Origin of the sequence: Aquimarina mytili, from assembly GCF_016735115.1 — a bacterium.
Classification (GTDB): domain Bacteria; phylum Bacteroidota; class Bacteroidia; order Flavobacteriales; family Flavobacteriaceae; genus Aquimarina; species Aquimarina mytili.
Window position 1 is genome coordinate 1 of sequence record NZ_JAERQJ010000010.1, and the last position, 57,671, is coordinate 57,671.

Annotated in this window: 46 protein-coding genes (1 of these 46 running past the window's edge); 23 read left to right on the forward strand and 23 right to left on the reverse strand. The window is 32.9% G+C overall.

Translation table 11 applies throughout. The features are described 5' to 3' along the window. Window positions 1-192: 192 nt before the first annotated feature. Complete coding sequence (locus JJQ60_RS18730; protein WP_201923819.1) at window positions 193-1,827, reverse strand: amidohydrolase; 1,635 nt, start codon at window positions 1,825-1,827, stop codon at window positions 193-195. Between the two features lie 187 nt (window positions 1,828-2,014). Between JJQ60_RS18730 and JJQ60_RS18735 the strand changes: the two genes are divergently transcribed. Continuing rightward, window positions 2,015-2,449, forward strand: coding sequence for a VOC family protein (locus JJQ60_RS18735; protein WP_201923820.1), 435 nt, complete (start codon window positions 2,015-2,017; stop codon window positions 2,447-2,449). 29 nt (window positions 2,450-2,478) lie between these two features. On the opposite strand, the gene JJQ60_RS18740 is transcribed toward JJQ60_RS18735, so the two are convergent. The 10 genes from JJQ60_RS18740 to JJQ60_RS18785 form a co-directional block, all read right to left on the reverse strand. Then, complete coding sequence (locus JJQ60_RS18740) at window positions 2,479-4,125, reverse strand: hypothetical protein (protein ID WP_201923821.1); 1,647 nt, start codon at window positions 4,123-4,125, stop codon at window positions 2,479-2,481. Between the two features lie 179 nt (window positions 4,126-4,304). Continuing rightward, on the reverse strand, window positions 4,305-6,095 hold the full coding sequence (locus JJQ60_RS18745; protein ID WP_201923823.1) for a DUF885 domain-containing protein: 1,791 nt from the start codon (window positions 6,093-6,095) through the stop codon (window positions 4,305-4,307). 171 nt (window positions 6,096-6,266) lie between these two features. Further along, window positions 6,267-9,263 (reverse strand): carboxypeptidase-like regulatory domain-containing protein, encoded by a 2,997-nt coding sequence (locus JJQ60_RS18750; protein ID WP_201923825.1) that lies wholly within the window; start codon window positions 9,261-9,263, stop codon window positions 6,267-6,269. Window positions 9,264-9,392: 129 nt separating this feature from the next. Next, window positions 9,393-12,383, reverse strand: a complete 2,991-nt coding sequence (locus JJQ60_RS18755) for a carboxypeptidase-like regulatory domain-containing protein (RefSeq protein WP_201923826.1) — start codon at window positions 12,381-12,383, stop codon at window positions 9,393-9,395. Between the two features lie 136 nt (window positions 12,384-12,519). After that, window positions 12,520-13,122: a GNAT family N-acetyltransferase gene (locus JJQ60_RS18760; RefSeq protein ID WP_201923827.1), complete on the reverse strand. Its 603-nt coding sequence runs from the start codon at window positions 13,120-13,122 to the stop codon at window positions 12,520-12,522. A 79-nt stretch (window positions 13,123-13,201) separates the two neighbouring features. Continuing rightward, entirely contained in the window at window positions 13,202-14,014 is an 813-nt protein-coding gene (locus JJQ60_RS22200; RefSeq protein WP_201923828.1) for a M23 family metallopeptidase, read from the reverse strand. 44 nt (window positions 14,015-14,058) lie between these two features. Further along, window positions 14,059-14,322, reverse strand: coding sequence for a hypothetical protein (locus JJQ60_RS18770; RefSeq protein ID WP_201923829.1), 264 nt, complete (start codon window positions 14,320-14,322; stop codon window positions 14,059-14,061). Window positions 14,323-14,395: 73 nt separating this feature from the next. Beyond that, a complete protein-coding gene (locus JJQ60_RS18775) occupies window positions 14,396-15,832 on the reverse strand; it encodes a right-handed parallel beta-helix repeat-containing protein (RefSeq protein ID WP_201923830.1) in 1,437 nt (478 codons plus the stop codon). A 145-nt stretch (window positions 15,833-15,977) separates the two neighbouring features. Continuing rightward, the gene (locus JJQ60_RS18780; RefSeq protein ID WP_201923832.1) at window positions 15,978-17,759 is read right to left on the reverse strand and encodes a TonB-dependent receptor; all 1,782 of its coding nucleotides are present in this window, start codon (window positions 17,757-17,759) and stop codon (window positions 15,978-15,980) included. A gap of 28 nt (window positions 17,760-17,787) precedes the next feature. Further along, window positions 17,788-20,805, reverse strand: a complete 3,018-nt coding sequence (locus JJQ60_RS18785) for a tetratricopeptide repeat protein (RefSeq protein ID WP_201923833.1) — start codon at window positions 20,803-20,805, stop codon at window positions 17,788-17,790. A gap of 397 nt (window positions 20,806-21,202) precedes the next feature. Here JJQ60_RS18785 and JJQ60_RS18790 point away from each other — a divergent pair, with 397 nt between their 5' ends. Continuing rightward, window positions 21,203-21,886 (forward strand): cell division ATP-binding protein FtsE, encoded by a 684-nt coding sequence (locus JJQ60_RS18790; RefSeq protein ID WP_201923836.1) that lies wholly within the window; start codon window positions 21,203-21,205, stop codon window positions 21,884-21,886. 1,001 nt (window positions 21,887-22,887) lie between these two features. Here the strand turns inward: JJQ60_RS18790 and typA are convergent. Then, entirely contained in the window at window positions 22,888-24,687 is a 1,800-nt protein-coding gene (gene typA, locus JJQ60_RS18795; protein ID WP_201923838.1) for a translational GTPase TypA, read from the reverse strand. A 164-nt stretch (window positions 24,688-24,851) separates the two neighbouring features. Here typA and kdsA point away from each other — a divergent pair, with 164 nt between their 5' ends. Next, entirely contained in the window at window positions 24,852-25,670 is an 819-nt protein-coding gene (kdsA, locus tag JJQ60_RS18800) for a 3-deoxy-8-phosphooctulonate synthase (protein ID WP_201923840.1), read from the forward strand. Here the strand turns inward: kdsA and JJQ60_RS18805 are convergent. Next, entirely contained in the window at window positions 25,657-26,019 is a 363-nt protein-coding gene (locus JJQ60_RS18805) for a DUF1801 domain-containing protein (protein WP_201923842.1), read from the reverse strand. The two genes, kdsA and JJQ60_RS18805, sit on opposite strands and share 14 nt — an antisense overlap. A gap of 93 nt (window positions 26,020-26,112) precedes the next feature. On the opposite strand from JJQ60_RS18805, the gene JJQ60_RS18810 reads away from it, so the two are divergent. The 7 genes from JJQ60_RS18810 (at window position 26,113) to JJQ60_RS18840 (ending at window position 30,535) form a co-directional block, all read left to right on the forward strand. Then, window positions 26,113-26,718, forward strand: a complete 606-nt coding sequence (locus tag JJQ60_RS18810) for a hypothetical protein (protein ID WP_201923843.1) — start codon at window positions 26,113-26,115, stop codon at window positions 26,716-26,718. A gap of 58 nt (window positions 26,719-26,776) precedes the next feature. After that, window positions 26,777-27,070 (forward strand): winged helix-turn-helix domain-containing protein, encoded by a 294-nt coding sequence (locus JJQ60_RS18815; RefSeq protein WP_201923845.1) that lies wholly within the window; start codon window positions 26,777-26,779, stop codon window positions 27,068-27,070. 53 nt (window positions 27,071-27,123) lie between these two features. Beyond that, the gene (locus tag JJQ60_RS18820; protein WP_201923847.1) at window positions 27,124-27,594 is read left to right on the forward strand and encodes a Coq4 family protein; all 471 of its coding nucleotides are present in this window, start codon (window positions 27,124-27,126) and stop codon (window positions 27,592-27,594) included. Next, entirely contained in the window at window positions 27,585-27,884 is a 300-nt protein-coding gene (locus JJQ60_RS18825; protein ID WP_201923849.1) for a hypothetical protein, read from the forward strand. Before JJQ60_RS18820 ends, JJQ60_RS18825 begins: the two co-directional genes overlap by 10 nt. A 10-nt stretch (window positions 27,885-27,894) precedes the next feature. Further along, window positions 27,895-28,539, forward strand: a complete 645-nt coding sequence (locus JJQ60_RS18830; protein WP_201923851.1) for a DUF1361 domain-containing protein — start codon at window positions 27,895-27,897, stop codon at window positions 28,537-28,539. Between the two features lie 55 nt (window positions 28,540-28,594). Beyond that, window positions 28,595-29,950: a cell envelope integrity protein CreD gene (gene creD, locus JJQ60_RS18835; RefSeq protein WP_201923853.1), complete on the forward strand. Its 1,356-nt coding sequence runs from the start codon at window positions 28,595-28,597 to the stop codon at window positions 29,948-29,950. Window positions 29,951-30,040: 90 nt separating this feature from the next. Continuing rightward, a complete protein-coding gene (locus JJQ60_RS18840; RefSeq protein WP_201923855.1) occupies window positions 30,041-30,535 on the forward strand; it encodes a DUF192 domain-containing protein in 495 nt (164 codons plus the stop codon). Between the two features lie 175 nt (window positions 30,536-30,710). On the opposite strand, the gene secDF is transcribed toward JJQ60_RS18840, so the two are convergent. The 6 genes from secDF to gyrB all read right to left on the reverse strand — a co-directional run bounded on the left by secDF (window position 30,711) and on the right by gyrB (window position 39,773). Further along, on the reverse strand, window positions 30,711-33,743 hold the full coding sequence (gene secDF, locus JJQ60_RS18845) for a protein translocase subunit SecDF (RefSeq protein WP_201923857.1): 3,033 nt from the start codon (window positions 33,741-33,743) through the stop codon (window positions 30,711-30,713). Window positions 33,744-33,975: 232 nt separating this feature from the next. Then, window positions 33,976-34,593 carry a hypothetical protein gene (locus tag JJQ60_RS18850; protein ID WP_201923859.1) on the reverse strand — a complete coding sequence of 206 codons (618 nt, stop codon included), beginning with the start codon at window positions 34,591-34,593 and terminating at the stop codon, window positions 33,976-33,978. An 83-nt stretch (window positions 34,594-34,676) separates the two neighbouring features. Next, entirely contained in the window at window positions 34,677-35,627 is a 951-nt protein-coding gene (locus JJQ60_RS18855; RefSeq protein ID WP_201923861.1) for a SecDF P1 head subdomain-containing protein, read from the reverse strand. Between the two features lie 81 nt (window positions 35,628-35,708). After that, window positions 35,709-36,635, reverse strand: a complete 927-nt coding sequence (gene mdh / locus JJQ60_RS18860) for a malate dehydrogenase (protein WP_201923863.1) — start codon at window positions 36,633-36,635, stop codon at window positions 35,709-35,711. Window positions 36,636-36,744: 109 nt separating this feature from the next. After that, window positions 36,745-37,746, reverse strand: a complete 1,002-nt coding sequence (locus JJQ60_RS18865) for a DUF6588 family protein (protein WP_201923865.1) — start codon at window positions 37,744-37,746, stop codon at window positions 36,745-36,747. A gap of 86 nt (window positions 37,747-37,832) precedes the next feature. Next, complete coding sequence (gene gyrB, locus JJQ60_RS18870) at window positions 37,833-39,773, reverse strand: DNA topoisomerase (ATP-hydrolyzing) subunit B (RefSeq protein ID WP_201923867.1); 1,941 nt, start codon at window positions 39,771-39,773, stop codon at window positions 37,833-37,835. A gap of 503 nt (window positions 39,774-40,276) precedes the next feature. Between gyrB and JJQ60_RS18875 the strand changes: the two genes are divergently transcribed. Continuing rightward, window positions 40,277-41,437 (forward strand): M12 family metallopeptidase, encoded by a 1,161-nt coding sequence (locus JJQ60_RS18875; RefSeq protein ID WP_201923869.1) that lies wholly within the window; start codon window positions 40,277-40,279, stop codon window positions 41,435-41,437. Between the two features lie 198 nt (window positions 41,438-41,635). Here the strand turns inward: JJQ60_RS18875 and asnB are convergent, their stop codons facing one another. Further along, complete coding sequence (asnB, locus tag JJQ60_RS18880) at window positions 41,636-43,300, reverse strand: asparagine synthase B (RefSeq protein WP_201923871.1); 1,665 nt, start codon at window positions 43,298-43,300, stop codon at window positions 41,636-41,638. A gap of 261 nt (window positions 43,301-43,561) precedes the next feature. Between asnB and JJQ60_RS18885 the strand changes: the two genes are divergently transcribed. Then, window positions 43,562-44,095, forward strand: a complete 534-nt coding sequence (locus JJQ60_RS18885; protein WP_201923873.1) for a DUF2911 domain-containing protein — start codon at window positions 43,562-43,564, stop codon at window positions 44,093-44,095. 1,331 nt (window positions 44,096-45,426) lie between these two features. On the opposite strand, the gene JJQ60_RS18890 is transcribed toward JJQ60_RS18885, so the two are convergent. Beyond that, window positions 45,427-46,056 carry a 7-carboxy-7-deazaguanine synthase QueE gene (locus JJQ60_RS18890; RefSeq protein WP_201923875.1) on the reverse strand — a complete coding sequence of 210 codons (630 nt, stop codon included), beginning with the start codon at window positions 46,054-46,056 and terminating at the stop codon, window positions 45,427-45,429. Window positions 46,057-46,127: 71 nt separating this feature from the next. Continuing rightward, window positions 46,128-46,571: a RidA family protein gene (locus JJQ60_RS18895; RefSeq protein ID WP_201923876.1), complete on the reverse strand. Its 444-nt coding sequence runs from the start codon at window positions 46,569-46,571 to the stop codon at window positions 46,128-46,130. Window positions 46,572-46,818: 247 nt separating this feature from the next. On the opposite strand from JJQ60_RS18895, the gene JJQ60_RS18900 reads away from it, so the two are divergent. From JJQ60_RS18900 to JJQ60_RS18950, 11 genes are all read left to right on the forward strand, one after another. After that, window positions 46,819-48,354 carry a helicase HerA-like domain-containing protein gene (locus JJQ60_RS18900; protein ID WP_201923878.1) on the forward strand — a complete coding sequence of 512 codons (1,536 nt, stop codon included), beginning with the start codon at window positions 46,819-46,821 and terminating at the stop codon, window positions 48,352-48,354. A gap of 136 nt (window positions 48,355-48,490) precedes the next feature. Then, complete coding sequence (locus JJQ60_RS18905; protein ID WP_201923881.1) at window positions 48,491-49,060, forward strand: hypothetical protein; 570 nt, start codon at window positions 48,491-48,493, stop codon at window positions 49,058-49,060. A gap of 98 nt (window positions 49,061-49,158) precedes the next feature. Beyond that, on the forward strand, window positions 49,159-49,527 hold the full coding sequence (locus tag JJQ60_RS18910; protein WP_201923882.1) for a cupin domain-containing protein: 369 nt from the start codon (window positions 49,159-49,161) through the stop codon (window positions 49,525-49,527). After that, window positions 49,524-50,363: an alpha/beta hydrolase gene (locus JJQ60_RS18915; RefSeq protein WP_201923885.1), complete on the forward strand. Its 840-nt coding sequence runs from the start codon at window positions 49,524-49,526 to the stop codon at window positions 50,361-50,363. Before JJQ60_RS18910 ends, JJQ60_RS18915 begins: the two co-directional genes overlap by 4 nt. Window positions 50,364-50,563: 200 nt before the next feature. After that, the gene (locus tag JJQ60_RS18920; RefSeq protein ID WP_201923887.1) at window positions 50,564-51,577 is read left to right on the forward strand and encodes an SIMPL domain-containing protein; all 1,014 of its coding nucleotides are present in this window, start codon (window positions 50,564-50,566) and stop codon (window positions 51,575-51,577) included. Window positions 51,578-51,724: 147 nt separating this feature from the next. Then, window positions 51,725-52,591, forward strand: coding sequence for a 23S rRNA pseudouridine(2604) synthase RluF (gene rluF / locus JJQ60_RS18925; protein ID WP_201923889.1), 867 nt, complete (start codon window positions 51,725-51,727; stop codon window positions 52,589-52,591). 93 nt (window positions 52,592-52,684) lie between these two features. Next, window positions 52,685-53,641, forward strand: coding sequence for a YybH family protein (locus JJQ60_RS18930; protein ID WP_201923890.1), 957 nt, complete (start codon window positions 52,685-52,687; stop codon window positions 53,639-53,641). A 25-nt stretch (window positions 53,642-53,666) separates the two neighbouring features. Beyond that, complete coding sequence (locus JJQ60_RS18935; protein WP_201923892.1) at window positions 53,667-54,098, forward strand: VOC family protein; 432 nt, start codon at window positions 53,667-53,669, stop codon at window positions 54,096-54,098. A 116-nt stretch (window positions 54,099-54,214) separates the two neighbouring features. Next, window positions 54,215-55,069, forward strand: a complete 855-nt coding sequence (locus tag JJQ60_RS18940) for a hypothetical protein (RefSeq protein ID WP_201923894.1) — start codon at window positions 54,215-54,217, stop codon at window positions 55,067-55,069. A 129-nt stretch (window positions 55,070-55,198) separates the two neighbouring features. Further along, entirely contained in the window at window positions 55,199-56,134 is a 936-nt protein-coding gene (locus tag JJQ60_RS18945) for a sterol desaturase family protein (protein WP_201923896.1), read from the forward strand. A 40-nt stretch (window positions 56,135-56,174) separates the two neighbouring features. Further along, window positions 56,175-57,542: an aldehyde dehydrogenase gene (locus JJQ60_RS18950; protein WP_201923899.1), complete on the forward strand. Its 1,368-nt coding sequence runs from the start codon at window positions 56,175-56,177 to the stop codon at window positions 57,540-57,542. An 80-nt stretch (window positions 57,543-57,622) separates the two neighbouring features. On the opposite strand, the gene JJQ60_RS18955 is transcribed toward JJQ60_RS18950, so the two are convergent. Further along, window positions 57,623-57,671 carry the final stretch of an FAD-dependent oxidoreductase gene (locus JJQ60_RS18955; protein ID WP_201923901.1) on the reverse strand. Its footprint extends 1,313 nt past the window's final position, so 49 of the gene's 1,362 nt are visible here — the last part of the coding sequence; its start codon lies beyond the right edge, outside the window — the gene reads right to left on this strand; the stop codon is at window positions 57,623-57,625.

Genomic DNA, 57,671 nt, shown 5'->3' on the forward strand with positions numbered 1-57,671 from the left:
AATTTCTATTTGAGTTTATAACTGAACGGAAAAGGTCTGAATCGAATGTATAAGTTTAAAAACTTAGAGTGTATAGATAGTGTACCTTTTCCGTTCTTTAAAATATAAAAAATTTAAATGCAAATCTAAAGGAGTGCTTCAACTTTAGGAGAAGTGTATCGAGAACAGTAATTTTCTTATACAGAACTCAGGTTAATCTATACTATACACCTTTTCTCCATTTAAGTAAGTAGCGTATACTTTAATATTAGGAATTTTATCCTCTTCGATCTCCATAATATTATCCTCAAGAATTACAAAATCCGCAAACTTACCTGTTGTTATACTACCTTTTTCTGTTTCTTCAAAATTACTATAAGCAGCCCAAAGTGTCATTCCTTTAAGAGTTTCTTCGCGACTAAGTGCATCTTCTTTTTGAAAACCATCTTCAGGGTATTGTTTAAGATCTTTTCGAGCCACAGCTGCATAAAATGTATAGAAAGGGCTTACATGTTCTACCGGATAATCGGTTCCTAATGCTATTCTACCCGTCTTTTCCAAAAGTTTTTTATACGCATATGCCCCTTTAATACGTTGCTCTCCTAATCGTTCATCTGCCCAATACATATCGCTAGTTGCATGTGTAGGTTGTACACTCATGATTAAGTTATCATTGAGTATATCAAACTCTTCTTGAGCAACAACTTGGGCATGTTCTACTCGCCACCTGCGATCTGATTTATTTTTAAGAACTTCATAATAGGTTTTCATAACCACCGCATTTGCAGAATCTCCAATAGCATGTGTATTCATTTGAAAAGGAGACCCGGCTAATCGCTTGGCCAAAGTTGTAAATTCTTCTTTACCAATAACCATAGCACCATGGTGTCCTTCTTTGTCAGAATAAGGTTGTTTTAATGCCGCTCCTCTTGAACCTAATGCGCCATCAGCATATACTTTGAATGAAGAAACATTAAGTTTATCCGTTTTATGAACTCCTTTTTTCAAATAATACTCCACATAATCAGGAACATTGCTTACCATAGCATACATTCTAATCTTAAGCTCGTTAATTTTTTGAAGACTATCAACTAAAGAAATCACTTCGGGACTTAATCCTGCATCATCTACCGTGGTTAATCCAAAGCTAAAATTGATTGTTTGAGCATCTTTTAAGGCTTGTACTTGTTCTAATTTTGTAGGCTCCGGCACAATAGCCTCGATTAACTCCATAGGATTATCCACCAAGACTCCGGTAAGTTTTCCATCTTTTTTAAGGATTTCACCTCCTGTTACTTCAGTATCTGTAGTTATTTTGGCCATATCTAATGCTTTTTGATTTACCAATACAGCATGACCATCTACTCTGGTAACCGCTACCGGAGTTTCGGGAAATAAACTATCCAGTTTTTCTTTGGTTGGAAACTCTTTAATTTCCCAATCATTTTGATCCCAACCGCGACCTGTTATAAAAGAAACATTTTTCTTTTTTTGAAAAGCTACAATACGATCCAATACTTCATCATAACTTTTTGTTCCTGTAAGATCTACTTTTTGTTGTTGCAATCCTAATCCATAAAAATGACAATGTGCATCAATCAAACCAGGTACTATTGTTTTTCCTGAGGCATCAACGGTAGTGGTAACATCATACTTTTTTAATAATTCAGTACTGGTTCCCACGTCAATAAACCTACCATCCTTTACTACAAACGCTTCTGCTTTTGGATTAGCATCATCTACCGTATATACATTTGCATTGGACACTAATAAATCTGCCGATATTTTAGGGTCTTGACACGAAACTAAAAGTAAAATAGTAATCAGTACTATAGATATTTTTTTCATCGTTGTTGAGTTTGTTTTGAGTTTACGAATCCTAAAAATAGAGATATCTGAGTTTTCTAGGGGTTAAGGTTTTCTTAATATAAAAGAAAGTATGGTTATCTTTTTTGACCAAAAAATAAGCCTTACTTATTTTACTAGGATGCTATTGAGAGATCATGTAGTTTAGAAATCCAAAAATCACTCAATCATGAAAAAGAACGAAGAGAAATCAAATAATACTGGTCTATTAAGTTTAAAAACTGTTATTAGAACCAAGGATTTTGAAGCATCAAAATCTTTTTACACCAAAATTCTAAATTTAGAAATTGTTCAAGAATATAATGATGGAGATGGTTCTAAAGGCGTAATATTAAGATTTGGTCCAGAGGGAAGTACAGCCTTTTTTGAAATTTCTGAAATCAAAGATACACATTACTACTACCAAAAATCATTTAGCGAATCTATTAGCAATGATAAAATAGACATTCAACTAAGAACCGATAATATAGAATATTGGGCAACACGTATCAATGCACTATGGACTGCAAGAGGTCCTGTTCTAAGACCATGGGGCTCTTATTATCTTTATTTAAGAGATCCCGATGGTTTACAAATTATTATTTATCAAGAGAACGCAAAATAATCACAGTCAAACTCAAAAACATCTAATTATTATTCTGCATACTGGATCGTACCCTTATAGTTTTCGGTACTTATCTTCCCTTCTAATGCCTTATTTAAAATGAGCTCATTTGCCGTATTATTAATGGGGATGTAAAGTAACTTATCTAACGCTCGAAGATCAATAACCTTATCAGTATTACAAATTTCCAAACTCAAATACATTAATGAATTTATCTTTGTAAGGTCATTCATAAACTCTTGGCGATTATCCAATTTGCATAATCCAAGCTTTAATAGTTTAAGATTTGGTATATTTTGTATCATCACATTCTTGGGATAAGATAAATCCAAATAAAGATCACTTAGATTTTGGCAATTGGCAACCTTAACATTTTCAATATTTTTACATGATTTAGCTGTAAAAACTTCTAAACTTGGATGTGCATTTATACTAATCGTTTTAATATCTGCATCATTAATATCAAGATATTCGATACCATCTATTTGCAAAAGATCACTTAGTTCTTTATCATTTTTTACAGGAGATATGTTTATTCTTTTTAATCCACGTGAGTTCCTTATACTTGCAAATTGAGCCTTAGTTATAGTATCAGCGTGAAACCCCAGATAAGAAAGATTAGGTAACGCAGTAACCTTTTCAAGAAGTTCATCATTAAACACTGTTCCGTGTAATTCGAATCCTTCAATGCTCTCCAGGGCGTCAATACCTGCGATAAAAAAATCTTTATCTATACTAGATATATAAGCTTTTTTAAGACTATCTACTCCTTTTACATTCAGGCTTTTTAATGTATTAGATTGTATCGAAAATTCTGAAAGTGAAGGTAAGTCACTTAGAGATATTTCTTGCAAAGGCGAATCCTTTTCATTCTGATCGTAACTAGCATGAATTTGCACTTTCTCTAACTTGGATAACCCATTAATATGTAAACTTTTCATCGAAGAATTATCTATTCGAAGGTTTTGCATTTGATCAAACGAGGAAAAATAATCTAAGGCATTCTCGGTAAAATCGCAACGATAAAAACCAAGAGAATAGGTACTTGAATCAGTTTTGATCTTCAAAGGGGCAACCATTTTACTTTGTATAAAACTAATAACAGGTGCTTCAGAGTTTTCGATATCTATGGATAACGGATTTTTGCTAACAACACCATCAAAGGTAAGACTCAAAAGTCTTTGCAAGTTTTTAAGATGAATGTGACTTAATTTAGGGCATTCTTCAATGTCTACACTTAACCAATTTTTTTGTGTATTAATAATTATAGAATCTATATTAGGGATGTTGTTAAGTCTAATTGAACCGATTGAATCCAAATCTTTAAAAAGTGTGTTCACAATGGTATTATCAATAGGCAGCTCTTTAAGGCTGAGTAATCTTAAGTTTTTTAGCTTTTTTAATTTTCCGTATCCCTTTGCTGTAATCTTTGGAGCATTACTAATGGTAAGCTGCTCTAACACCGCAAACTTCTTATTCTCTGTAATATAACCAATAATCGAATCATCAACAATGGGTAATGGATCTAATCCATTATCTTCTTCTAAAGCTAAATATCTATAGTTACTTTCAGAATTAATGATATCAATACTTTCCTGTAGTTTTTCTTTGTAGGTCTTGGCGCAAGAAAAGCTAGTCATAACAGCAATATAGAGTAGAATATAAATGTTTTTCATAGCTTATAAATATACTTCATCTATTGTATTAATAAAACCTTGACTCCGTTATACTCAAAAAAAAAAAATGGAATATAGTTCTCATTTTTTGTATTGCATTATAAAAAAACCTCACAAATCTTATACTTCGGCAAGCTCAGTAACCAATCTGTGAGGTCAAAATTTTCGTATAATAGAAATTACTTTACTGTTGCAATCCAGGTATTGATCTTATCTTCTAGCAATGCTAAAGGCACACAACCAGTTTCTAATACTTGGTTATGAAACTGACGAATATCAAATTTATCATCCAACTCCTTTTCAGCTTTGGCTCGAAGTTCTCGTATTTTTAATTGTCCAATTTTATAGGATAATGCCTGCCCAGGATTAGCCATATAACGTTCAATTTCTGAGGTTATTCCAGCTTCAGACTCTGCTTCATTATCTAAAGAATATTGTATAGCCTGTTCTCTTGTCCATCCCTTAGAATGTAACCCTGTATCCACTACTAAACGAATTGCACGATGCATTTCTGCACCAAGCATCCCAAAGTATTGATATGGATCAGTATATAATCCTAATTCTTTCCCTAGTGATTCACTATATAAAGCCCAACCTTCTCCATAACCACTATACCATAATGTTTTTCTAAACTTTGGTAGTACTTCACTTTCTTGCGTTAACGAAATTTGATAATGATGCCCAGGAATTGCTTCATGCAAAAATAAAGACTCATCACTATAGACATTATATTTGGTTGCATCAGGAATTGGTGTATAAAAAATCCCTGGGCGTGTACCATCTAATGATCCCGGATTATACTCTGCACTAGCAGATTTTTCTCTAAAAGCCTCTGTGCGACGTACCTCAAAAGGAGTTTTTGGTTTTACATCAAATAGTTTTTCTATTTGTGGTTTCATACGATCATGAATCGCATTAAAGTTATCGATTACCTGTTGTGGTTTAGTAAAAGGCATCAATTCTTTCCTATTACGCACATAATCAAAGAAGGATTTTAAGTCTCCTTTATACCCTACTTGTTCTTTTATCTTCTCCATTTCGGCAGAGATACGAGCAACTTCAGATAACCCTAATTTATGAATCTCATCGGCGGTCATATTGGTAGTAGTATACAACTTGATTTGATAGCTATAAAAATCTGATCCATTAGGAATATCAGCAATACCAGAACTACTTCTACCGGCATCCAAATATGTTGTACTCATAAACTGATGTAAGCTTTTGTAAGCTGGTATAATTTTATTACCAACCATTTTGCTATATGCATCAGTTAATTGTTTTTTATCTTCTTCAGAAAAACCTTCTGGAAAATTCTTTACTGGAGTGTAGAAAAGATGTTTATCTAAATCTTCAACAGTTAATGCCTCTAATTGAGGAAGCACTTTGATGATTAAAGATTTTGGTAATACATATCCTTGTTTAATACCTTCTTTCATTTTCTCTTCTGAGGAAGCCAACCACTCTAGATATCCTTCAAGACGTTTTAACCAATTGTTATAGTCTTCAACCGTTTTAAAAGGCTGAGCACTTGCTCCACTAGCTAATTGTCCTGCTACAAGATTAATCGACCACATTTGATCAATTGGGAAATAATCAGTTTTGAAATTAAATTTTTCAAGGTTAATATCACACTCCCAATTAAGTATGGCTTTAGTCATCTTTTGGTTATCTGAAAGCGTCGTATCATTAAATGCGGTTAATTCTTCTTTATACTTTGTATAGTATGCTTTTTTCTTGTTGACAATTTCTTCTGAAAGTGGGTTGGGAAACTGATCGTTAAACCGGTTATCTCCTGCAAAAGTTGCTTGTACCGGATTAAGCTTTAGACCATCTTCATAATAGTTATTAAGCATCTCATTAAACCTAGCGCTTACATCAACTTCTGAAGAAGATTCTTTGATAGTTTTCTCATTTTTGCAAGCAGTACATACAATAGCCAGACAAGCTATAGTTATCATTTTTTTGATCATGATATGATGTGTTTTTGTTTTAAAGAATGAAAGGTAGGAAAATTAGTTATAAAAGAAATGTTTCTTAACAATATAGCAACACTACTAACCTCTCGCTAAAAAATCTATAGAGGAAGAACAAAATATCTTGTTTCCTTTTTAATCCTAAAACAGCACTTATTTTTGATCTTTTTATATCGAAAACCTATCTAAGGTTACTTTTTCTTTTTGATTATAGAGTTTTATAAATTTCATTTCTTTAGTCTCATTGGGCAACCCAAAGTTTCTATAAATGGTATATTTCATGAAAGTTGGATTCAATTTAGAGGCATCATCATATGATTTTATGTTTATGATCCACTCTCCAGGTACAGAATTATCAACAATAAACTCCTTAGAAGTAATGCCATGTTTTACCTCCTGTTTCAGAGATTCATCAGAATCATCAAATCGACGTATCCATTTTTGATATTTTTTTTCGGGGTTAACGAATTGAAACTCAAATTCTGCCTGGGGATCATTCCAATCAAAAACAATACGAACTGGTACTCCCTTTACAACTAAAAGTTCTTCTGGAATATCATTGTATGGGATATATAAACGATGATGATTTAATAAATACTGTATCTCAGATTTTACTTGTTTTCTAACTTCGGTTAATCCTTCTATATACTGAAACTCTTCTAATGTTTTTTTATACATATCATATGCTTTTGCATATTCTTTATTCTCTTTATAGATTCTGGCTAAATCAAGATAAGATTGAGCAAAATGCGGTCTTAGATCAAACAAGTTTTCATAAATAATCGCTGCTTGTCGAACATCACCTCTTTCTTCTAATAAAAATGCTAAAGTTCGTAATGCCCAGTAATTGTCTTCAATTATTTCGGTCAAATTAGAGATCACTTCTATTGAAAATTTTGAGTCCCATCGTTTAAAATATTCAGAACAAAAAACATAAAAAGTCACATCATTAATATAGGTTTCTCTAAGTTCGTAATAGATCTCTAGAGCCTTGGCATAGCTAGTACTATTCCATAACGGATCAAGATATTCTGGTCTGTTTTGATTAGGATTTAATAAAAAAATGGATTCATTATAATCATTCCCTTTCACTAAAAGCGTGTTTTTTGATTCATTATCAGATGTTAAAGAAGGTATCAAATTAGTTTTGATAACAAAAGTCCCATTTCTTGCTCTCCCACCATAAAATGTAGTTGCCGAAAGTCCAGGAATCAAAGTTATACTTTCAATCATAGAAGGTAATAAATAAAAAGGAGGTCTCGTCTGAATAGCACCATCAATTACAAATAGTGCATCATTATCTCCTAAAATTGTATTTCTTCCTCGAACTAAAATTTTGGCCGAATCTCCGAAACCTAATACCTGAACTCCTGGAAATTCTCCTTTAAGAAGATCTGTAAAATGAAGAGCAGATGGTGGAAACTCTTCTTTGGTTATCATATAGGCAGTAAACCCCATCTTGTCTTTCTCCATACTTCTATTACCAAGGTAGATTTTCTTTTCGGGTTTATCTTTCTTCTTTTGTTTTAGCGTTACTTCACTAAGTTTCTCGTACTTTGGGCTAAGTTCTATCCTTAGATCTTTTGAATCGTTAAGCATTATCTCTTTACTTTTCATACTAAAATGCTGAAAAGATAGCACCTGATCTGCATTAGCTTTAATACTGAAACTACCATTACTATCAGTTTCTGTCGCTATAAGCGTTCCTTTTACAAAAACTTTGCACCCTTCTACCGGAGTATTTTCAGACAAGACCACGCCTTTAACTAATTGTGACGACTCTTCAATGTTTTTATATAATATTGGATCATCCCATCCATTAAAAATATGTGTTAACGCTTCTTGCGGTTCGGTTCTTAAAAGATTTACATATTTACCCCCTGTAAAATTTGCAGCTTGATATAATTCTGAATGATTTGTATCTACTTTACTGCTGATATAAAAAACTGGAGCGTGGTGGATAAATTTAGGTTTTCCGTAGTTGTAATTTCCGTCGGTAAATACTAAATATTGATCTGTATTTCCATTTTCTTGAAAGGGATTAGAAAAATTTGTTGCTCCGTTATATTTTATGGTTTTAAGATGATCGATTAGAGCCTTACTGTTACCATTTTTAACAGTAAACGATTTAGTCTTCACTGTACTATTAGAAAAAGTTACAAGCTCTATATTTACATCTATAATTTCCGAAAAATACTGTGTAAGTAATTGTATTTCTTTTGCAATATTTTTATCCTTCATGGATAATGATGCATCCCAATATATTGTAATTTGTTGTGGTTTTTCATGTTTATTTGAATCAACAGGTAATAAAGAGGTTAAAGTATTCATCTTAAATGCAACACCAGTACTTTTTTGAAAACTCCAAGGATCTTGACTTGTCTTTTTAGTAAATGAATGCCCTATAGTACTGCCAGTAATTGCAAATTTGAGATTCTTACCATATACTTTAACCAGTTCGATACTTGCAATAAAATCCTGATTAACTATAATATCATATGTAGATAAATCAATGCTCTCTTCACCCGACTTTCTAGAAATAGAGTGTAAAATATTTTTGTTTACAATATTTTCTCCAGGTTGATCATTGTCTATTTTATAAATATTAACCCGCACTAAAAGACTATCTGCTGTGTTTTCTTCTATATTAAATCTTAGGTTTAGAAGTTTAGCATCTCTGTTTTGAGATTTTATATAAGCTCCTAATTCACTTCCAAGGGCATTCTTGTCTTTCCAATATGACACTACATTTGAATCATAACTAACATATCCAATGGAATCCAATTTACTTTCAGCTTCAACAAAAGAAGGTTTCATGCTTGTATCGATATTGATATCTGTAGGTTCTAAAAATATCCTGTTACTTTTATTAAGTAACGCCAAAAGTTTTTTATACGTTATATTTTGAGATTCATACCCCTTGCCTGATAATCGTAATACATCATTATCTTTTATCTTATCTTCATCATATCGCAAATAAAACCTACCCTTCTCATCGCTTACAGTTCCTACACCTTTATTCACAAAACCAATATTTAGATAGGGAATTGGTTTATTTGTATCTTGATTTATAACAAAAGCATCTACCAGTACTTCATACTGGCTATATGATATTAAAGTGGTAGCGAAAAAAAATAATGAAAATAGGATTCTTTTATGCATCATAGTTGGAAAATTAAGAAATTGGCATCTCCTAAAATAAAAAACAACCTACTATAAATCAAAGCTTTTAACGTTACCATAGGTTTTTTTAAGCTAAACTTACTCAATACTTATTTAATATTTATCAAAGGATTATATCGAAAATTTATCTAAAGTAACTTTTTCTTTTTGATCATAAAGCTTAATAAACTTTATCTCCTTAGTTTCATTAGGCAACCCATAATTCGTATAAATAGTATATTTAAGAAATGACGGTGATGACTTTGCTGTTTTTCTATTTACATTAAGATTTACAACCCATTGTCCTTCAAATGATTTTTCTATAATAAACTCTTTTGATAACGTTTTATGACTTACATCTTCTTTAAAAGATGCCTTATATTCTTGAGATTGATTAGACCATTCATAATAATTCATTTTTGGATTAACAAACTGAAGCACAAATTCTGCTTCTGGGTCATTCCAATCAAAAACTATACGAACAGGAGCGCTTTTGACAACAAGAAGTTGTGTAGGTACATCAGTATATGATACTTGTACTCTATGATTATTTAATAAATGTTGTATTTGGGATTTTACTTGCGATAAAAGTGGTGTAAAATCAACATTATTATCCTTGTTTTGCAGCATAATTTTATAGATCTCAAATGCATCTTGGTATCTCTTGTTCTCTTTATATGTTCTGGCTAAATCAAGGTATGATTGTGCATAACTTGGCCGAATTTCAAAAATATTTTCATAGACCAATAAAGCACTTTTTTGATCCCCTAACTCTTCTAATCTAAAGGCCAATGCTCTTAATGCTTCATAATCTTTACTATTAGAAATCTCAATTAAATTGGACAATACTTCTCGTGAAAAATTATCGTTCCACTTTTTAAAATATTCGAAACTATGTATAAAAAAAGCTGCCTTTTTTCCATGATATTGTATTAAATCAAAATATTGATCTAAAGCCTCTCTATACGTATTACTATTAAATAATGCATCCAAATATTTGGGTCTTTTGTTATCAAAATTATAGGTCAATTTTGGATGCGAATAATTCTTGGCGGTCTCAGTAAAATTATCATGTCCGATATTTTGCATTGCTTTATTATTAACAAACAACACAGTATTGATATAAAAAACGCCATTCCTGGCTGATGGCCCATATTGAATAGTGCCAGAAAAACCAGGTACATATGTAATGCTTTCGATCATCGAGGGAAGCAAATACATAGGTATATCTCGAATGGGTACACCATCTACAACAAACAGAGGTGTCGCACAGGATCTCCTAAATGAAGTTGATCGTGTATTACAAATTACATTACCATTACCTCTTGTGTTAATCGATGGAAACCTGGACCTTATTATATCTGTTAAGAAAATAGCTGATGGCAAAAATCTATCTTTGGTCACTGTATACGCAGCATATCCAAGTCTTTGTTTTTCTTTTTTCATTCCTCCAAAATTGACTACCTCTTTTGAGCCGTCATTTTCTGAAGTACTTACTCTTACCTGACCCAACTCATTATATTTGGGTTTAAGGCTGATTTTAATATCTTCTGGAACATCTACTAAAATCTCTTTGTCTTCAAAACCAAAATGTGTTAATGCCAACATATCGCCTTCTTTGGCATTTACATAAAAAACTCCATCTTTATTAGTTTCACTATGCAATAAAGTTCCTTTAACCAGTACTCTACACCCTTGAACGGGTGTATTATCTTCTGACAACACAACACCTTGAACTACTTCTGAAGGTATTGCAAAATCATACATCAGTGCGTCTTCTTTCTTATTAAAAATGTAATCCAAAGCAAGAGCTGGATCTGTTTTTAAAAGATTTACATATAATCCATTTGTAAAACTTGCCGATTGTTGCAACTCACTATGATTAGAATCTAATTTGCTGCTCATATAAAAAACGGGTACGTGATAAGCAAATTCTGGTTTTCCATAGTTATAATTCCCATCGGTAAATACCAGATATTGATCTGTGTTATTTTGGCCTTTAAAAAGAGTAGAAAAATTCGTTGCCCCGTTGTATTTGATTGCTTTTATTTCATTGATTAAATCTTTGCCTTCTCCATTTTGTATCACAAAAGGTTTGGTTTCTGCAGATTGATTAGAAAACGTAATCAAGTCCACCCTTGCACTTATAATTTCAGAAAAGTAATGCTCTAGAAATTGTATTTCTTGATCAATATTTTTTTCTTTCATAGAGAGTGATGTATCCCAATACATAGTAATATGCTTTGGTTTTACTCGCTCATTAGTTGTGTATGATGATAAAGGGTTTTGAGTATCAATCTTAAATGCTACACCCGCATCTTTTTTGAAGTGCCAACTATCTTGACTTGCATTTTTCACAAATGAATGCCCAACTTTACTTCCGGAAATAGTGAAATTTAAGTTTTCACCATAGACTTTTAGCAACTCGATACTTGCAATAAAATCTTCATTAGCCACAATATTATATGCAGAAAGGTCAACAGTTTCTTCTCCTTTTTTTCGAGAAATGGTATGGTAGATATTATCGTTCACAATATTATCTCCTGGCACGCCTTCATTATTTTTATAAATATTAACCCTAACCAATACGCTATCTGCAGTATTTTCAACTACATTAAATTTTAAACTTGTGAGTTTTGTATTTTTTCTGGGTGATCTAATAAAGGCCCCTATTTGGCTTCCAAGAGCATTTTTATCTCTCCAATAGGCGTGTACGTCAGAATCATATGTAATATACCCTAAAGCATCTTGTTTTATTTCCTCTAAAGATTCAGAACTAGCATCTGCACTATCATTTACCGGTGCAAGAAATATTTTATTCGAACTATGCAGTATTTGAAAAAGCTGTTTATACGTAAAACGCATAGATTGATAACCAATACCCGAGAATTGTATGATATCATTTTCTTCAATTCTATCTTCGTCATAACGCAAATAAAATCTCCCGTTCTTATTAGTTATCGTACCAATTCCTTTATCTACAAAACCAACATTGGCATAAGAAATTGGTTGATTCGTGTCTTGATTAAGAACAAAAGCATCTATGAGTACTTCATACTGCCCGTATGAAAAAAGTGTAGTTGCTAAAAAGATTGATAAAAATAAAAGCCCTCTATTCCTCATAACAATTAGATTTAAACAATTCGTGTTTCCTAAAATAACAAACAATCCACTGTAAATCAACAAGTTTAACGTTAAGAATAGTTAATTTTTAAGGTAAATCAATTCATATCTATTGTTTCCTTTTTAAAAGGATCTTCTATTTTTTCAATTTAGCTTTTAGCATCATTTTTTCTTTGGATATCCATTCTTTCTTTAAGATACTAAGTAGTACTGCATCTGTACGGCCTTTACCGTCAAGTGCCGGAAAAATACCTCGCAACACTCCTTCTTGAATACATCCCACACTTTTCATCGCTGCAATACTTATTGTATTTTCTATGTAAGCCGCCATTCCAATACGTTCAGCCTTCATGGTTTCAAAAGCAAATTCAAACAACAGGTATTTACAGTTTTTATTTAATCCTGTTCCTCTAAAGGCAGATCCATACCAGGTATATCCCAGCCTAATTGCAGATAGGGCAGGCATTATTTCGCAATATCTTGTACTTCCGGCATATTGTTTCTTTACTTTATCATAAACGATGAAAGGATATTCTTTTTTGGTTTTTCTGCCATCAATAGCAGATTGAATGTATGAGGTTAATTTTTTTTCTCCATTCCCTTTCACAAAAGAATACTCCCAAATATCGGGCTCGTTGGCAATCTCCAATAAATGAGGGACATCTTCGATAAGTAGAGGTCGTAGCTGTACCACATCATTTTCCAGAATGTGTTTTTTTGTGAAGTCAAATTGAAGCATATAGTTATTTGCTGTTAATCTTTATAAAGTTATAAAGATTAATCTATTTCACTTAAATATGAAAACCTAAAGGTGTGCTTTAATATGCTCTGGTATATTGTTCTTTCTCTGTAAGTGAAATTGCTTTTTTCCCATTTCCGGTTAAGAACTTTGTTTTTAGTGTTTCTCTGTCTTTTAATCGCTGAAAAAAGACAATAAAATGAAGATGCGGTCCAGTAGCCCATCCAACATCGCCACTGTATCCAATAAACTGACCTATTTTTATTTGATCACCAATTTTTACACTAGCACCATTTTTCTTGATATGGGTATATTCTGCAAAGGTACCATCGCTATGGTATATTAGAATAAAATTATTGAATTTGGCACATTCTGCTGTAGTACAACTTTTGCTATAGCTTTCTTCTACATCAACAACAATACCATCACGAGCAGCATAAATTTTTGTCCCTGTAGGCATTTTAAAATCAAGGGCATTTTCATTTTGATGAGAAGTTGTACCACCATATCCTTGAGATAACCAAAAGGTATTTCCTTTGCCATAAGGTAAATAGTATTTAAAATCAGCATCGTATTTCTTTTGATTATGATCACCATGATTATAGGTTGACTCGTATCCTAGCTTGATTCTTTTTTTACGATCTATTACATTGAGATCTGTTATAACGTATTTTTTAGTTCTGGCCGGAACTAAAAAAACTTTATTATCACCATTAGTAGAATTCAGGTTTTCTAGCCTAAAATTAATTTTTGCGGAAACTGGACTATACTCATCATTATCGGCAAGGATCCTAAATCCATTATCGGTTTCTTCATAATACAACTTAAAATTATCCTGAGTATAGGCCAGAATTGAAAAGAAGCAACAAATAGCTAAAGAGATACTTTTCATAGATTTTATTTTTATCTAAAATACAACAAAAATCATACCTTCTCTTATATCGCTAGAGAGCAGACTTCTCTTTTAACAATAAAACTGGGGTGCTTTTTGATCAAAGTACTGTTTTGAAGTTTGTAAATAGCTCCTGCCAGTGACGAGAGATCGTTGTATACTATATAATTAGCTCCTGCCAATGACGAGAGATCGTTGTATAGTATATAATTAGCTCCTGCCAGTGACGAGAGATCGTTATATAGTATATAATTAACTCCTGCCAATGACGAAAGATCGTTGTATAGTATATAATTAACTCCTGCCAATGACGAGAGATCGTTATATATTAGGTAAACAACTGATTCTATTGATTAGATCCACTTTTTTTATTCCAAATATCTAATCAAAATATTCTACTTGATTGGTCGTATAATATGTCTGCTCTCCATTAAAAAAGCTTACCCCGTTGCCATTTGATTTAATGACATAAGAGTTAAATGCAAATGTCTTTGCTGGAGTACCTTTATTATGACTTCTATATGGATAATTGGACTGAAAAGAATCCCCTTCTGATATAAGTGTTATCCTTGACCATTGACAAAAAAGATGACCTTGCGATCTATAAACATTATTGCTACTTTTTAATATTGAATTATATCCAGTAGAAACATCATACAATTGAACGCGACTATTTATTACATTTCCACTAAATAACAAAGTTTCATTATCAATAAAATCAGAGACCTTAATCGACCTATAATTCTCACCTTCAAAATAATTATCAATTACCCTTAATCCTACCGATGCAACACTTATATACAAATCCCAATTATGCATAGAATATATGTGATTGCCCTGTACTAATGTACCTGCACATGCATCCAAATGTATACCTCTATAACCTGTTACATTACTTGGAGAATAAATTAGATTATTTGTTATAAAAAAATCGGTTGCCTTGTTCCTTTCAACATCAGTAACTTTAATGCCCGTTTTACATATAATCTTATTTTCCTGAATTTTATTGTTAACAAGAGTAGTAGTTAAATTAACTCCACTAGAAGTCTTTGTAGAAATTTCAATTCCTGTTTCAAATCCTGAGATTGTATTATTATTTATTTCAGAATTCCAATTTCTAAGTATTATACCGCGTTTAACATTAAACCCATTTGATTCTAACCGAAAACCATCAAACCGTAAAGGCGTTCCTACATAGTTAACCGTTGAAATATAATTTGCGGTACCTATCATAAAATCAGAATCACTATTTGCCTTAATTACTGCACCATCTGAGATAAGCTTGATATAATTTTTATTAGGAATAATTAATTGACTTACATAGTATACCCCTTCTTCAAAATAAACTACATCAAAAGCATCAGCCTGATCCAATACCTCTTGTATCTGACTTGTATGGTCGCTTAAAGTTTCGTCAGCTACTACTATCAATTTATTAACAAAAGATTTCAACTTAATATCTAATTGAGAAGAAGAATTAATACTCGATACAAATACAGAGATAGTTTCTTCTTTTTCTTCTTCTCTTGGCTCCAGAAAATCTTTTAAGTTAAACCCAAATTCTGCCTTACCCAAGGCATCAGAAATCTCGATCTTCTCTCCTCTTACTAATAAACTTAAATTATTAATTGGTTCATTAGAACTTACGTAAATTGATAAATTTATTTCATCTCCAACATGGAACATTTGATCCGTTTTTGGATCAAAGTTTTCTGCAAATAAATTAATCTCGTCATTTATCATTTCTTCCTCATTATTGCAAGAGGTAAGTAAAATTGTAACGATTATAACAATTGATGCTGTCAATATTTTTTTCATGTAAGATTTATTTATTGTTAACCTGGAAAACCCAGAAGACAACTGGATTAATAACATACCTTTATAGATATGTTCCTAGACATACATAAATCTTACCCATATGAAGAAATTTAATTTTGCTAATATGCGAAATGATATAATAACACTAATAATCAAACTTATAGGTAGCCCCTCCTAGGATCTGTATCCCTTGTACAGGAAAATTAATCCAACGCTCATAGTTTTCTCCTGCCAGATTATTTCCTTTTACAAAGAAAGAAAGTTGATCATTTAAACGATATCCAAGGTTTATATTAGCATCAAAATAAGAGTCTAGTGTGGTGGTAGCCTGAGTAAACAAAGGAAGGGTAACAGTATTATCTATATCTTTTCGCTCACCAACATAAAATAATTGTGCTCCAAAGTACCATTGTTTATTGATTTGATAATCTAAAAGCAAAGAAGCTTTTACTTCGGGTAAATTCCATGCTTCTTGTTCGTCTTCTGTACTATAGTTAAAATACTCTGCAGAAGCTCCTAATTTGAATTTTTTACTGATTTCAAAATTTAATTCACCGTAACCCACTACTGTAGTGACATCGTCATAACGATATGAGAAAGAGTTTCCGTAATCATATCCTTCAAATTGAAAAATAGATCTTGTATTATTGACAAATAAAGGTTTCTCATCTTCAGAGATATAACTTCCTCTAAAATTATAGCTTACCACATCTGATATCTTCCCTTTTAAACCTATATTGGCATTATACAATGTACTGGTTTGTTCTATAGTTAAGGTTGGTGATACAAAAGGGTTGATTTGTACAGCATCTCTATACGTATTTTGGCGTAACTCTCCTTCTAATCCTCCATAGGCGATTACTGACTCTTCTAATAATCTATACGATGCTGTAACTTTTGGATATATATAGAAATCATTGTCTTCATTTTCTGTATCAATACTATAATGCACTGCTGCACCAAGGTTTAGGGTTAAGTTATCTCGAAGTATTACTAAACTTGGATGTACTCCAAGGTTAAGAATACCGTATTTATTGGTATTATCTATTACCGGATCAAAGCCACGTTCAAAACTACCATTAAGATAATCCACAATAAAATTTGTAGTAATCAAAGAATTTCCCATCTCAAACTCAAACGTTGGTTTGGCAACAACATGGTGCTCTATGGATTTAAGTGCATCTCCGAAAAAACGATACTTAAGCGATGCTTTCTTAAAATACAGATCATCAAACTGAAGCTTACCTCCTAATTTTACTCCAAAATAATTTTGCTGTGGATCAATAGCATCAATTTGTTCTAATGTAAGTTCTGGCGTTTCTGGCAATCCATACCAATTGTATAGCTGGTGCTCTGCTCCTACTTCTATACCGTAGGTATAGTCTCGATTACGAGAGGTATAATTAAGATCTAGAAATGTATTATAAAACTTATTATCTAATTGTACTTCATCAATCCCGCCCTGAGAAGAATTATGATGTAAATATAGACCAAGATTATCTGAACGATTGACTTGAAAATTACTGTAGAACTCTGCCAGAGCCGATGTAAAATTACCAAATCCTAAGGTTGCGTAGTTATCATATATTTCTATTGGTTTTGGTTTATCTATATTAGCCGCTCTTCCTTTTGCTGGCGTATAGATAGATGCCACCGGAACCGAAAAAATACTATATCGTATTTGTTTTTTCTTTTGTGTCACCGAATCATTAAGAATCGGATTAGATTTAATCTTAAAGGCATCGCTTATCGTTGGTGTATATGCCTTGACAATAACAACTCGTTCGGTTTCTAAATCTTCGTTTTCTTTTTCTTGTGCAAAACTTATTGTACTTAGCAAGACACTAAGTGTAAAAAGTAATTTTCTATGCCCTAAAGGTCTTAAAGACCCTTGAGATCTATTGATTCTTTTCAAAAATGTAAACATACAATACAAATCGTTTTAAAACTGATAATTACTGTTCGGTTTGGATGGATGAATTAGTTTTTGCCTCTTCGGCTTTAATTTTTTGAAGCTCAACTGTTGCCTCGTCTACGACATCGGGATAATCAGAGAAATTTTTAATAACACTCTCCAGAATATATGTTGCTTGATACGCATCTTTAAGTCCGTAGAAGTTTTTGGCCATTAGCACCAATCCTTTAGAACCGTACAATCGGTATCCAGGATAGTCTTTGGCAAGTTTTTGTATGGTTTGATTGGATGTTTTATAGTTGCCTTCTTCATTTTTGAAATAGGCGTCATAGTATAATGCCTCTGCTGCTAATTCTCCAGTGGCAATTTTTTGTACTTCGGCATATGCCAGTTTTGCTCTAGACATATTATTGGTTTGCAAAGCAGCTCTTGCTGTAAATATCTTGGCATCACGTTGCACATCCTTTTGAATTTTGGGATTAGCCAATACTTTATCTGCATACTCGATGGTTTTTTGATAATTGAGTAATTGGTAATAAGACTTCATCAAGTTAGATTGCGCAAAAACAATATTCTGCGGAAAATCAGCATCGTTCTCTAATCGTTCCAGTACAGGAATTGCTTTTTGATAACTACGATTTTCTAAATACACTTGTGACAATCTAGCCAATGCCTGTTCTGTAAATTCTGTTCTGTCGTTTTGAAGCACATATTCATAATGTGGTATACTAGCGTCTTTATCTCCTTTTTTGAAATACAGCTGCGCTAAATGAAAATGGCTTTTTAGAGCATGTAATCCATTAGGAAACTCATTCAAGTATTTCTCAAATCCATTAATTGCGGCACTTTCATTATTCTCAAGAAATTGTTTCTCAGCCGCTTCGAATGAAGTATTATCCAAATCGGCATCACTAACCTCTACAAAACTTAACCCCTTTACCCACGAAGCATACTCGTCGGTTCTTCCTAAATCTACATAAATCAGTCTCGCCGTATTTACGGCTTGTATAGCCTCATCTGTACCAGGATAATCAGCAACCACTTTCTTGAACTTAGATAATGCCCTATTTCCTTGATCTCTATTATAGAAGACCAAACCTTGTTTCAACAACCCTTTAGGCACATACGAACTTCTGGGCATTTCTCTAATTAAGCGATCATAAGCTTCAATTCCTCGTTCAATTTTGTTTTCCGAAATGTAAACATCACCAAGTGCAAACATAGCATCATCACGATATGTAGATCTAGGATATTGTAGTAAGAACATCTCTAAATCTTTAATCTTTTGACTATGTTTATTCACAAATCCATAACTAATTGCCTTTTGATAATGTGCATAATCAGCGTCGGGTCCGTTTTTTTTGATCGCCTCGTTATATGCTTCCATGGCTGGCCAATATTTACTGGAAATAAAGTGACTATCCCCTAATCTAAGGAAAGTATCTTCTTGTCTGGATTCATCTGTGTCACTTTTTTTACTATAAGCTTCAAAATATTGAGCCGCTTGCTGATATTGTTTTAGTTTAAAATAGGTGTATCCTAAATTATAATCCAGATGTTCAAATTCTATAGTAGACGATGCACCGGTACTGCCTTGAAATTGTTTAAAGTCTATTAGGGCTTCATCAAAATCATGCAATAGATAGTGGCTTTCAGCCTTCCAATAGATAGCCTTTGCCGTAAAGTTAGCATCTACTTGTTCTTTTAACGATTTATCAAAGTAACGTATCGCCTCGGTATAATTATTTTGAGTATATAATTCGACACCCCTATAAAAAGCCACTTTTTGATATACTTCTTTATCGGCAAAATTCCTACTTCCTTCAAGAAGGTCCATTGCTTCCTTATAATTTTTGGATGTAATATAAGAACTGACTAAAAGCTCCTTGATTTCATCTTCAAACTCTGTATTTGGATATTGATCTAAATATCGCAATAAGATATTTGGAGTACTTTCATATGAGTTTCCGATTTCATAACTCAACTTGGCATAATTGTATAATGCGTCTTCTTTGATCTTAGCTTCAAAATCCATTTCTGAAGCATTCTTAAAAGCATTCAAAGCTTGTTGTTTTTGATCTGTTTTTAAGTACGATTCTGCCAAATGATAATAGGCATTTTGTGCTGTAGCATTACGACCGTCTACAATTTTATTAAATTCTGAAATTGCATTACTATAATCTCCCTTTTTATAGTAGGCATACCCTAGGTAATAATAATCTGTATTATTCCATTTTCCTTTACGTCCTTTGTATTCTTTAAGATACGGAATCGCTTTTTCGTATTTTCCTAAATTGAAATAGCTTTCTCCAATAATTTTATTTAATTCAGATTTTTCTGAAGGTTTTGATTTTGGTAATTGGGTTAATCCTTCTTTTATAGCATCTTCAAAGTTTCCCGATTTGAAATTCATATCACTCTGAAAATACGACAGGTTTTTATTGTACTCATCTAAGTCTTTGACCTCATCAAAAAGTTTATCTGCCTCTTTATAGTTATCACCTTCATACGCTATAAAACCGAGATAGTACTTAGCTTTTGCACCATATTCCGGAGAATCCTGTACACGATTTAAAAACTTTTTTGCTTCATTAAATCTTTGAATTTTAAAATATGCGTATCCATAATTGAAGTTATACTTTTCTTTTTCCTTTCTACTCAAATTTGCTGCATCAACCTTATCATACCATTTTCGAGCATAAGCATATTTCCCATTATCAAAATAATAAGTAGCTGCGTCTAAATAGGCTGCATTTCGCTTAATACTGGTAGGATATTGTACTACAAAACTCTCTAAAAGTTGATCGGCATCTTTTTGATTAAGCCAAACCGCACAATTGGCAATATAATAACTACAATTAGCATCGATATTTTCGTCATTGACGGCATCCCGAACCTTATCAAAAAGGTTCTGAGCTGCTAGAAACTGTTTGTTATTATACAATTCTAACGCTTGGTTATACTGTACTAATTCATTTGTGTAAATTGCAGATTGCTGTGCAGATATAGGTCCAGACAAGCCAATCACAAAAAGCATCGAGGTGATGTATTTGTTCATCTAAATATATAGGTTTAGATTCCGGTCTGCACCGGAATGACAATTTAATTGAATCAAGGCAAGCCTTGAGTTTTTTTGAGTAAATATCGTTTCCCGCGAATAAATTTTGAGTTAAAGATAGCCTAATCTTCATAGTAATAACGAAAGAATTTGAAGATAATTACATCCCTTTTTAGAATTATGAATTCTTTATGAATACTAAGATTGAAGGAGTTTACTATTAACGTCTTCATATTATCTCAAGGAAGTAGGACCGACATCTATTATTAAAACTAAAATATTTAGTATAAAAAATGGTTATCCATGTACGGTCGTTAAAAACTATTTTTAATACCTAATTGTTTTAAAAGAAAACTTTTTACTTTTACCAAGTACTATTAATTGATAATCATAAACTATGTCTAATACGGTATTAAGCCTTAAGGATGCTTCTATTTATCAACGTGAAAGCCTAATTCTCTCTGATGTTAATGTAGAGGTTAACAAAGGTGATTTTGTCTATCTTATTGGTAAAACCGGTACAGGTAAAAGTAGTTTTATGAAGACTCTATATGGTGATCTTCCTTTATTAGAAGGAGAAGGAAGTATTGTTGATTTTGATTTACCTACACTACAAGAAAATCAAATCCCATTTCTACGCCGTAAATTGGGTATTGTATTTCAAGATTTTAAATTGCTTAATGATAGAACCGTAAAAGACAATTTATTATTTGTGCTTAAAGCAACCGGGTGGACAGACGAAATAGCAATGGATGATAAGATCGATAATGTTCTGGACAAAGTAGGGATGAAAACCAAGGGGTTTAAATTTCCATATCAATTATCAGGAGGAGAGCAACAGCGTATTGCTATAGCACGAGCTCTTTTAAATGATCCGGAGCTAATATTGGCAGATGAGCCTACCGGAAATCTGGATCCACAGACTTCAGTTGAAGTAATGGAGGTTCTTCAAGATATCAATAAGAACGGTAACACTATTCTTATGGCTACACATGATTATGCCTTACTTCTAAAATATCCATCAAAAACTTTGAAATGTGATGGAAACAAGGTTTTTGAGGTAGTACAGAGAAAAGGATGATTTCACATTTCACTTTTCTTTAGTTTTCTCATTTAAATTAGAATGTACTATCCAAAAATATCTGTATGAAAACAAATCTATATTTTACGAAAACGTTGTAAGTTGTGTTTTTTATCGGTAAAAAATGTATTTTACCGATTATTTGTTGTTTTTTACAAGTTTTAAAACCAAGAAACCTCTTACATTTGTAATGTAAAATTAACGAAGTAAAAAAAACACTTCACCCCAAAATAAAGAAAGCCCCAAATATTACCCCAAATCATACCCCAAAATATCGACTATAAATCCCGAGCCCCCTCTCGGGATTTTTTTTGCGATCTTATATTCTATTAAAAATATTCATAAAGGACAAAAAAGTACCAACTCTTTACCCGTTTCACTTTTGCTGTATTCAACATTTCTGTCAAAACCGTAAGCAAAAAACTGAGAAAACGTCAATATTTGTGTATTTTATCGATATAAAAATGCATTTTACCGATTATTTGTTGTTTTTTACAAGTTCTAACTCGAAGTACCTTCTTATATTTGTACTGTAAAAATGAGAGAGGTGTTTTTAAAACATTTCGCCCAAAAAATAAGAAACCCCAAATTACCCCAAGATATTTGGATTAGCCCCCAAATCATACCCCAAAATATCGATACAAGTCCCGAGTTTCCCCCCTCGGGACTTTTTATTTGTATCCTCTTTATACAAGTATTAAAATTTTTATAAAACTTTGATTAGTTTGTAATTCGATTAAAATTCTATCGTATCTTATTATAGATAAAAAATTGTATCATTTAAAAATAGGCTTATGAAATTATTTTACGGAATTATGATCGTAGACCTCAAAGCATTAAGAAATTTTTTGAAACAATTGCCAGGTGCAAGTAGATATGCAATGAGGAAATAGAGCACTTTCAGTTTTATACTGAATCGATTAAGACCCTGTATTAATACCTACAAAATAAAAACCCCTAGGGATATCCCTAGGGGTTTTATAATTATAATAAGATTAAACTTACACTATTTTATTTCGTTTACGTTCTACTTCAGTAAGAAATATTTTACGTAACCTTAAGTGGTTTGGTGTAACCTCAACATATTCATCTTTTTGAATATATTCTAAAGCTTCTTCTAACGAAAACTTAATTGCCGGTACAATTTTAGCTTTATCATCAGCTCCTGCAGAACGAACATTCGATAACTTTTTAGTTTTGGTAACATTAACAGTCATATCATCTCCGCGAGAATTCTCTCCAATTACCTGCCCTTCATAAATATCCTCTCCCGGATCAATAAAGAATTTTCCTCTGTCTTGTAATTTATCTATAGAATAAGGAATAGCGGTACCTTTTTCCATAGACACAAGAGATCCATTAATACGACCTGGGATATCACCTTTTAACGGTTGATATTCTTTAAAACGATGCGCCATAATCGCTTCACCAGCTGTTGCTGTTAACAACTGATTACGCAATCCTATTATACCTCTTGATGGAATTAAGAATTCGCAAACCATACGATCGCCTTTAGCCTCCATGCTTAACATCTCTCCTTTGCGAAGTGTTACCATCTCAACAGCTTTACCCGATACACTTTCTGGAAGATCAATAGTTAACTCTTCTACCGGCTCACATTTAACTCCGTCAATCTCTCTGATAATTACTTGTGGCTGTCCAATTTGTAATTCGTACCCTTCTCTTCTCATGGTTTCGATAAGTACCGATAAATGCAGTACACCTCTACCAAAAACCATAAATTTATCAGCGCTATCGGTTTCATTTACCCGTAAAGCAAGGTTTTTCTCTAGTTCTTTTTCTAGTCTTTCTTTAATATGTCTTGAAGTAACAAATTTCCCATCTTTTCCAAAGAATGGAGAATCGTTAATCGTAAACAACATACTCATCGTAGGCTCATCGATTGCAATGGTTTTTAGCCCTTCAGGATTTTCGATATCGGCTACAGTATCTCCAATTTCAAAACCTTCAAGTCCAACTAATGCACAAATGTCACCAGCTTCAACCTTATCTACTTTTCTTCTTCCTAGACCTTCAAAAGTATGAAGTTCTTTAATTTTTGATTTTTTTATGGTTCCATCACGTTTCACCAAAGAAACCTGCATACCTTCGGTCAGCGTTCCTCTTTGCAAACGACCAATAGCGATACGTCCTGTAAATGAAGAAAAATCTAATGATGTAATCAACATTTGTGGAGTACCCGCTTCAATTTTAGGAGATGGGATATGATCGATCACCATATCCAATAAGGGTTCAATATTGTCAGTTTCTTTTTTCCAGTCCTCACTCATCCAATTGTTCTTTGCAGAACCATATACCGTTGGAAAATCTAACTGCCACTCTTCAGCACCTAACTCGAACATAAGATCGAATACTTTCTCATGTACTTCATCAGGAGTACAGTTTTCTTTATCTACTTTGTTTACCACAACACATGGTTTCAAGCCAAGATCAATTGCTTTTTGAAGTACAAAACGAGTTTGTGGCATTGGTCCTTCAAAAGCATCTACAAGAAGTAGTACTCCATCGGCCATATTTAATACACGTTCTACTTCTCCTCCAAAATCGGCGTGACCAGGAGTATCAATAATATTGATTTTAGTTCCTTTATAAGTAACCGATACGTTTTTTGAAGTAATTGTAATACCTCTTTCACGCTCTAAGTCATTATTATCAAGGATTAAATCTCCAGTATTTTCATTTTCACGAAATAATTGACAATGGTACATAATCTTATCTACCAACGTAGTTTTACCGTGATCTACGTGTGCAATTATTGCAATATTTTTTATAGCTGTCATAAACGCCTCATTTTTAAGGGTGCAAAGGTACGAGTTATTTTGACAGGTTGTATATCTTTTACCCGTTATTTAAAAAGCACTAAAATTAGTACACAAAACTCTTATTAATAATGCCTTAATTCTCCCAATAAAACTTCTATCTTTGCACCTTAAAATAAGCTATCATGCAACTAGAGAATATTCCTAATCTAAAACATCTTGACGCAAATAATTTTTTCCTTCTGGCTGGGCCATGTGCTATTGAGGGAGAAGAAATGGCATTACGAATTGCAGAAAAAGTAGTTGACATTACTTCTAAATTAAACATACCATATGTGTTTAAAGGGTCTTTTAAAAAGGCTAATCGTAGTCGTATTGATAGTTTTACAGGAATTGGAAATGAAAAAGCCTTAAAAATCTTACGCAAAGTAGGAGAAACTTTTGAAGTACCAACTGTCACCGATATTCATGAAAATGAAGATGCAGCGTTGGCAGCAGAATATGTCGATATCCTGCAAATACCAGCTTTTTTGGTTCGTCAAACTGACCTGGTGGTGGCAGCGGCAAAAACCGGTAAAACTGTAAATCTTAAAAAAGGGCAATTTATGAGCCCTGAAGCGATGCAGCATGCCGTTAAAAAAGTAAACGATAGTGGTAATAAAAATGCCATGATTACAGACAGAGGAACTATGTTTGGTTACCAAGATATGATCGTTGATTTTAGGGGTATCCCTACCATGAAACAATATGGAACTACAGTATTAGACGTTACCCACTCTCTACAGCAACCTAATCAATCTAGTGGTGTTACTGGCGGTAGACCAGACATGATCGAAACCATAGCACGTGCAGGAGTTGTAACAGGTGTTGATGGATTATTTATGGAGACTCATTTTGATCCGGCAAATGCCAAAAGCGATGGGGCTAATATGCTACACTTGGATCATTTAGAGAAATTGCTAAGCAACTTAGTAGCGATTAGACAAACGGTTAATCAGTTATAAATTTTTCTTTTCTGAATTTATAAGCTTGCTCTAGTACCTCTATAAGTATTTGGTCATCGATATCTTCCTTTTTTTGATATCGAAGTGACTTTACATACTTTCTTTTATCGGCGTATAATTTATCTAAGTGCTTTGTAAAATATTGTGCAGCAGGAAAACCGACATCTACATATCCCTTAGTCACATTAAGATAACATATAAAATTCTTTCCTTCATAATAAAAAGGAAGTTTCCATTTAAATAATAACTCGACATCAGACAAGGTAGTTTCGATTACTACTTGCAGATGAAGCAATATAGATTTAAAAGGTTCTGGTTGCTTTAGGATGTATTCTTCTGCCGGATTCATACTTCAAAAATAAAATTTTGCACCACTAATTAAAAAAATCATTTGCACAATTCAATATTTTCATTTTACTTTGCATTTCAAAGTACTTTTAAAATGAGCACAGAAGAATACTTAAAAGACATCACAGAGATTAAAGACATGATGAATAAATCTTCACGTTTTTTCTCACTTAGTGGTTTATCAGGCATCATGGCAGGTATCTATGCCTTGATAGGAGCTGCCATCGCATATTATTTAGTAAGCATAAGCGGTAGAGACTATTTAATTCTCGATGGCAAAATATTTAATTATATTTTACTCGACCTCCTTATAGTAGCACTACTAAGCATTATAACAGCAATATTTCTAAGCACTAGAAAGGCTAAAAAAAATAATGAAACGCTATGGAACGGTACATCAAAGAGACTACTTACTGCCTTTCTAATTCCACTAATTACGGGTGGAATTTATATTATAATTAAAATATACAGCAACCATTACGGTCTCACAGGTTCATTAATGCTTATTTTTTATGGATTAGCCCTAATAAACGCATCAAAATATACAATTGGTAATGTAAAATATTTGGGATATATAGAAATTGTATTAGGTTTGATCTGTGCAGTATATCCTGGATATGGCTTTTGGTTTTGGGTCTTGGGATTTGGAGTAATGCATATTATTTATGGAAGCCTTATTTATTTTAAGCACGATCGATAAGTTCAGGGTCAAGAAACTTTAAGTAGCATAAAAGATTTTCGCATAGACGGAAACAAAAATGAAAAATATAATAGGAAATATAAACAAAGCTTTTGATCATCGAATCAGATTGGGTATTATGTCAATCTTGGTGGTTAATGAATTTGCCGATTTTAAAACGTTAAAAGAACTTCTGGGAGCCACAGATGGTAACCTGGCAAGTCATACTAAGGCATTAGAAAAAGATGAATATATTTTGGTCGAGAAATCATTTATTGGTCGAAAGCCTAACACAAGATATAGTGTAACCAAAAAAGGTAGAGAAGCCTTCAAAAAGCATGTAGAAGCTATTGAAAAATTACTGAAGCAATAGCTATATTTTTTTAATCATTTACTTTGAATTTCAAAGTACTTTTAAATAATAGAATGAGAGCATTTATTTTAGAAACGATATACGAATTAAGCAAAAAACCATATCAAAAGTGGTTTAAAAAACAAAAGGCCTGGGATATTTCTGTATCAAACCTTTTGCAACTGCACCCTAAAAATAGTTTAGGTTTTCATTTGGGATGTTTTTTACTTAAACATGATTTTTCTCCACAACCCAAACTAGAGGATCACGATGTATTTCATGTACTAACGAACATAGGGATTTCTGTACCCGAAGAAATCGCCATGCAGTACTATCTTTTAGGAAATGGGAAACGAAGCATATACCTAATCTTAGTTATTTTTATAGGCACCCTACTCTACCCTGATAAGATCCATCTTTTTAGAAACACCTACATAAAAGGAAAATCAGCATATTCCTTTCATCAACTGAATTACAAAAAACTATTACATCAACCTGTTCACAAATTAAGGACTACATTTTTAATCTCTCCGTTATGCAAATAAGACAAACAATCAACAAAAAGGCACTAACACTGGCAACAATTAGCCTTCTTTTAGGAACATTCATTTTATTATTATACTTAACCTTCGAATCTGAAGCTTTTCTAGTTGGTGGTGTATTTTATGTATTAGTAACATTAGTGATAAATGCAATCACCCTAATTGGGTTATTTGCTAACGCTATTATCAATCATCAGTACTACAAAGAAAACATAACTACCATTTTACTTTTCTTGATTAACATCCCTATAGCCATGGGATATTTAATGATAGTGATCAACAATCCATTTTAAAAAAACTATAATGAATACTACTTACGAACGATCACCATTTATCAAGAGTCTTATCGCGTCTGTAGCATTTAGCGCTGCATTGTTGCTGATCAGAATTATAAAAACTGATTCTCTTTTTTTCCTTTTCCTAATTTGGAATTTATTTCTTGCTGCGATACCGTACCTTATCACTACTCTACTAAGTGCAAAAAAAGTAAACAGAGTCATCTTCTGGAGTGGTTTTACAATATGGTTGGCTTTTTTACCCAATTCACCATACATCATAACGGATTTACAACACATTAGATTAAGCACATTACATTCGGTTTGGTTTGATGTTTTACTTATTCTATCGTTTGCTGTTAATGGTATGATCATGGGATTTGCATCTTTACAAATGATGCAAAAACTGCTATTAGAACGTTTATCCCAAAAAGTTACCAATTATATCATCCGGCTTATTTTAATTCTTTGTGGATTTGGAATATATTTAGGAAGAGTCTTACGATGGAACAGCTGGGATATTCTTCAAAACCCTATGGGCATTTTATCAGATATTCTAAAAAGAATCCTCTTCCCTATTCAACACATAGACACTTGGGCTTTTACCATTGGTTTTGGTGGTTTCTTGACCATAACCTATCAATTGATTGAGTATTGTCAAGAGAAGAGCTGACACCTATACCTCAAAAGAAACAATTAACAATAGAAATACAATAAACTTTATACTTATGGAAACCCAAAAACAAAAAAAGTCCTTCGGACAATGGCTAAAAACTTCAATCACCGTACGCATGTTGATGGTAGGAATATTAATTCTGGTTCTATTAATTCCATTATCCTACATTAAAAACTTAATACAAGAGCGTGCCTATAGACAAGAAGAAGTAGTTCGAGAAATTAATCAAAAATGGGGAAACGAAGTGTTACTTTATGGCCCTATACTTAAAATTCCGTATCAAATACACAGCCTAAAAAAGATCTGGGACGAAAAGACCAAATCGTACACCGAAGAAGACCTTATTACTATAAAATATGCATTCTTTTTTCCGAACACATTAGACATAATAACCAAGGTTGAATCTGAAACTCTAGGAAGAAGTATCTATGAGTCTGTGGTGTATACTGCCGATATGAAAATAAAGGGCTCTTTTAGCATTCCAAATTTTGAAATGCAAGATATTGCCGAAACTGATATCTTATGGAACAAGGCAACAGTATTAGTTAACTCAACTAACCTAAAAGGGATAAAAAGTAATTTAGAGCTAAAAATAGGCTCAGAAAGTTATGCATTACAATCAAGATTTGCTCAAAAAACGCATACCAACACTTTAGAAACCAAGTTTCTTAAAGAAAACTCTATTCCTAAAGAAAATTCTATTGATTTTGGTTTAGATCTGATTATCAACGGTAGTGAACAACTACGATTTATACCTGTGGGTAAAGAAACCAAGGTATCGATAACCTCAAATTGGGCTTCACCAAGTTTCAATGGAAACTATCTTCCAGACACCAAAACAAAAGAGATTACAGAAAATGGTTTTAAAGCTAATTGGAAAATACTGCAAATCAACAGAGAATTTGAACAGGAGTTTTTTGGAGAATTACCCTATATTGATTCATCTGCCTTTGGTGTAAAATTATTGATCCCTGTAGATGAGTATCAAAAAAGTGAACGAGCAACCAAATATGGATACCTGGTGATAGCACTTACTTTTTTAGTCTTCTTTTTAATTCAGAGTATTAGTAAAATTCATATCCACCCATTTCAGTATATGATGATAGGTTTGGCGTTAACGATGTTTTATACACTACTCATATCTATATCTGAACATTCTAGCTTTTTGCAAGCCTATATTATAGCCGGTGTAGCGGTCGTATTATTGATTTCCATATATTCAAAAGCAATACTCAAAAGCTTTAAGTTTATGGGATTTATAGCAGCTTCGCTCGCTGTTTTGTACACTTTTATTTTTGTAATTATACAGCTTGAAAGCTATGCTTTACTTGTGGGTAGTATAGGATTGTTCTTAATCCTTGGAACCATAATGATGATATCTCGAAAAATTGATTGGGGAAATGACTAAAACATCTTAAACAAAACAAGAAAAGCTATGCTTCAAACTTTTGAAGTGTAGCTTTTTTATATACTTTTAGTTCTTCTAAAAATGAAATTCATGAGAAAAAGTATATCTATCCTGGTTATAGCCTGCGTAACACTAAGCATATTTTCGTGTAAAACAGACACTAAGAACACTAAAAACCTAGTAAAAGAAGTAACATTTACCAAAGAAGGAGAGCTTTCTTTATTTGATTCAAAAGACTCTATCCCAAGCTCGATTACCACATTAGACATAGAGATTGCCGATGATGATTATCAAATTCAAACCGGCCTTATGTATCGTAAATCAATGCAAAATAACCAAGGAATGCTATTTGTATTTTCTAAAGAGGCGCCACGTTCTTTTTACATGAAAAATACGGAGTTTGCATTAGACATTATATTTATTGATTCCAAAAACAAGGTGGTAAGTATTCAAAAGAATGCACAACCATTTAATGAATCTTCTTTACCCTCAGAGGGTCCTGCCCAATACGTTTTAGAAGTGAATGCCGGTTTAACAAATACCTGGAATCTTAAGTCTGGTGACTCAATTTCTTTTACTCGATAATCGAGATTTGAATGCTCCAAGACTCGCCTCGAAATTTAAATTATTTTTCAATTTAATGCCTCATGGACTCGCCCAGAGGTAGTTTACAAAATGTAAATCCTATTAAAAACATATTCAAATAAAAAATCCGTTTCAAGTAATTGAAACGGATTTTTTATATCAGTACTGAAAAAAATTATTTTTTCTTCTCTTCAGTCTCTTTTTCTTTGATTTTTAAACCAACTTTGCTTACTGTATCATGCATAATTGGCGTTGCAATAAACAATGATGAGTATGTACCTACTAATACACCAATAATTAGCGAGAACATAAACCCTCTTAATGGTACTGCAAATATAAATATAGCTACAAGTACTAATAAGGTAGTCAAAGATGTATTTAAGGTACGACTCAACGTACTATTTAAAGCTCCATTTACATTCTTTGCTAATGGCCATGTAGTGTGCTCTTTGAAGAATTCACGGATTCTATCAAATACAACCACGGTATCATTCAGAGAGTAACCAATTACGGTCAGTATTGCCGCAATAAATGCCTGATCGATTTCCATGTTGAATGGCATAAACTTCCATGTCAATGAAAACACACCAAGTACTACCAACACATCGTGGAATACGGCGGCTACCGCACCTAAACTAAATTGCCATCTTCTAAATCGTAATAAGATATATAAGAATACTACGATCAAGGAACCTAATACAGACCAGAAAGCCGCTTGCTGAATATCATCTGCAATTGTAGGTCCAACTTTCATAGAAGACATAATTCCTACTTGCTTATCTTCATCACCATTTGCAAATTCATCATAAGTCAGTCCTTCAGTCAAATATGGTTTTAAAGCTTCAAATAATTTATTCGAAATTTCAGTATCTACCGCTTCACCGGTTTCATTTACTTTATATTTGGTAGTGATTTTTAACTGATTATTTGCTCCAAGAGTTTTTGCTTGTGCACTTTCGAATACAGCAACCAGATCTTTTTCAACCGTAGTAGGAACTACATCTTTAGCAAAACGCACCGTGTATGTTCTACCTCCTACAAAATCTACTCCATAATCCAGGTTATTCGTAAATAAAGAAGCAATACCTGCAATGATAATAGCTCCTGAGATTACATATGCAATTTTACGCTTCTTTAAGAAGTCAATATTTATATTCTTAAATAAGTTCTTTGTTGCACTAGTAGAAAAAGCTAATTCTTTTCCATTTTTACCATATCCATCAATAAATAATCTGGTAATAAAAATTGCAGTAAATAAAGAAGTTAAAATACCAATTAATAAAGTTGTTGCAAATCCTTTAACAGGTCCTGTACCAATTAATAATAAGATTAAACCGGTAAGACCAGTTGTGATGTTTGCATCAAGAATAGACGACAATGCATTATTAAATCCATCTTTGATAGCATCTACCTGAGATTTACCTTTAGCTAATTCTTCTCGAATTCTTTCAAATATTAACACGTTAGCATCTACCGACATACCAATCGTTAAAACGATACCAGCAATACCAGGGAGTGTTAATACCGCCTTTAATCCAGCCAATACTCCAAATATAAACAGAATATTAACGACCAATGCAACATCTGCAAAAGCACCTGCTTTACCATAATAAAATATCATCCAGATTAAAATCAATACTAATGCAATTGCAAAAGACATGATACCACTATCGATCGCTTCTTGACCAAGAGAAGGTCCTACAACTTCACTCTGAATAATATCTGCTGAAGCTGGTAATTTACCTGCTCTCAATACATTTGCTAAATCCTGACCTTCTTCTACAGAAAAATCCCCAGTAATTTCACTTCTACCTCCACTAATAGCTCCAGTAGTAACTCCTGGTGCCGAATATACAACATCATCAAGTACAACAGCTATCTGGCTTCTTTGACTAAATGCACGACCAGTCATTTCTTCCCATTTCTTTGCTCCTTTACCATCCATTTGCATAGTAACGGTAACTTTTCCTAACTGGTTATATTCTTGTCTTGCATCGGTAATAACACCTCCGCTTAATTCTGGCTCATTATCTCTATTTCCTTTTATTGCATAAAGATCAAGAACTTCAGAATCTTTTTCAGGTTTACCCCATGCAAATTTTGTATAACGTTGCTCTACAGGCAATAACGCTCTTACTTTTGGATCATTAAGATACGCCATAAACGTATCAGCATCTTTCTTTAAAACAGACACAACAACTGGTCCACCTTGACCACCTTGACCCGCAATTAGATCTAATAAGGGATTTACTTGAGCTTCAACATCTGTAGAATCCTCTGCATCTTCCAATAAATCTTCGATTGCAGCATCAGCATCTGACTTGGTAGTATCTACTTGAGTAGAATCGACTACAACTTCGCTTTCTTCCCCTTCTTTAACCTCTTCTTTAACTTTTTCAACTTTATTAGCTTGTTCTTTTAAGAGATTGTTTGCTGTAAATAAGAATGGGAAGATCTCTTCCGCCTTATACACATCCCAAAATTCTAGTTGTGCTGTACTTTGTAGTAAGCTTTTTACCCTATCTACATCTTTTGCTCCAGGCAATTCAACCAAAATACGTCCAGACTCTCCTAAACGCTGAATATTTGGTTGAGTAACTCCAAACTTATCGATACGTTTACGCAATACTTCAAAAGCAGAAGTTACAGACTCATCAATTTTTCTTCTCAATACAGGCTTTACCTGATCGTTAGTCATATCATAAGTGATATCATCACTTAGATTTTTATTAGCAAAAATATCTGGTGATGCCAATTTTGCATCTGGAATTTTTTCAAACTCCGTAAAGAAATCCTCTATATATGTATTCTGGCTATTCTTTTGTAATTCGTCTGTAGCAAGCAATGCCTGATTAAACGATGGGTCTTTGGATTTGTTTGCTAGTCCGCTCAAAATATCCTTTACAGAAATTTGAAGAATAACATTGATTCCTCCTTTAAGGTCAAGTCCCTTATTAAGTTCTTTATTTTTTGCAAAGTTATATGTAATACCAGCAAAAATTTCTTCTTTGCCGATAGAATCTAAGTATGCTCCTTCTGCTGTTTCTCTTAACTTTGAATAGTCTTCTACAGTTTCAGGGTACTTTTGTTGTGCATAGGCTTCTGCCTCATTCTCTTTTGTGTAGGTTAAATACGTATAAGACAATTGGTATACACACACCAATCCGAACAAAATCGCAAATACTCTAACAAGTCCTTTATTTTGCATTATTTATTTATTTTGGTCAAACCTAGTTGCAAAGATGAGTACACATAAATTATACTCAAGGTTTGACAATTATTATTAATTATTAAATTATTATGGTAATCAAATTATATCAAGCAAGTGATATAAGTTATTTTTAAAATACTAAAATGGCTTTCAAGAGTAGTATCACTCTTCTATTTTAGCTTTTAAAGAAATATGGTTTTAGGAATTTTATAAAAGCTTTGAATTCCAATTAAGAAATTGGTCCAGCCCTTACTTCTGGAATATTATGTGAGATATTATCTATTGTGATAACAATAGATGAATTTAATTTTTGGGCTACTTTAACAAGCCGATCTATATCGTCATCAATACTAGTAATTAAACTATATAAATTATCACTAGAATCTGCATCTTGTTCATGCTGTACTTCTACAACATATAAACCATTAAAGTCAGAATCAACACCTGTGCTTTTCTGGATTTCATAAACATCTAGGTTATAGTCTTTAGAATTTTTATTTAGAGGAAACTGATTATCGTCTTCATTTTGGTCATAAAAAACATGATCCAGCGCTACGTTTTGACCTGCAGAAAGTGTTTTTTTTATGAACTCTACATCTTCATCACTGTAATAAGCAATTTTAAGGGTACCATTTTCTAATTCCTTAGATATTACAGTATTCTTAACCCCAAGAGATTGTAATTGTTTCTTTACGTTTGCAATAGCATTTTGAGCCTCTTGAGAGGTGACTTCAATATTAACAAACTCTAATACAATTTCTTGATTAGGTACAACGGTTTGTCGTTGAATAACAACAAGTACTGCAAGTGCAGTGATTAATATTCCGAAGTACCATTTTTTCTTCATGCGGCAAATATAAAAAAATTAAGATTGTATTTCTAACGTCTTTATATAAATATAGATTACAAGTTTAAACTACAAATTTAAGATTATTTCAATTCCTCTTCTTCGAAGTTTGTTAGTCTTAAATCAGGTAAAGATCCTGAATTTAAAATATATGTAAAATCTTGCGCTTCATATAAACTAAAAGTAGTTATTTCAAATACGCCTGTAGAAATTGCTCCAGAAACAATACCTGGATCTGCATAAACCATATCATTTCCTACAATCGCTATTTTAAAATGTTTTACAAATGCTTTTTCTGTTAACTCCTTCCATTTTTCAGTGCCTTCATCATTAAATTTAACTATTACACTAAACCTTCCAAAAATATTTGGTTCGTAATACGCCTTTTCAATAATATCACCTTCCAAAATCGGTTTTCCTCCTTTTTCTAATTTTACTGCATAAAGAAATAATTCATCCTCAGGATCCTCTTCTTTTTTACTCCAAAAAAAACTAACATCTTCCTTATTAATAGGTAAAAGTGAGTGGAGATTTTGATTAGACAAGTATTTATTCACCGTTGAAGTGTCTTTTTCAGAAATATACAAAATAACTGCTCTTTCATCATTTTTTATTGTCATCTTATCATCAAGATCAAATAAAGGGCTTTTTCCTATAAGCTTCTCCTTTTTCAACAATTTCCTTAATTCACCGACAAACTTTATCAGATCTCTTCTATAAAACGCTTCATAAAACTTAAGTTCCCCATTATGCAATAGTAAACTTTTTATTCTTTCAGGATCACTCTTAGTTATTAATTCAATAGAAACCTCATTATTCTTAGTTCCATTATAAAACTGTGTTTTTTTGGAAACACCTTGTAACCTTCTACTTAATGTTTGGATAATTTTTTCGGTATAAGCTTTATTATCTACATTATGTTTTGCATCGAATTGAAGTGTAACATTAAGTTTCTTATAGGTCTGTTGCCCTGAAGCGCTTGAAACAACAAATAACAACAATATACTTATTCCAAAGGCTTTGTAAAATATCATAAAAAGATTTTAAATTAAAAAAAACAAAGCTGCAATAAAGCAGCTTTTATTTATACATATAACTTAGATTCTAAAATATAATTACAGTTCTAGCAATCCATTAGTTTTCTTAACACCTTCTGCGCTCTCAGCTAATTTAGCTTTTTCAGCATCACTCAGTTCGATTTCAACGATTTTTTCGATTCCATTTCGACCTAATACTACTGGAGTTCCAATACAAAGGTCATTTAAGCCATATTCACCTTCTAATAATGTAGAACAAGGGAAGATTTTCTTCTGATCGCAAGCAATAGCTTGCACAAGTCCAGACACTGCTGCTCCTGGTGCATACCATGCAGATGTTCCTAATAATTTAGTAAGTGTAGCTCCACCTACTTTAGTATCTGCAGCTACCTGCTCTAATCTATCATTAGAAATAAATTCTGAAACTGGCACGCTATTTCTAGTAGCTAATCTAGTCAAAGGCACCATTCCTTTATCACTGTGACCTCCAATTACCATTCCGTCAACATCAGAGATAGGGGCACCTAACGCTTCTGCTAATCTATATTTGAAACGTGCACTATCCAATGCTCCTCCCATACCAATAATTCTATTCTTAGGAAGATCTGTGGTTTTATGAACCAGATAGGTCATCGTATCCATAGGGTTACTCACCACAATAATAATTGCATTTGGAGAATGCTCTATTAAACTAGAAGATACTGTCTTTACAATTCCTGCGTTGATCCCAATTAACTCCTCACGAGTCATTCCTGGTTTACGTGGAATTCCTGAAGTAATTACAGCAATATCACTTCCTGCAGTTTTAGAATAATCTCCTGTAGTTCCTGTAATTTTTGTATCAAAACCATTAAGAGATGCAGTTTGCATTAAATCCATTGCTTTACCTTCTGCATATCCTTCTTTGATATCTAACAATACTACTTCTGAAGCAAAATCCTTTATGGCTATATATTCGGCGCAACTTGCACCTACTGCACCAGCTCCTACTACTGTAACTTTCATTATGTTGTGTATATTTTTAATTAATATTAATTCGTTGTATTGAAAAAATTTCAATACCTGCGCGAAAATACAAATTCTTTAACGAATTAATTCACAAATACAAGCTAAATTACCACCCAAAAGCGAGTCCAAGAGATAGGTTATTATAATTCTGAAGTGTATAATCCAGATTAGCATTAAAAACTCCAAATTTAACTCTAGCACCAATGGTAGCTTTAACTCCTTTGGTTTTATTCTTTACACTAATAGGATCGGTAATTACATCTGAAGCAAACGGACCGTTTTGAATTTGATACACCCCCAATACATCAGCATCACTTGAACCAAAATAATACCCTAAACCTCCGTAAAAATTAAGTACCGGTAATTTTGTAGACACTATACTAGTAATCAACCAAGAATTAGAATTAAGTTTCACTTCTTGATCAACCCCTGGTAAACCACTACCTGTGTTTATATCATAAAAACCTTTTACATTAGTATACCCTATTAATCCTGCTAGTTTTACCGGCCATCTTTTTAAAGGAAAAACCCAATCTGTAAATTCGTGTTGAAAAGCAACTCCATATAGTTGAATTTCTGCATCTTCTACAGCCTTAATTCTTGGTAAAAAACGCACTTTGATTTCAGTGCTTTTAATAAGACCTAAAGACGCTTGTAAATATCCTGCTGGTATAGAATTAATTGCTGAACTTCCGATACCATCTGGCAAAACTACCTCTAACTCATCAGGATCGCCTTCATTAATAACTACGGTTACATCTCCTTGATTAACCCCAAATGCATTAGTCACTTCTTGACTAGTTTGACCATCTCTAAATGTGATATTAATATAATCTGCCGTATTAAGAATAAAAGATTGCTTTTCTTCTCTTACAAAAGAAAGGTTTCCTACTATGCCCACTTCAAAATGCCAAAGTTTTTTTGTTTTAGCGGTATTATACCAGCCATTAGACATATTATTGACCAAAGACTCACCTGCTGGAACAAAATAATCTGCACTAAACCTTTGAGCATTTGCAATTCCGATCTCAAGAATTTGATCGATATCTGTTTGAGAAGAGGCCAATTGGCCTAGAACCAATGCCAACAATAATGTTAACTTTTTCATTAGATTTGGGTTTTATAGGCGTTGCAATATAAAAAAAATCCGCTATACATAAAGATATAGCGGATTTTGAGTAGATTTATTATGTATTACGCATCAATATTTGCATATACTGCGTTCTTTTCAATAAATTCCCGACGTGGCGGCACCTCGTCTCCCATTAGCATAGAGAAAATACGATCCGCTTCAGTAAGATTATCAATACTTACCTGGCGTAATGTTCTAAACTCTGGATTCATCGTAGTATCCCAAAGTTGCTCTGCATTCATCTCTCCAAGACCTTTGTAACGTTGTATTTTAGAATTTTCTCCAAACTCTCTTACAATTTGATCTCGTTGATCGTCATTCCAAGCATATTGTTTCTTAGCACCTTTTTTCACTAAATATAATGGTGGAGCAGCAATATATATATGTCCCGCTTCAATCAATTCTTTCATATAACGGAAAAAGAATGTTAGTATCAGTGTAGAAATATGACTACCATCGACATCGGCATCACACATAATTACGATTTTATGATAGCGTAATTTTGAAAGGTTTAATGCTTTACTATCTTCTTCTGTACCTATCGTTACACCAAGCGCAGTAAATATATTTTTGATTTCTTCATTCTCAAAAACTTTATGATGCATCGCTTTTTCTACGTTTAGTATTTTTCCACGAAGTGGAAGAATTGCCTGAAACATACGATCACGTCCTTGTTTTGCAGTACCACCTGCAGAATCACCCTCTACAAGAAACACTTCGCATAAAGCCGGATCTTGCTCAGAGCAATCAGATAATTTTCCTGGCAAACCACCAATACTCATAACCGATTTACGTTGCACCATCTCACGCGCTTTTTTAGCGGCATGGCGTGCTTGTGCAGCAAGGATAACTTTTTCTACAATCGTTTTTGCGTCACTTGGGTTTTCTTCTAGATAATTTTCTAACATCTCAGAAACTGCCTGTGAAACTGCAGAAGTAACCTCTCTATTACCCAGCTTAGTTTTGGTCTGCCCTTCGAATTGTGGCTCTGCAACCTTTACAGATACAATTGCTGTTAGTCCTTCTCGGAAATCATCCCCGGCAATTTCGAACTTCAACTTATCTAACATCCCAGAAGCATCTGCATATTTCTTAAGCGTCGAAGTCAATCCTCTTCTAAATCCAGAAAGATGCGTTCCTCCTTCATGAGTATTAATATTATTTACATAAGAGTGAAGATTCTCTGCATATGAATCATTATAGATCATAGCCACTTCTACAGGAATATTATTTTTCTCCCCTTCCATAGAAATTACTTCTCCTATGATAGCACTACGACTTGCATCTAGAAACCTTACAAATTCTTTCAATCCTTCTTCTGAGTGGAATGTTTCTGAAACAACATTACCTTCATCATCTTTATGACGCATATCTGTAAGTGTAATTGTAATACCTTTATTTAGGTATGCCAATTCTCTCATACGACTTGCCAAAGTATCATAATTATACTCGGTTGTTTGTTGAAAAATTGATGTATCCGGTTTGAATGTTACAATAGTACCTCTAAAATCAGTACTTCCTGTTGATTTTACCGGATATAGTGGTTTCCCTCTTTCATATTCTTGCTCCCAAACCTTACCTTCTCTATGCACGTAGGCATGTAAGTGATCAGAAAGTGCATTAACACAGGATACACCTACCCCATGCAAACCTCCAGAAACTTTATAAGAATCTTTATCAAATTTTCCTCCCGCACCAATTTTGGTCATTACAACTTCTAATGCAGAAACACCTTCTTTTTTATGAATCTCAACCGGAATCCCTCGTCCGTTATCTTTTGTTGTGATCGAATTATCTTCGTTTATTGTAACTTCGATGGCGTCACAATGCCCAGCAAGCGCTTCATCAATAGAGTTATCAACTACTTCATACACCAAATGATGCAATCCTCTTACTCCTACATCTCCAATATACATTGATGGACGCATGCGTACATGTTCCATTCCTTCTAACGCCTGAATACTATCGGCAGAATAATTACTTTTTTTGTTTTCTTCGCTCATAAACCAGCTTTATTATTTATGATAATTTTGGTTAACGAACAAAGATAAAAAAACAGTAAAAGGATAAAAGGATTTTATCAAAGATGATTTAAAGAGTTATCAACAATTAATCAAGATTACTACCAGAAAAAACAAAAATGCTCTTAAAACTGATAAAAATAGCCTTAAATGGATTTTATAATAATTTTATAATTTTTAACCTTGAGTGAAATCCCACTATAAAACCACATAAGAAAAAGGCAATTATAAAGAAAATCAAAATATTACATGCACTTCACAATATGTTTACCGATAATGTAAATAAAGTAAAAAAACTTCACTGCGAACTTAAAAACACACATTACGCAAAACGCTTACTAAACAGCTTCTTACGGATACTCATTGGTTAACACAAATTAACATTCTTTAAAATAATTTTAACCAGTTGATTTGTAATAACTAGAACAACAATCTAGTTATGTCAGCTATAAAAAACACAAACAAACTCAAATTTTAAATTCAAAATGAAAACAAAAAAATTAATTTACTTAGGAAAAGTTACAGCAATATGCTTAGGGCTTTTTGCAGCTTCATGTTCTAATGAAAGCTTTGAAGAAACTCTTCCGGAAACTTCAGAAGCTCCTCAATTAGTAGAAAAGTACTTTAGAGGAAATCTAATAGAAGTAGAAGAACTCGACAATGGAATGTTTAAATGGGGAGATGTAGAATTTACTCCAGAACAATTACAAGACGAAGAAATTGTTAACGATCCTAACCTAGCTCCTAACGAAATTGATGCCAAGCTCGGTCTCGCTTCTGGGGTTAGAAAATGGCCTAATAACACCATTATATATGTATTAGACGGTAGTCTTACTAGCAATCAACGTGACGTTACTTTTAGATCTATGGAAGAATGGACCACTAAAACCAATATTAGATTCAAAGAAAGAACTAATGAAAATTACTATGTAACCATTAGAAATAGTGGTCGAAATTGTAATTGTGCATCGGCTAGTTTAGGAGTACAGGGCACAAGAGGAACAATAAATATGGGAGTAAGAACTGGTACAGGAGTAATGACTCATGAAATCGGACATACACTAGGGTATCTACATGAACAAAATCGTAGTGATAGAGATCAATTTGTTGATATTTTTCCTGAAAACATTCAAGATGGTGCAATAAGCCAATTTAGAGTAGATAGAAATTCGGTTAATCCAGGTCCTTTTGATGTTAGATCGATCATGATTTACAGCAGCTTCACTTTTAGTAAGAATCGTCAACCTGTAATGTTAGAGAAAGACGGAAGTCGTATCCCTTTTAGAAGTGTATTATCTGCTGGAGATATTGCAGGTACCAACAAACTTTACCCAGCCGGAGACGGTGGAGGTGGAGGTGGAGACACTGATACTTGCGAAGGCGTTGAAGAATGGGTAAGAGGTCAGCGATACGAAGTTGGAGATCGCGTAACATATCAAGGTTCTTTATACGAAAGAGATTTCTCTAGATGGAATCTTATCAAAGAATGTGACACCACTACACCACCTGCAGACATTTGCGCGGGAGTTAACGAATATAGCAGAAACACCAGATACACTCCTGGAGATAAAGTTACTTACAGAGGATCTTTATATGAACTCCAAAGTAACTTTAGATGGTCTAATCAAGGTAGATGTGGAAACTAAAAAATCCTGATGCTCCAAAAAACACTTAATCAAACACTATTTAATTAGTAAATAAGAAGACTATAGGAAATCTATAGTCTTCTTTAGTTATATACAACAATTTTAAAACCCCTAAGAACATGTTCTTAGGGGTTATAAATCTCAATTAACTCAACGTACAGTTTTAAAACAAACTGATGTCTTTACATATAGTGATCTCTAATACGCTTCTTCATGAACAGCAGCTACCGCTCTACCACTAGGGTCATTCATATTCTTAAAAGCTTCATCCCATTCTAGCGCAATTTTAGTACTACACGCTACTGATGGTTCTTGCGGAACACTTAGAGCCGCGGCATCACTCGGGAAATGGCCTTCAAATATAGAACGATAATAAAACTCTTCTTTATTTTGTGGTGTTTGTATCGGGAATCTAAAATGGGCATTTGCCATTTGCTCATCAGATACTTCTCTTTCAACCACTTCTTTTAATGTATCAATCCAGCTATACCCTACTCCATCAGAGAATTGTTCTTTTTGTCTCCAAGCTACACTTTCTGGCAGATAGGATTCAAACGCTTTACGGATAACCCATTTCTCCATTCGTTCTCCATTAATCATTTTGTCTTTTGGGTTAATACGCATGGCTACATCCATAAATTCTTTATCCAAAAATGGCACTCTACCTTCTATACCCCATGCTGCAAGTGATTTGTTTGCACGTAAACAGTCATACATATGCAATTTATCCAACTTACGTACCGTCTCATCATGAAACTCTTGAGCACTCGGTGCTTTATGAAAATATAAATAGCCTCCAAAAATCTCATCAGCTCCTTCACCAGACAATACCATTTTTACTCCCATTGATTTAATAACTCTTGCCATTAGATACATAGGCGTTGACGCTCTTATTGTAGTAATATCATAAGTTTCAAGATTGTAAATTACATCTTTTATCGCATCTAAACCTTCCTGGATTGTAAATTTAATTTCGTGATGAACTGTCCCGATATGATCCGCTACTTTTTGTGCAGCTGCCAAATCTGGAGAACCTTCTAAACCTACTGAAAAAGAATGTAATTGTGGCCACCAAGCTTCTTTAGCATCATCAGATTCAATTCGTTTATCTGCATATTTTTTAGCAATAGCAGAGGTAACTGAAGAATCTAAACCACCTGAGAGTAATACCCCATAAGGAACATCAGACATTAACTGTCTATGAACTGCTGCTTCTAAAGCATCTCTTACTTCATCAATACTTGTTTGATTTTCTTGTACTGCACTATAGTCTGACCAATCTCTAACATACCATTTTTTTGGCGCGCCATCTTCGCTAGACATATAATGACCTGGAGGGAATAATTCTATCTTAGTACAAACTCCTTCAAGAGCTTTTAGTTCTGAAGCTACATAAAATGTTCCGTTTTGATCCCAACCCATATATAAAGGTATAATACCCATATGGTCTCTTGCAATTAAATAGGTATCCTTTTCTACATCATATAGGGCAAAAGCAAAAATACCATTCAACTCATCTATAAAATCAGCTCCTTTCTCTTTATACAAAGCCAAAATCACTTCACAATCAGAGTTTGTCTGAAAATTATACTTTCCTTCAAACTGCTTACGAAGCTCTCTGTGATTATATATCTCGCCATTAGCCGCTAAGACTAATTTCTTGTCTTCACTAAATAAAGGTTGTTTTCCAGAAGCTGGATCAACAATAGCCAATCGTTCATGCGCCAATATTGCTTTTTCACTTGCATATATACCATTCCAATCTGGCCCACGATGGCGAATTTTCTTAGACATTTCTAATAATTGAGGCCTTAGTACCTCTACATCTTGCTTTAAATCAAAAGCGGTAACAATTCCACACATACTGATAATAATTTATGTTAGTTAATAGTTCAAAGATTTATATATAGTTAATAAATAAAAACAATAATACAACTTTTGATTTAAATTTGAAACATATAATTTAAAAAAACATAAAAATTGAAACCAAAATACAATTATCACCCTATACCTACTATCAAATTGTTATTTGAAACATTTAACAGAATTTATAGACTCGATTAACATTTAACACATTACTTCAGGTATATCTTTACATTCAAGAAAAAATTCAAAATCACTATTATGAAAAAATCACTCTTATTAGTTGCTATTATGTTTATAGGAACTTTAACAACAATGAATGCACAAAAATTTGCCGGGTTGCAAAAGAGTCCTACAGATATTTCTTATGCAAAAGCTGATAGAAATGCTAAACCAGAAATTAAGGTTGTTTATAGTCGTCCGCAAAAAAAGGGAAGAGCAATATTCGGAGACCTGGTTAAGTTTGACAAAGTATGGAGAACGGGAGCCGATGAGGCCACAGAGATTAAGTTTTTTAAAGACGTAAAAATGGGAGATCAATCTATCAAAGCAGGAACGTATTCTTTATATACTATTCCTGGCGAAAAAGAATGGACTATTATAATTAATTCTGATCTGGATAGTTGGGGTGCTTACTCTTATGATAAAGGCAAAGATGTGGCTAGAATAAAAGTTCCCGCTGCCTCTGGAGATGCTTTAGAAGCATTCTCAATTGCATTTAAAAAAGTTGACAAAGGTTATCATATGGTTATGGGTTGGGACACTGCCCGCGTAGAAGTTCCTTTTTATATGTAAGTATAGGTTACCTACTAATAGAACAAAAAAGTAGCTCGGTTATCATAACCGAGCTACTTTTTTAAATAAATTATATTATGCCCCTAAATATAATTGATTTTGATTATCCCGAATGAGATAATAATATCTTTTCAATACTATCTATGAATAGCATGACCTGATGCTCCAGGTAATTCTCTTAGAAAATCCATTACAATTCTAAAAGTTAATCTAAATTTCGTGTAAAATAGCCCCATATTTTTATATTAAATTAATATTACTCAAATATACCACCCAAATTAGGTGATGTCAATATTTTTTAAAGCTTTTAGATATAATTTTAGATTTTATCGATTATCGACACAAAAAACTAAATATCAGAAAGTTCCAATGTTCAATATTGGTGTTTTTTACAAGGAAAATGGGGTAATTTCCCCTAATCCCTTATTATATATACCAATTATTTAAGACAATAATCCCGTTTTTATCTATTTGCTTCCCTTTTTAGATTTCTCTAAAATTATTATCTATGAATTGCATTACTGCAAGCCGAAGGCAATTGTTTTAAAAAAGATTTTAATGCTGCTATATCAATCACCATAATACCGTAAAATAACTTCATAATCATTTGATTTATAATTCGTTATACAAAGATAACAGGTATCCTTCCTGATGAAAAAAAATTAACACAGAGAAAGCAATATTTTAGACCAAAACTAATTTTAGCACGATATAAAGCATGAAAGTTTTTAGACATGCTAATTTTTGAAGAAATATCTTACAGCTTAAAGTAATTATTTAGGGGGATTTTCCCCCTTTTTACAAGTACACAAATACTATAAAAGCACTCACAAGTTCTGAAAAGAGGTAGTTATATATAATCCATTTATATGAATATTAAAAAAAAGACCGTACATATATGTACAGTCTTTTCTATTAAATAATAAACATTTTTTTAAAATTCAGCTATTTTTCTTTATTATTTGCGCATTGTATACATCGATGCTCCTGGAAGATCCTTTATAAATCTTACTACTGCACTAAAGTCTAGCCCCCTGAAAGTAAAAATAGAATTCATACGTTTTTATTAAAAGTTAATTACTTTAAAATTAACAGGATAGCAGCAAACGATTAACATAAAAATGTGAAAAATATTTTTTATTTGACATCGCATAACTTTTTATAGATAAAACTCAACGCTCTCCTGTTAAATGTATTTTTATTGTACTAAAAAACCTACAAAATCTTAAAAAATTCAAATGCAACACCATTTTTGAAGTATGGAAAAACCATAATAAAAAAATTCAAGAGAGATTAAAACATCTAAAAACGACAGAAACGTTTATTTTTCTTTAAGGAATATTTAAATATTTGTGAGTTTGAAGAGAAACTTTCCATTTTGGGTTATTCATCACATAATCAACTATTAAAGGGATCATTTTTTCGCGTACACTCCATTCTGGTTGAAGGTATAATATGCAATCCTCGGAAACTTTGGCTGCTTGTTCTTCTGCAAACTTAAAATCGTTCTTATTATAAACAATACATTTCAATTCGTGGGCTTCATTATATATTGCTTCTTCTGGTAGCTTTACTTTTTTAGGAGAAAGACAAATCCAATCCCATTCTCCTGTAAGTGGATATGCTCCTGATGTTTCTATATGTGTTTTAGCATTTCTATTTTTAAGTTCTTTGGTAAGTAGTGTCATATCCCAGGTTAAAGGCTCTCCTCCTGTTACCACAACAACATCACTATACTTCGTTGCATTTTGAACAATTTTTTCTGTAGCTGTTGGAGGATGTAGATCAGCATTCCAGCTTTCTTTAACATCGCACCAATGACAACCTACATCACACCCCCCTATTCTAATAAAATATGCAGCTGTTCCTTTATGATAGCCTTCACCTTGAATTGTATAAAATTCTTCCATTAAAGGAAGCATTTTTCCTTCATTTACCAATTTTTGTATACTCTCTTGCATAAGTTTGCAAAGGTACGTAACATTAGAGAATTATTTAGCAAATCTCTAAAGCTAATACTGTTTAATACGTATTATTTTTTGGCGGCAATACATTCAATTTCAATCTTGGCTCCAACAGCCAAACCTTTGGCCGCAAAAGTAGTGCGAGCGGGTTTTTGTGGAAAATACGTTTTGTACACTTTATTAAAGGCAGAAAAATCATTAATATCTGAAAGAATCACAGTGCATTTTACAACATTATCCATCCCCATATTATGATGTTTTAATACAGCTTTAATATTCTCTAATGTTTGTTTGGTTTCGGCCTTGATGCCACCATCAACTAATGTTCTGGTTGTATGATCCATTCCAACCTGACCTGATAAAAAATATAGATTTCCAACCTGTACAATATCAGAAAAAGGAGTTTCAGATTTTTTAGGTTCATGCGACTTATAAAAATTAATGGTAGTAGTATCTGAATTACAACTAAACAATAAAATACTAATAACTACAACTAAAAATGTATTCTTCATAATTAAAAAAATTAAAACTACGTTTTGCGTGGATTGTTCAGCATTAAAAATACCCTATAATTTTATTCATTCAAACTTTTATAATTATAATCATGAAAATCTAAAAAAAATCTAGGCGCTTTACTAGGTTTTGTTGTTTCAAAAAGATTTGTCAAGATATACTTTCATGAAGTTATACTCAAATTTCTTGTTGTTCGTTTCAATAGAAAAGTTAAGATTCATATTTTTATCAAAAAATACATCTATTATGAGTGACAATCAGGCATTTCTTGATCATATCAATCAAGGGTATACAACCAAAGGTGATTTTATAACAATGGGAGCCGCCATGCACGAAGGCGAAACCATAACAAATGCACATGTAAAAATACCTTTAAAGACGTTAAATCGTCATGGATTGATTGCAGGAGCTACAGGTACGGGTAAAACTAAAACATTACAAGTGATTGCCGAAAACCTTAGTGAAAAAGGGATTCCTGTGCTACTAATGGATATCAAAGGAGATTTAAGCGGTATAGCAGCAGCTAGCCCGGGACATCCAAAAATTGATGAGCGTCATGAAAAAATTGGAATTCCTTTTGAAGCTAAAGAATTTCCTGTAGAAATTCTCTCATTGTCCGAGCAAGATGGTGTAAGACTTAGAGCTACAGTAAGCGAGTTCGGCCCCGTACTCTTATCCAGGATTTTGGACGTTACTGAAACGCAAGCCGGTATTCTTTCTATAATCTTTAAGTATTGTGATGATAATAAATTGCCTTTGCTGGATCTAAAAGATTTGAAAAAAGTATTGCAATTTTCTACTGCTGAAGGTAAAAAAGAATTAGAGAAAGACTATGGCCGAATTTCTTCTGCATCAACAGGTTCTATTCTTCGTAAAATTGTTGAATTAGAGCAACAAGGCGCAGATATTTTCTTTGGAGAAAAATCATTTGAAGTTGATGATTTATGTCGTGTTGATGAAAATGGCAGAGGAGTAATCAATATCATTAGATTAACAGATATACAAGACAGGCCTAAGTTATTTTCAACGTTTATGCTTAGTCTACTAGCCGAGATCTATGGAACGTTTCCAGAGCAAGGTGATAGCGACAGACCAGAGTTAGTTATATTTCTTGATGAAGCCCATCTGATTTTTAAACAAGCCTCAAATGCGTTAATGGATCAGATCGAAAGTATCGTAAAATTGATACGCTCAAAAGGTGTGGGATTGTATTTTGTGACTCAAAATCCAACTGATGTTCCTGATGGTGTATTAGGGCAACTAGGGCTTAAAGTTCAACATGCGCTTAGAGCATTTACGGCCAAAGATCGTAAAGCAATAAAACTTACAGCTGAAAATTATCCCGAGTCAGAATATTATGATACAAAAGAGATGCTAACATCATTAGGAATAGGAGAGGCATTAGTTTCTGCATTAGACGAAAAAGGACGCCCTACTCCACTTGCAGCTACCATGCTAAGAGCACCTATGAGTAGAATGGATGTTTTAACAGATACTGAACTAAAAGCTTTATTAAAAAAATCAAGACTCAGCTCAAAATATAATGAAGATGTAGATAGAGAAAGTGCATATGAGCTATTATCAAAAAAGATAGAAAAAGCTGAAGCTGAAGAAGCCAAAGCCGCTGCCAAAAAAGAAAGAGAAAAACTTAACAGAAGTTCTTCCAGTTCTAGATCAAAAAGCAGACGAACGAGTGCCACCGAAAAAGCAGTCATAAAAGTTCTAACTAGTGCTACCTTTATTAGAGGAGCTCTGGGGGTATTAAATAAGTTGTTGAAATAAGTCTAAACACAAATACAACATTCGGATTAATCAAGTAATTCTTATTCCGAATTTTATCTATCAATAGAAAACTAAAATTATATGCAGATGAAATAATTTACGTTACTATTTTAGAACTAATTATAATCAATACACCATGAAAAGCAGAATTTTTCAAATACTTTTAATTTCAGTACTTCTTACAGGATGTCAAAAAGAGGAAAAACAAAGCCCATTTGATATCTCTAATAACCGAATAGGGTTTTTAACTAATGAAATCAAGGTGAGTCAATTAGATTCGGTTTTCGCAAATGACTCTATTGCAAAAGCAATTACAAATAAGAATTCTTTGAGCAGTTCTAATGAAATTGAAATCTACGAAAAAGGAGGCGCTAAACTTCTGGTATTAGAGGTGAAAAACGAATCTGATCCTTCATCAACTATTGAAAACATACAAATTATAGACCCAAGGTATAAAACCAGTTCTGGTTTATCTTCGGGTGGTGTTTTTAAAAATATTAAAGACCATTATACCATTTCAAAAATAAACAATACGCTAAGCACTGCTGTAATTTTTGTTGATAGTATTCAAGCATATTTTACGATTGACAAAAAAGAATTACCTAAAAAATTTCAAAATACAACAGATGCTAAAATCGATGTTTCAGATATACCTGATTCGGCAAAAATTAAACATTTCTGGATTAGTTGGGATGCTAGTAACTAGCGATCTAAATAAATGTAAATTACATGTTTAAAATTTAGAAGGTATCCTAAAGAGTGTAAAAAATCACATTTTTTTAAATAAATCTTATACTTTTGAACATGGCAAAAAATTATAGTATTCAAAAATCTCCATTCCTTGTCCCCACGACCGATGGAAAATTGATTGAAGAGCATTTTGGAAAAGCTACAGATGGTAATTCTGAAATCAGTATCGCCCATATGATTGCACCTTCCGAATGGAGCGAACCCTTCCAAACTCCAGAATTTGATGAATACACATACATCATTCGTGGTAAAAAGCAGTTTATTATAGATGATGAAAAAATAATATTAGAATCTGGTCAATCTATTAAAATCAAAAAAAATACAAGGATTCAATATTCTAACCCCTTTGATGAGGAGTGCGAATATCTTGCCATTTGTCTTCCTGCATTTACACCCGAAACCGTACACCGCGAAGATGAATGAAAGAAAAGTTTAAAAAATATCTACCTGTATTAATTGGAAAGTATATTCTGTTCTTATTCTTTTTTTCTAAAAAAAAGGCACTGAATAAGGCTTATGTACTGTTTTGCACCCCTCGAAAAGGCAAAATACTACCCGAACAGGAGGATTTTCTTGAAGATGCCGAAGATGAAATCGTGCTTGTTGAAAATCTCCAGATTCAGACGTACAGATGGTCAAGTTTGGGTGAAACAATCCTATTAATTCATGGATGGGAGAGTAATGCGCATCGTTGGAAAGCACTTATCAAAAAGTTACATACACAAGGCTATAATGTGATTGCATTTGATGCTCCTGCGCATGGAAACTCTTCAGGGAAAATCCTTAATGTCCCATTATATACAAAGTGCCTTCAAAAAATTGTTGAATTATATCGCCCAAATTATCTTTTGGGCCATTCTGTAGGTGGAATGACAACAATATTTCATCAATATACCTACCCAAACTCAGAGATAGAAAAATTAATTGTATTAGCGCCTCCTGGTGAATTGGCTAGAATCATGAAAGGATATCAAGAAATATTGCAGCTTTCGCCCAAATTCATGAAAGCTCTTGATCAATATTTTAAGGATAAACATGGTTTTTATTTTGAAGAATTCTCTGCTGCTCACTTTATCAAAAATATTACACATAAAGGGTTATTAATTCATGACAAACATGACGATGTTGCACCTTATATAGAAGCAGAAGCCATCTCAAAAAACTGGAATGGAGTACAATTTATCTCTACTGAAGATTATGGGCATTCATTATTCTTTGATGAAGTAGATGCTATGATTATTGATTTTCTAAAAGTATAAAAACATATAGATCGCATTTATACTTCTTATACTATATATATACTATGATTTTGTTTACCACCACACCCTCTCTTGGATATTAATCCCTCATTAAACTTTAAAAAAGAACATTTCACTCATTTATTGAGGTAGTTTACTCATTCTTACTTTCTACAAAAGTATTCTGAATATAGGTTTGTAAAAAATAAAATCACTACACTATGAAAAATACAATTCACATCCTATTTATATTAATCTGCTCTCATACTTTTGCTCAAATGAAAGGAAATGCTACGATTTCCAGGCAAAATATAATGTCTTCCAAAAAATTAGGTAATGCAGAAATCTATAGAGACGACATTGAAGAATTTAGAAAACAAGATTTAGTTACAAATCCGACACTAACTATCGATGTAAAAGTATTAAACAATATCATTGCAGATTCATATACAGCCGTTTTTAATATGGTTCAAATTGGTGAAACATCTGAAGAAGCCAATAAACTCATGAATGACAGAATAACCAAAGTAAAAAATAAACTAATCTCTAAGGGTATTTTAGAAAAGGATATTGTTATTGATGTTATATCTTTTGTACCTGTTTATGAAACGGTTATAGAAAAAAAGATCTTTAGTACTAAATACAATGAAGTGCCTAAAGGTTTTGAATTACAGCAAAACTTACACATAAAATTCAATAATGTAAATCAGTTTCAGGAAATACTTTCCGCATGTGCTAATAATGAAATATACAACCTGGTAAAAGTAGATTATTTCATAAATGATATTCAAGCCGTATATAAACAATTACGCACCGAAATATTAAAGAATTTAAAAGAAAAACAACAATTTTATAATGACTTAGGTTTTGATTTAACATTATATGATCCAACTATGGCAGATACAAAATACTGTCACTTTCCTAAAGAGTTTTATAAAAGTTATCAAGCGTTTAGTAGCACATCATTAGAAGCATTACGGAAGAGACAAGGTATCGTAACCGCAAAAAAACAAACTACATATTATTATGAGCCGATATCCTTTAAAGACTATGATGTAGTTATCAATCCATCAATACTAGAACCTGCTATTCAAATAGGGATGGAAATAAAGTTGCAATACACACCAAAACAGGAAGAAAAAGAACCAGTAAAAGCTGAGCCTATATTTCCAAAATATTTCTTAGTATCTCCAAATGGAAATATCGATATCAAAGAATTAAAATTAGAGCAATAATCTTGATCAAGGTTATTCATTAAAATAATTTTTAAAAAAAAGGGTCCTCATAATGAAGGGTCTTTTTTTATGAAAGTTAATGGTCAAAAAAACGAAACAGTAAAATCATTGTTTTTAAATACTATCTTTGCATATTATTTTATCTATATGCCTGAAAAAACATTCATCAGACTAAATAAATACCTAAGCGAAGTTGGTTATTGCTCTCGTCGAGAGGCAGATAAATTAATTGATCAAGGGCGTGTAACCATTAACGGAAAAGTACCTGAAATGGGCACCAAAGTGACTCGTGAAGATATGGTACGAGTTGATGGAGAATTAATCAACGAACCCAAAGAAAAACATGTATACATAGCCTTCAATAAACCTGTTGGAATTGTATGTACTACTGCACAAAATGAGAAAGATAATATTATAGACTTTATTAATTATCCTAAACGCATTTTTCCAATTGGTCGATTGGATAAACCTAGCGAAGGACTTATCTTTTTAACAAGTGATGGAGATATCGTAAACAAAATTCTTAGAGCCAGAAATAACCATGAAAAAGAATATTTGGTTACTGTAAACAAATTAATTAGTCCACAGTTCATAAAAAGAATGGGGAACGGTATTCCGATTCTGGATACGGTAACGCGCAAATGTGAAGTTGAACAAATTAGCAAATATGATTTCAGAATTGTATTAACACAAGGACTTAATCGCCAGATTAGAAGAATGTGCGAATATTTAGGATATGATGTCGTTCGATTAAAACGAATTCGTATTATGAATGTATCCTTGGATGTTCCAGTTGGTCAATGGCGATACCTGACCGAAGAAGAATTAAAAGTTATTAATACCGACGTAGGTGATTCTAGTAAGACTGAAGAAGCTTCGGTTATAGAACATTCAAAACCAAAAAGACATACAAAAACTAAAGTTTTCGGCGCAACCAAGGGTAAAAAAAGTCATACTACAAAAAGAGATACAACAAAACCCACGACCAGAAAACGCAAAGATCGCAGAAGGTAAATAATGTTGTTAATTATATCCTAATTTCATAATATAAAGAATTCATTCTTTCCCAAAATAGGTAAATTACTTTGCCAATAAATTCTTTATACCATGAGACAATCATTTTTTTTCTTGTCGCTATTCATACAAATAACGCTCTGGGGGCAAAATCAATACGAGTCTTCTTTAGAATATCCTTTTGGGAGGCCTAATCCAAATGCTCCCGAAGAAATCCTTGATTTTGAACCATTAATTGGTCTTTGCGATTGCATATCAAAAACTCGTAATAAAGATAAAACCTGGGCAGAACCAACTAAAATGACCTGGGAATTTAAATATATTATGAATGGCATGGCAGTACAAGATCAGACACTAAAAGAAGATGGAAAACATTCTGGTAGTATCCGACAGTTTATTGCAGATAGTAGCAGATGGTATGTACACTATTACTCTTCGGCAACTCCAACGACAGTTCTTTCTGCTTGGGAAGGAAACAAGAAAGACAATAAAATTATTTTATATCGACAGCAAAAAGCACCAAATGGAATGGATGGTTTCTATAAAATCAATTTTCATGATATCTCCCCAAATGGTTTTAAATGGTTAGGTGAATGGGTAAATACAAATGAAACATTTTCATTTCCAACCTGGGAGATAGAATGCACTAAACGGAAAAACACCAAAGCATTATCAGATGAAGAACAAATAAGAAATGCGGCAAAATCATTTTCTAAATCATATTTAAAACAAGACTACGAAGCAATAGCTAAATCCTATACCAGCGATGCCAAAATATTTCCTAATAACGCTCCTATTATTTCAGGATATGAAGCCATCAAAAAGAGATGGTCTGGAGCTTCAGGATATACTCCTATCGAGCATCAAATCATCCCCGAAGAAATTTTTATACTAGGGGATACAGCGCACGATTATGGTATATACAAAGGGAAAAACAAGAATGACGACGGTACTGAAATCAGTTATAAAGGAAAATATGTTGTGGTCTGGAAAAAAATTGACAATCAATGGAAAATGTATTTAGATATCTGGAATAGAATAAAAGAATAATTAATTACGCATAAACAATTATTATATGAGCAATCCTGGCATATCTCCTTTTCACCTTGCTATTCCAGTAGATAATCTAAAAAAAGCAAGACAGTTTTATAACGAGATTTTAGAACTTGAAGAAGGAAGAAGTAGTACCCATTGGGTAGATTTTAATTTCTTTGGTCATCAATTAGTAATTCACTATAAAGCAACAAATGATGCTGAAAAAGCACATAGTAATCTAGTTGATGGGAAAAATGTACCTGTACCCCACTTCGGAGTACTCTTAGATTGGGAATCCTGGCAAAATCTGGCCTATAAACTCACAAAAAAGGGTGTCGAATTTGCCATAGCTCCTTACATACGATTTAAAGGCGAAATTGGCGAACAGGCGACCATGTTTTTTTATGACCCATGTGGTAATGCCTTAGAATTTAAAGCATTTAAAGACACTTCACAAATTTTTGCCAAATAACACAACTCCCTTTTTACTAACACATTCCCCTATAAAAAGCATGGCTAGCTATATACAATTATGAGCGTTAACACTTTTTTAGTATATTGAGCAAAAACCATCAAAACGCCCTTTTCATGAAAACCATGAGATTAATAGGTTCTTTCCTGTTTTTATTATTTATTAGCTGTGGTATCCCACAGGCTGAATACGATAGATTAACAAGAGAGAATGAAAAACTTAAAAATAAATTGGCCGAATGCGAGCTTACTCCCGCTCAAATGTATGAGCAAGCAGTTAATTATTATGATGCTGAAGATTATACTAAAAGCCGAAAACGGCTTTTAACCTTAAAGGCTAAATATGTCAATTCTAATGAACATAAAAAAGGTAAAATCCTATTAAAAAAAGTTGAGAACAAAATATTAGAAACAGCAAGAAGTAATAGGGAAGCAAAAGGTAGCGAAGAAGAAAACGAAGAAGACATCGCCGAAAAACAAGATAATACTGACAGTGAAGCCAATAAAAAAGCACTGGCTAAAATGCAGAAGAAATATGACATCAATAATGATGTTACGTGGTATAGAGATAAATCTTCAACCAAACTGAGTACTAAAAATTATGTCCAAACATATATTGGTAAGAAAGAAAAGAAGCCATGGCTAGGATTATCCATAAATTATTTTTCTAAAAAGAAATGGCTCCATATACAAAGAATAGAGATTACTGTAGATGGAGAAATTTTCGAAATTACAGAAACCACCCCTGGTGAGTTTAAGGAAAAACAGGAATCTGGTGGAAAAAGAGAGTGGTTAGATCGTGTTGTAAAGAACGAAGATCTAATGTTGACCCAAAAAATTGCTGCGGCCAAAACAGTCAAAATAAAATTTGTTGGAGAAGATGACGTTTATACAAGAACAATACCGAAAGCGGAGAAAAAAGCAATTCAAAATGTATTAAAAGCTTTTGTTGCTCTTGGAGGTAATCTATAAACAATCTCATTATCTTTTTTTAATAATCGTTAAAAAAAGCTATCATTTTTTATAATAGGACAGGATTGTTAAAGGTATACTAAAAAAATCTTCCTATCTTCTGCCCTTGTTATGAATTGAAAAAAAAGAATGGATTTTACTAACCCCTTAGTCTATGGAGTACCTTGTTTTCTTGGACTAATATTACTTGAGCTTACATATAGCAAAACTCACGATCATAAACGTAAAAATCTTTACCAATGGAAAGATCTGAGCGCCAGCTTATTTATGGGAGTAGGTTCTGCATTACTAGCGCCTTTAATTAAAACAATTTCTGCAATTGTAATTTTTAATTATGTGTATGAAATTTTTAATCCCGAAATTGATGGAATACGTACCAATATTATGGGATGGCAATCTTTTGGGTATACATGGTATGTATGGCTAGCATGTCAATTATTAGATGACTTTACTTACTATTGGTTTCATAGGCAAAATCATATGGTAAGAGCCCTATGGGCGGCACATATTGTACATCACTCATCAGATAATTTTAATCTAGGTACTGCGGTTAGAAACGGGTGGTTTACTATTATATATAAGCCTTTGTTTTATATGTGGCTTCCTGCCATTGGTTTTCCTCCAGAAATGGTTGTTGTATGCCTGGGAATAGAAGCATTATGGCAATTTCAATTACATTCAGTTTATATTCCTAAAATGGGATTTATTGAAAAGATTTTTAACACCCATACCATGCACCAGGTACATCACGCCAAAAATGTAGAGTATATGGATAAAAATCACGGAGGATTCCTTAATATTTTTGATAAAATATTTGGCACATGGAAAGAACTAGATGAAAATATTGAAGTTCAATACGGCGTTACGCATGCACCAAACTCATACAATCCATGGGTAATTTTAACCCATGAGTATAAAGACATCTGGAACGATACCAAGAAATCTAAAAATTGGTATCATAAGTTCATGTATATCTTTGGCCCTCCGGGATGGAGCCATGATGGTAGCACGCTTACAGTAAAACAGATGCAACGACAGCTTGAATTGAATAAACAAAAAGCGTAACTTTAGCTACATTTTTTATAATCTATTGACAACTTTTACTATGAATTATCAGGAAATTATAGATAAGCAACAGCAGTTTTTTAATACAAATGCTACTAAGGATATTTCATTCAGGATTAAAGAATTAAAGCGTCTAAAGAATATCTTGAAAAAAAATGAAGCCTCCTTATATAATGCGATCTATAAAGATTTCAAGAAATCTGAATTTGAAACATACGTAACCGAGTTATCTATAATTTATCATGAAATCGACCTGGCATTAGTAAAAGTTAACAAATGGGCTAAGAAAAAGAAAGCCTCAACTGGGCTGGCAAATCTACCTGGAAAAAGTTATATCATCCCAGAACCCTTTGGTACTGTTTTGGTTATTGGTGCATGGAACTATCCATACCAATTATCACTTTGCCCTGCTATTGCAGCTATTGCAGCCGGTTGTACAGTTGTACTTAAGCCTAGCGAAGTTCCATCGCGAACAGCAGCTATAATGGCTACACTTATTAATCAAAATTTTGATCCCAACTTTTTCAAAGTAATAGAAGGTGGCGTAAAAGAAACGACAGAATTGTTGAATGTCAAATTTGATAAAATATTCTTTACCGGAAGCGTTCCGGTAGGTAAAATTATCTATCAGGCTGCTGCTAAACATTTAACTCCCGTTACCCTCGAATTAGGAGGAAAAAGCCCTGCAATCATTACAAAAGATGTAAACATCGATATGACTGCCAAACGATTGGTATGGGCCAAGTTTCTTAATGCCGGACAAACCTGTATCGCTCCTGATTATGTATTGGTAGAATCAAGTATAAAAGATAAACTTTTGTCCTCCATAAAAGAGCATATCGAGAAATCAGATTATAACGTAGAAAATCATAATTATACTCAGATTATTAATGAGAAGAATTTTGATCGGCTTAATGATATGATTGATCGTGATAAAGTATGCATAGGAGGAAATGTAAATAAGGAAGAAAGAATCATACCACCTACTGTGATGAAAGATGTTGAATTTTCGGATGATGTAATGCAAGATGAAATTTTTGGTCCGATCTTACCTGTACTGACATTTGATACTATAGAAGAAGCTATAAAACAGGTTAAAAACTTATCTAAACCTTTATCTTGCTATGTTTTCACCAAAAATAATAACGTAAAAAAGAAAGTTTTGAATGAAATTTCTTTTGGTGGTGGTGCCATAAATGATGCTATGATGCATTTCACTGAACAAACACTTCCATTTGGTGGTGTAGGTAATAGTGGCATTGGTAGTTACCACGGAAAATATGGATTCGAAACGTTCTCGCATTACAAAAGTGTGCTACAAAAACCATTTTGGATCGAACCTAATTTTAAGTACTCGCCATATAGTGATAAAAAATTAAATTTTCTAAAACGGTTTATTGGGCTTTAAACATGAAGCCATTAAATAAAAAGTAATATTATCAATACTTTCTATACACTGTATATTTAGGAAAAAGATGTAAGATAGTACTATTTCTTTATATAATACTTCTCTTCTAAAAGCTCGAGTATGTAGTGT

Coding starts and splice junctions, on each gene's coding strand:
- JJQ60_RS18810 (WP_201923843.1), top strand. CDS start 26,113: ATGAGCACAGAAGAATACTTAAAAGACATCACAGAGATTAAAGACATG.
- JJQ60_RS18815 (WP_201923845.1), top strand. CDS start 26,777: ATGAAAAATATAATAGGAAATATAAACAAAGCTTTTGATCATCGAATC.
- gyrB (WP_201923867.1), bottom strand. CDS start 39,773: ATGAGCGAAGAAAACAAAAAAAGTAATTATTCTGCCGATAGTATTCAG.
- JJQ60_RS18900 (WP_201923878.1), top strand. CDS start 46,819: ATGAGTGACAATCAGGCATTTCTTGATCATATCAATCAAGGGTATACA.
- JJQ60_RS18920 (WP_201923887.1), top strand. CDS start 50,564: ATGAAAAATACAATTCACATCCTATTTATATTAATCTGCTCTCATACT.
- JJQ60_RS18935 (WP_201923892.1), top strand. CDS start 53,667: ATGAGCAATCCTGGCATATCTCCTTTTCACCTTGCTATTCCAGTAGAT.
- JJQ60_RS18745 (WP_201923823.1), bottom strand. CDS start 6,095: ATGATCAAAAAAATGATAACTATAGCTTGTCTGGCTATTGTATGTACT.
- JJQ60_RS18910 (WP_201923882.1), top strand. CDS start 49,159: ATGGCAAAAAATTATAGTATTCAAAAATCTCCATTCCTTGTCCCCACG.
- JJQ60_RS18915 (WP_201923885.1), top strand. CDS start 49,524: ATGAAAGAAAAGTTTAAAAAATATCTACCTGTATTAATTGGAAAGTAT.
- JJQ60_RS18830 (WP_201923851.1), top strand. CDS start 27,895: ATGAATACTACTTACGAACGATCACCATTTATCAAGAGTCTTATCGCG.
- JJQ60_RS18945 (WP_201923896.1), top strand. CDS start 55,199: ATGGATTTTACTAACCCCTTAGTCTATGGAGTACCTTGTTTTCTTGGA.
- JJQ60_RS18730 (WP_201923819.1), bottom strand. CDS start 1,827: ATGAAAAAAATATCTATAGTACTGATTACTATTTTACTTTTAGTTTCG.
- JJQ60_RS18755 (WP_201923826.1), bottom strand. CDS start 12,383: ATGAGGAATAGAGGGCTTTTATTTTTATCAATCTTTTTAGCAACTACA.
- JJQ60_RS18850 (WP_201923859.1), bottom strand. CDS start 34,593: ATGAAGAAAAAATGGTACTTCGGAATATTAATCACTGCACTTGCAGTA.
- JJQ60_RS18875 (WP_201923869.1), top strand. CDS start 40,277: ATGAAAACAAAAAAATTAATTTACTTAGGAAAAGTTACAGCAATATGC.
- creD (WP_201923853.1), top strand. CDS start 28,595: ATGGAAACCCAAAAACAAAAAAAGTCCTTCGGACAATGGCTAAAAACT.
- JJQ60_RS18865 (WP_201923865.1), bottom strand. CDS start 37,746: ATGAAAAAGTTAACATTATTGTTGGCATTGGTTCTAGGCCAATTGGCC.
- JJQ60_RS18890 (WP_201923875.1), bottom strand. CDS start 46,056: ATGCAAGAGAGTATACAAAAATTGGTAAATGAAGGAAAAATGCTTCCT.
- secDF (WP_201923857.1), bottom strand. CDS start 33,743: ATGCAAAATAAAGGACTTGTTAGAGTATTTGCGATTTTGTTCGGATTG.
- JJQ60_RS18735 (WP_201923820.1), top strand. CDS start 2,015: ATGAAAAAGAACGAAGAGAAATCAAATAATACTGGTCTATTAAGTTTA.
- JJQ60_RS18750 (WP_201923825.1), bottom strand. CDS start 9,263: ATGATGCATAAAAGAATCCTATTTTCATTATTTTTTTTCGCTACCACT.
- JJQ60_RS18840 (WP_201923855.1), top strand. CDS start 30,041: ATGAGAAAAAGTATATCTATCCTGGTTATAGCCTGCGTAACACTAAGC.
- JJQ60_RS18820 (WP_201923847.1), top strand. CDS start 27,124: ATGAGAGCATTTATTTTAGAAACGATATACGAATTAAGCAAAAAACCA.
- rluF (WP_201923889.1), top strand. CDS start 51,725: ATGCCTGAAAAAACATTCATCAGACTAAATAAATACCTAAGCGAAGTT.
- kdsA (WP_201923840.1), top strand. CDS start 24,852: ATGCAACTAGAGAATATTCCTAATCTAAAACATCTTGACGCAAATAAT.
- asnB (WP_201923871.1), bottom strand. CDS start 43,300: ATGTGTGGAATTGTTACCGCTTTTGATTTAAAGCAAGATGTAGAGGTA.
- JJQ60_RS18930 (WP_201923890.1), top strand. CDS start 52,685: ATGAGACAATCATTTTTTTTCTTGTCGCTATTCATACAAATAACGCTC.
- JJQ60_RS18805 (WP_201923842.1), bottom strand. CDS start 26,019: ATGAATCCGGCAGAAGAATACATCCTAAAGCAACCAGAACCTTTTAAA.
- JJQ60_RS18940 (WP_201923894.1), top strand. CDS start 54,215: ATGAAAACCATGAGATTAATAGGTTCTTTCCTGTTTTTATTATTTATT.
- typA (WP_201923838.1), bottom strand. CDS start 24,687: ATGACAGCTATAAAAAATATTGCAATAATTGCACACGTAGATCACGGT.
- JJQ60_RS18780 (WP_201923832.1), bottom strand. CDS start 17,759: ATGTTTACATTTTTGAAAAGAATCAATAGATCTCAAGGGTCTTTAAGA.
- JJQ60_RS18950 (WP_201923899.1), top strand. CDS start 56,175: ATGAATTATCAGGAAATTATAGATAAGCAACAGCAGTTTTTTAATACA.
- JJQ60_RS18895 (WP_201923876.1), bottom strand. CDS start 46,571: ATGAAGAATACATTTTTAGTTGTAGTTATTAGTATTTTATTGTTTAGT.
- JJQ60_RS18905 (WP_201923881.1), top strand. CDS start 48,491: ATGAAAAGCAGAATTTTTCAAATACTTTTAATTTCAGTACTTCTTACA.
- JJQ60_RS18790 (WP_201923836.1), top strand. CDS start 21,203: ATGTCTAATACGGTATTAAGCCTTAAGGATGCTTCTATTTATCAACGT.
- JJQ60_RS18855 (WP_201923861.1), bottom strand. CDS start 35,627: ATGATATTTTACAAAGCCTTTGGAATAAGTATATTGTTGTTATTTGTT.
- JJQ60_RS18775 (WP_201923830.1), bottom strand. CDS start 15,832: ATGAAAAAAATATTGACAGCATCAATTGTTATAATCGTTACAATTTTA.
- JJQ60_RS18760 (WP_201923827.1), bottom strand. CDS start 13,122: ATGCTTCAATTTGACTTCACAAAAAAACACATTCTGGAAAATGATGTG.
- mdh (WP_201923863.1), bottom strand. CDS start 36,635: ATGAAAGTTACAGTAGTAGGAGCTGGTGCAGTAGGTGCAAGTTGCGCC.
- JJQ60_RS18885 (WP_201923873.1), top strand. CDS start 43,562: ATGAAAAAATCACTCTTATTAGTTGCTATTATGTTTATAGGAACTTTA.
- JJQ60_RS18740 (WP_201923821.1), bottom strand. CDS start 4,125: ATGAAAAACATTTATATTCTACTCTATATTGCTGTTATGACTAGCTTT.
- JJQ60_RS18785 (WP_201923833.1), bottom strand. CDS start 20,805: ATGAACAAATACATCACCTCGATGCTTTTTGTGATTGGCTTGTCTGGA.
- JJQ60_RS22200 (WP_201923828.1), bottom strand. CDS start 14,014: ATGAAAAGTATCTCTTTAGCTATTTGTTGCTTCTTTTCAATTCTGGCC.
- JJQ60_RS18825 (WP_201923849.1), top strand. CDS start 27,585: ATGCAAATAAGACAAACAATCAACAAAAAGGCACTAACACTGGCAACA.